Below are 57,671 nucleotides of genomic sequence, written 5' to 3' on the forward strand. Positions count from 1 at the left end.
CGCATTGCCTGGGCGATTGCCGTTAAGCACACTCGATATGAAGCCGAGCCAAACGGCTTGACCGCCTGACCCTACTGACTGAGCAGTACCACGACGACCTTTTCCGGTTTTGCGATAGCTGAATAGACGATGACGTGAACGGCCCACCGGCCTGATGAAGAACCTGATGTAAAAACTGGCTTTCGAAGCCGCCAACGTTTTCAGGATCCTCAGGCGCGACTCTCATCGAGGCGCGGAGCTTGCTCCACCAAGACGCCGGATAGATTTAGGCAAGCCTAACGCTCATCGCTGATCAGTATTGCAAAAGTGGGGGTGACCATAGATTTTTACACGGCCTGGGCCGGTAGCTGCCTCTCAAGGATGACCGTTTCAGGCCCAGAAGCAGCCGTTGGTTGAGCTCCTCGTATTAGGACGGCATATAGGCTGAACAGCCTCCAGGAAAGCCGGGGCGATTCACTGGGCCACTCCGACATCACCACAACGATGATCTATGCTCGCCTTGCACCAGAGCATTGGGATAAGGCGCTACCCCTAATCCCCTGTCTCTTTCGTTCACTGCACGGCGCGACTGATCATCGTGGCGGTGATGACGGACAGGACTATTCGTACACAAATAAAAAAGCAGCTCTCGGGAGCTGCTTTTCGATCCTACTCCCCCTGTTTATGCTTATGGGGTTTCAGGGCTGGATGCTCCTTTTGCTTTTCGGGTGTGACTCTCTGCCTCTTGTCCGGAGTACCATCTTCGTTTGTTCTTTTAGGGCCTGGCTTGATACTCATGGTCGATTTCCTTTATCGCTTGGGTTGTTAAATCCTGCCTTGTAATTAGCCCAGCCCCTTCAAACTGTCAAACAGGAAGCGGGCAAGGTGTAGGCATTCGGAAATCAATCGCCGACTTGTTCACACCTCAGAAGCCCCAATTTTGGGGCTTTCATCGAGCAGCTTGAATCGGCCCTTAGCTTTTAGACATCCACTAGACGTCCCCTTTTGGCCGTTTTCTGCCTGTCGCCACCGCCTGCTCCGGGTCGACTGCTGCCGGTTGTGATCGGCCAGCCAGGTAGCCTGAACAAGACACAGGTGGAAAACGCTCCGCGGTTTTTCCACCCTACGTGAATTTGACGGCTGTGTAGGATGGACAACGGTTACTGTCCACCCGCTTCTGCGATTGGCCGGAAACGGCCGTTTAGAGCAGGAAAAGTAAATCTGCCCCCCTTGGCCGACGACCCCAGCCAAGACTGGATACAATGTGCGCCCGACTACCCCGCGCCATGAGTATGGCTGCACCGGACAAGGAACTCGCCTCCATGGCCTCACCAGATAAACAGCAGAAACGCGCCCAGCGGGCCAAAGCCAAGGCCAAGGCCAAGCAGAACCGTTCGGGCAAGTCCAAGGCCATTGTCGTACATCCGGTGCTGGCCAATCCGCTGATCAACGAGCCGTTCGATGATGTCGAAATCGACCTGAGCACCTTCGACTTCAAAGACATCGAAGAGAACGGTTTCGACCCGGCGGACTTCGACGACCTGTTCCAGGCGATGAAAGTCGGCGAAGGCATCAGCCTGCTGGCGATGTGCCTGGTGTTCCTGCAATACCCGGTGTTGGAGCTGGTGGTCGCAGAGGAAGCGGAAGACGCGGCGACCGACTTCATGATGGGCCTGCTGATCACCTATCGCGGGATCTTCCACGATGAAGACGAAGACACGGCAGTGGAGTGGGTCGGCAGCGACGCCTTCCAGAATGCCTACAACGAAGCTTCGCTGATCCTGCAGAAAAAGAACGCTCGCGGCACCCCAGGCGCCCGCGCTTAAAAGAGCACGGAAAAGGGCGCGGATTTATTATCCGCCGCCAAATCGCCGCTTCTGGTCGCGCACGAGCTCTCGTAACCAAGCACTCCTTGGCCCAGCCAAACAGTTCATGGCCGCTGGCCCGCTCTTGCCTAAACTTGCGCTTTTCCCGACCGCAGGGCTGGCAGATGCCCGCGGCCGGGGTAGCATGGCGGCCAGAGGAAGTCTCCATGTCGCAGCTCGATCAAAGCCAGGTCTTCCAGGCCATGGCCAGTTCGCCCAATTCCAGACTGTTGCACAGCGCCGAGCTGGGCGACGGCCTGGCCGCGGCGTTGTGGAGCAATCGCCACGATACCCGCGACTACCAGGCGCCGAGCCACCACACGCTGTCCTGCTACCTGGCCGGTGGCACCGGCACCTTTCGTCGCGAGCGCCCGGACAGCAAGGGCGCGCCGGACAAACTGTGCATCCTGCCGGCCGGGCATCAGTCGGCCTGGGTGATCAACGGCGAGATCGACCTGGTGCACCTGTATGTCAGCCAGGAGCAATTCGCCCTCGGCGCCGTGCGCCTGCTCGACCGCGAACCACGCGAGCTGCAACTGCGCGAAGGCACCTTTCTCGACGACCCGCAGCAGGCCCAACGCTTTCGCCAATTGAGCCGATTGAACTGGCTGGAACCCGGCGAGCGTCTGCTGACCAGCAGCCTGGCCCACGCCCTGCTCGACCATGCCCTGCTGTCCCAGGTCGGCCGGCGCGCGGGCCTGCGTCTGAACGGCGGCCTGGCGCCGCTACAGCGTCGGCGGCTGCGCGAGTACATCGACGTGCATCTGGCCGAGCCGCTGAGCCTGGGCCAGTTGGCCGGGCTCTGTGCCTTGTCCGAGTACCATTTCGCGCGCATGTTCCACCTGAGTTTCGGCCTGCCGCCGCATCGTTATCTGCTGGCACGGCGTCTCGAACGCGCCCAGCAGTTGCTGCGGCAGACGCACCTGCCATTCGGCGAGATCGCCCTGGCCTGTGGTTTCGCCAGCGCCAGCCATTTCAGCAACCGCTTTCGCCAGGCCTTCGCCGCGACGCCGGGGCAGTACCGCCTGGCGCTCGGCGGCTGACCGGCCGCCGTTCGCCGGGAGCCTGCGTATTGCTGCGCGGGCGCCTGTCGGTTCCAGCCCCCCTGCGCGGCAGCCGGTCTGAGCAGCGCTCGGCGGAGTGCTCAACGGCCTGCTAATCCACCGCCAGCTGTGCCAGAATCATCGGCTTTGCAGCCACCCGGCACTGCCATGTCCAGACTCGCCCCCACTCCCGCTGAATTGCCATGATGGCCCTGGATGTTCTGCATCTGCGCCAGGCCGACTGGCGCCCGGCCTTTCGCGCCGGGGACTTCAGTCGCGGGCTGGGCTATGCCGAGCAGGGCCGCAGCACCCTGCTCAGCCTCAAGGGCGAGACCCTGCTGGCCAGCTGCCGCGGCTCGGGCGCACAGACCTACCAGCAACGCATCAGCCTGCAGTCCTTCCCCCAGGGCTGGAGCGTCAACGGCCATTGCAGTTGCCCGGTGGGGTTCAACTGCAAGCACGTGGTCGCCGCCCTGCTGACCCTGGAGCGCCAGCAACTGGCCGGGATCGATCTCAGCCCGCTGATCGAGACGCGCACGGAGGTCGTCGAGCAGCGCCTGGAGGGCGTTCGCCCCAGCCCCGTGCTGATACTCGGCAGCCATGTGCGGGTGCATTTCGATGCGCGCAAGGGGCGCATGCTCGAACAGACCCAGCACCGCGCCGCCCTGGCCTTCGATTACCAGGGCCAACTGGCCTACGGCAAACCGGCGAAAGATCTGCTGGTGCGCCAGAACCCGAACCTGAGCCTGCGCATCATCCGCGACGCCAGCGCCGAGGCGACGCTGCGCCAGCGCCTGGAAGACACCGGCCTGCAGGTCGCCCTGCGCCAGAGCGAAGCCCTCGCCGAGCATCCCGGCGAACACTTCGAGCTGCCCAACGAGGCGGCCTGGCTGAGCTTCGTCCAGCAGCAAGTGCCACTGCTGCGCGAGCAGGGCTGGCGGATCGAGCTGCAGCCGGAGTTCCGCTACAACCTGGCGCAGGTCGACGATTGGTACGCCGCGATCGAAGAAACGCCCGAGCACGACTGGTTCGACCTGGAACTGGGCATCGAGGTCGAAGGGCAGCGCATCAGCCTGCTGCCGATCCTGCTGCAGGCGATCCGGCACAAACCCTGGCTGCTCAATGGCGATGCCATGGCCCAGCGCCAGGACGAGGAAATGCTGCTGGTCAGCCTGCCGCAGAGCAACAAGCACATCGCCCTGCCCTTCGCCCGCCTCAAGCCCTTGCTGGCGACCCTGGGTGAGCTGTTTTTCCGCGAGCCGGGCGAGTCCAGCCAGCGCCTGCGCCTGCCGCGTGCCGACGCCGCACGCCTGAGCGAACTGGAGCAAGGCCCGGCGCTGAACTGGCAGGGTGGCGAGCAGCTGCGCGGCTTTGCCCAGCGCCTGCAGGCGCACAGTGCGCAGCAGGTCGAGCCGCCAGCCGGCTTGCAGGCCACCCTGCGCCCCTATCAGTTGCATGGCCTGGCCTGGATGCAGGCGCTTGGCGAGCTGGAAATCGGCGGAGTGCTGGCCGACGACATGGGCCTGGGCAAGACCCTGCAAACCCTGGCACATATCCTCGGCGAGAAACAGGCCGGGCGCCTGGATCGGCCGGCACTGATCGTCATGCCCACCAGCCTGATCCCCAACTGGCAGGACGAAGCCGCGCACTTCACTCCGCAACTCAGGGTGCTGGCCCTGTACGGGGCGAAACGCCGCCCGCTGTTCAAGCTGATCGGCGAGCACGACATCGTCCTGACCACCTACGCCCTGCTGCCGCGCGACCTCAAGGCGCTGGCGGCGCAGCCCTATCACCTGCTGATTCTCGACGAAGCGCAGAACATCAAGAATCCGCGCAGCAAGGCCGCGCTGGCCGCCGGGCAATTGCAGGCACGGCAGCGCCTGTGCCTGACCGGTACGCCGCTGGAAAACCACCTGGGCGAACTCTGGTCGCTGTTCAACTTCCTCATGCCCGGCTGGCTCGGCGACGCATCGAGCTTCACCCGCGACTACCGCACCCCGATCGAAAAGCAGGCCAACCAGCAGCGCCTGGCGCACCTGAGCGGGCGACTCAAACCCTTCGTCCTGCGCCGCACCAAGGAGCAGGTGGCGCGCGAGCTGCCGCCCAAGACCGAGGTCACCCACTGGGTCGAGCTGAGCGCCGCCCAGCGCGACCGCTACGAAACCCTGCGCCTGGCGATGGACAAGAAGGTGCGCGACGAAGTCGCCCGCCAGGGCCTGGCGCGCAGCCAGATCGTCATCCTCGAGGCGCTGTTGCGCCTGCGTCAGGCCTGCTGCGACCTGCGCCTGCTCGGCGATGACGACGCGCAGCTGAAAAGCAGCGACTCGGGCAAGCTCGGCGCCTTGCTGGAGATGCTCGAGGAGCTGGTCGAGGAAGGTCGCAAGGTGCTGCTGTTCTCCCAGTTCACCTCGATGCTGGCGTTGATCGAAAGCGAATTGCAGGCGCGCAAGATCGGCTACGTCAAGCTCACCGGCAGCACCCAGGATCGGCGCACCCCGGTGCAGCAGTTCCAGGCCGGGCAGTTCCCGGTGTTCCTGATCAGCCTGAAAGCCGGCGGCGCCGGCCTCAACCTCACCGCCGCCGATACCGTGATCCACTTCGACCCCTGGTGGAACCCGGCCGCCGAGGCCCAGGCCAGCGACCGCGCCTACCGCATCGGCCAGGACAAGCCGGTGTTCGTCTACAAACTGATCGCCCGTGGCAGCGTCGAAGAGAAGATCCAGCACCTGCAGCAGGCCAAGGCCAACCTGGCGCGCGGCCTGCTGGAAGGCGGCAGCCAGACGCAGTGGCAACTGGGCGAGGACGACCTGGCGGCGCTGTTCGCGCCGCTGAGCGATTGAGCGCTTGTGAAAAAACTCCCGCCTACAGCGCAATGCCGTTCACTTAAGCCAAGTGAGCGGCAGTTTTTGTAGAGCCTAGGTTTATTTGCCAGCCCCGGCCCACCCTACCCCCCCCAAGCCCGGATGAACGCCGGGGGAATCTGCAGCCTGAAAAACCGCTCCCGGGTTGCATCCAGGCTATGGGGTAATGCTGCGCAACTTGGAGGGCCGCGCCCGTTCTCGAAAATGCTCCCGGCATTTTTCCTACCTCCCCCATCCATGGGGTCGCCGACGGGCTTGCGGCATTTCCCACATCCATGTGGGTCACGCACCCCCGCGGCGAATGCAGCCCGCAGAGCTGCCCGGCTATCGCCTGGCGAGCACGGGTCAAAAGCCCGCCCCGAGTCCCACAGCAATACAATCCGGGCCTTGTGCATACACATGGGATCTAAGCGCTGGGCGCCAATATTTCAGCGGCCTGCGCGACTAATCCATCAATCAGGACGTCGCGGATTGCCAGGCCTGCCTACACTGAGACCACATATACCTATCCTGGCGCGGCAGGAGTTTGAAGATTGGACTGGATTGCCATGTCTCGCATTTGCTGGTGCCTTCAACAAATGCATGACACACAGAGACGCCCGCAATGAGAAAAGTCATGAATGGCTATGCCTTTGCTGCTGCCCTGCTGCTTGGTTTGTTGATTGCAACGGCTGGTGGCTGGGGTGTGCTGGCCATCACCTTTGCCGGGCCGCCAAACACCACGCTACGCACCTGCCTGGCTGGCGGATTTGCCATCGCCACACTGGCAGCGCTGATAGCTCTGGGCGTTGGCCGCTGGCGCGGGCCCGCCCTGGTGGCCTACCTCATCCTGTTCGCCGGGCTGCTGGCCTGGTGGTGGCGCATCGAGCCGTCCAACCAGCGCGATTGGCAACCCGATGTAGCCGTGCTGCCCTACGCCACCATCGAAGGCGATCGGGTCACCGTGCATAACATCCGCAACTTCGACTACCGCAGCGAAACCGACTACACCCCGGCCTGGTACGACAAAACCTTCGACCTGAGCAAGCTGGAAGGCGTCGACCTGATCGCCTCCTATTGGATGGGGCCGGCGATTGCCCACACCTTTCTCAGCTTTGCCTTCGAGGGCGGCGACCATCTGGCCATCTCCATCGAGACGCGCAAGGAAAAAAGCGAAAGCTATTCCACCCTCAAGGGTTTCTTCCGCCAGTACGAACTGTTCTACGTGGTCGCCGATGAACGCGACGTCATTCGCCTGCGCACCAACTTCCGCCAGGACCCGCCCGAGCAGGTCTATCTCTATCGGCTGCAGGGACCGCTGGAAAATGGCCGGAAGCTGTTTCTCGAGTACCTGCACGACATGAATGCGCTCAAGGACAAGCCGCAGTTCTACAACACCCTCACCACCAACTGCACCACGCAGATCTGGGTGAGTGCCAGGGTCAATACCGAGCACATACCCTTTAGCTGGAAGATCCTGGCCAGCGGCTATGTACCGCAATACCTCTATGAAACCGGCCGGCTGGGGGAGCACGAGGTGCCTTTCGAGGAAATCCAGCGCAGGGCACTGATCAACACCCGCGCCAATGCCGTGGCTAGCCCGCTGGATTTCTCCGCGCGCATCCGCGACCTCTCGCTCCTTGATGACTGAGGCGTAGCGGCACCGACCGCTCGCAAGCTGCAAGCAAACGCCACGGGGGAGTGACGATGAAACAGCTGGGTCTTTTCGTTTGCGCAATGCTGCTTGGCTGCTGCGCGCCGGGCATCCTGGCCAGCACCATGGCGGGCGAGTCGCTGACCGCCGGCAAACACCCGGCAAGCGACCTGAAACGCCCGAAGATCTGCCTGGTGCTTTCCGGCGGGGGCGCGCGTGGCGCCGCGCATGTCGGCGTACTCAAGGTGCTCGAGGAATATCGCGTGCCGGTCGACTGCATCGCCGGCACCAGCATGGGCTCGCTGGTCGGCGCCGCGTTCGCCACCGGCACCTCGATCGAGGAAATGCAGCGGCTGCTCGGCGGCATCTCGACCGAGTTGCTGTTCAAGGAAAAACCGCCGCGCCAGGAACTGTCCATGCGCCGCAAGCAGGACGACTACAGCATCCTGTTCACCCCCGAGGTCGGTCTGGGGGACGGCGAGGTCAAAGTCAGCAAGGGCCTGGTGTCGGGCGTGCAACTGGAAACCGTGTTGCGCAAGCTGTCCAAGGTCAAGGGCTTTCACGATTTCGATGAGCTGCCGATTCCCTTCCGCGCGGTGGCCACCGACCTGGTGACCGGCAAGGCCGTGGTGTTCAGCGAAGGCGAACTGGCCAACGTGATGCGCGCCAGCATGTCGGTGCCCGGCGCGGTGGCTCCGGCCGAATTCGATGGCATGATCCTGGTCGATGGCATGCTCACCAGCAACCTGCCGATCCAGACCGCCCGCGACGAGATGGGCGCGGACATCATCATCGCGGTCAATGTCGGCACCCCCCTGCTCAAACGCGAGGATCTGAACGGGATACTCGGCGTCACCAACCAGATGCTCAGCATTCTGACCGAGCAGAATGTGCAGGCTTCGCTGGCGACCCTGCAGCCGGGCGATATCCTCATCTCCCCGGAACTGGGCAACTTCTCCACCGGGGATTTCGACCACCTGCCGCAGATCGCCCCGCTCGGCGAGGTGGCGGCGCGTGAGGTGGCCGCGCAGCTCAAGCACCTGTCGCTGCCGCCTGCCGAATACGCCGCGCTGCGCCAACGCCAGTCGACTCAGGTGGTCGCCGACCTGCGGCCGGTCGACGAGGTTCGCTTCGAGCCGCTGGCACGGGTCAATCCTGAAACCCTGCAGGGCTTGATGGAAACCAAGGCCGGCCAGCCGATCGATCAGGAGACGCTCGACCAGGACATGCGCCGCCTGTATGGCACCGACGATATCGAGCACGTGAACTACCGTTTCCTCGAGGAACCGGGCAAGCGGGTGCTCGCGGTGAATGCGGTCGAAAAAAACTGGGGGCCTGACTACCTGCGCTTGGGCCTGGGGCTATCCAGCGACTTCAGTGGCGATGCCTTCTTCAACCTGCTCGGCAGCTATCGCCAGACCTGGCTCAACTCGCTCGGTGCGGAGTGGCGCAACGACGTACAACTCGGCCACACCAGCGGCCTGTATAGCGAGTTCTATCAGCCGCTGAGCGCCCAGGGCACCTTCTTCGTCGCGCCACACGCCGAAATCGAGCGGCGCACGGCGGACCTGTACCAGGATGACGATCGCATCGCCAGCTACGAGATAACCTCCACCCGTGCGGGCGTCGACGTCGGCAGCAATTTCAAACGCTATGGCGAGCTGCGTCTCGGCATGCTCGGCGGCACGCTCAAACCGCAACTGGACACCGGGCCGCAGAGCCTTTCCCCAGGCGAAGGCAGCATCGCGCAGGGGGCCTTTACCAGCAGGCTGATTCTCGACCAGCTCGACAGCGTGCACTTCCCGCGCTCGGGCTGGCGCGCGGGCGGCCACCTGTTCAACTCGAACAGCAGCCTCGGTGCGGACGATGAGTACACCAAGTGGGATGTCGAAGGTAACGCGGTCTATTCGTTCGGCAATCACACCTTCAATTTCGCCCTGAAAGCCGGCGGCAAGCTCGGCAACGATCCCTTGCCGCGCTACGACCAGTTCCAGTGGGGTGGCTTCCTGCAACAGTCCGGCTACTCCACCGGCCAACTGGCCGGCGAGGAGCTGCAGTACGGCAGGATGATGTATTACCACCGCATCCTGCCGGGCAGCATGTTCGAGGGCGCCTACAGCGGTTTCTCGCTGGAGGCCGGCAGGATCGGCAATCCGCTGGTGCCAGGCAACACGGAGGACTGGCTCAAGTCGGCCAGCGTGTTCATCGCCTCGGACAGCCCCCTTGGCCCGGTTTATCTGGGTTACGGGCGCGCGCAGGACGGCAACAGCAGCTTTTATTTCTATCTGGGCAGGCCGTTCTAGGGTCTGTTGCCGTTTCAGCGCAAGCCGCGTTGCCGCGAGAAGGTTTTTGTAGGAGCGGGGGGACGCCCAGTTCCATGCCCGCGATGTCTTGCAGGGCCAGGGTTCGCGAGCATGGCTCGCTCTCATCAAACAACCTGTATGTCATTGATTTTATGGGTTACGACATTCCTTGTGGGAGGGGCTTTAGCCGCGAAAGATTCCGGAGTCCCCACAAAAAACATCGCGGCTAAAGCGGAACGCCGCCCGGCCCCTCCCACAGGCACCCACAAGCCGATAGACGCAATTGCCCCCCAGTTTGCTGCGCGACAGCGCGGCGTCTGGACGACGGGGGATCTCCTACAGCGCTCTCCAAGCTCCGGCACGGAGCTGATCGCGAGCATAGGTTCCGTCGAACGCTTCGTGTATGAGTTTTGTATTGTAGATCAATAGGTTATATCGAAACAGCAACAGACCCTAGCAGGCCGTTTTTAACGCGGCATTGCCAACGCAGGTAGTTTTTCAATGGCCTGCTAGACGCTGTACGTGAGTAAAACGCCCTTGCAACGGCCGGCGCAGCAACGCCGCTGAGCAAGGGAGCAGCCATGGCCTGCGGGTTGGCTATCCATGTGAAACATCAACAGCCCGGAGGCAGGTAGCCGATTCTTGACCTAGCCTTCGTCTAGCAGGCCCAGCCTTCCGAGCCAGTCACCGGCCTCCGCCAAGGACGATTTGCCATGCCACCAGAGTCGTCACTACCCGACAGCCCGCCCCGCCGCGCCAGCGCAACCTCCTGGCTACGCTGGCTACCGGGCCTGCTGATGCTCAAGCAATACCGCATCGACTGGCTGCCCAAGGATCTGGCCGCCGGTCTGGTGCTCACCTCGATGCTGGTGCCCGTCGGCATTGCCTATGCCGAGGCCTCCGGCGTGCCGGGCATCTACGGCCTGTATGCCACCATCGTTCCGCTGCTGGCCTACGCCCTGTTCGGCCCCAGCCGCATTCTGGTGCTCGGCCCGGACTCTGCGCTCGCCGCGCTGATCCTCGCCGTGGTGTTGCCGCTTTCCGGCGGCGACCCAATGCGCGCCATCACCGTGGCCAGCATGATGGCGATGGTTTCCGGGCTGGTATGCATCCTCGCCGGCCTGCTGCGTCTGGGCTTCATCACCGAGCTGCTGTCCAAGCCGATCCGCTACGGCTACATGAACGGCATCGCCTTCGCCGTCCTCACCAGTCAACTGCCCAAGCTGTTCGGCATTTCCATCGAGGACGCAGGCCCCTTGCGTGATATCTGGCAATTGGCCCAGGCCATCCTGGCCGGCGAGGCCAACTGGTATGGCTTCGCCGTGGGAGGCGGCAGCCTGACGCTGATCCTGCTGCTCAAGCGCTTCAAGCAGCTGCCGAGCATTCTCATCGTGGTGATCCTGGCTACCCTGGCGGTCAGCTTCTTCGATCTGGGCAGCCAGGGCGTCAAGGTGCTGGGCGATCTGCCCCAGGGCCTGCCAACCTTCACCCTGCCCTGGCTCAGCGGCGTCGACATCGCCACCGTGGTGCTCGGTGGCTGCGCTGTCGCCGTGGTGTCCTTCGCCGATACCAGTGTGCTGTCACGCACCTATGCCGCACGCACCCAAACCCAGGTCGACCCCAACCAGGAAATGATCGGTCTGGGCGCCGCCAACCTGGCCGCCGGATTGTTCCAGGGCTTTCCCATCAGCAGCAGCTCCTCGCGCACTCCGGTAGCCGAGGCCGCGGGCTCCAAGACCCAAATGACCGGCGTGGTCGGCGCCCTGGCAGTGGCGGCGCTGCTGCTGGTCGCGCCAACCCTGATGCGCTACCTGCCCAGCAGCGCACTGGCCGCGGTGGTGATCGCGGCGGTCATCGGCCTGTTCGAATTCACCGACCTGAAGCGCATTTACCGCATCCAGCGCTGGGAGTTCTGGCTGTCGATGGCCTGCTTTGCCGGGGTCGCCGTCTTCGGCGCCATCCCCGGCATCTGCCTGGCGGTGGCGATCGCCGTGATCGAGTATCTCTGGGACGGCTGGCGCCCGCACTTCGCCATTCTCGGCCGGGTCAATGGTCTACGCGGCTATCACGATTTGAAGCGCTATCCAGCAGCCCGCCGCGTGCCGGGCTTGGTGCTGTTCCGCTGGGACGCGCCGCTGTTCTTCGCCAATGCCGAGCTGTTCAGGGAATGCATACTGCAGGCCATCGAGGAATCGCCGACGCCGGTACGCCGGCTGGTGGTAACGGCTGAGCCGGTCACCAGCATCGACGTCACCTCTGCGGACATGCTCGGCGAGCTGTGCGAAACCCTGCGCGCGCGCGGCATCGAGCTGCATTTCGCGGAAATGAAGGATCCGGTCAAGGACAAGTTCAGCCGCTTCGGACTGCTGGAAGTGTTCGGCGACAACATCTTCCAGCCCACCGTGGGCGCCGCCGTGGATGACTACCTCGACGATCATGCCGTGGACTGGACGCCCTGAGCGCAGGGTCGCGCTCAGCTGCACATCGGCCCCGAGCAGCAGATCGCGAGCAAACTCCAAGGCCTTCGCGGTCAATCAGCCCATTGGCCGTCGACTCAGTAGCGCTCTTCCACCATTTTGAAGGGGTAGGGAACCGCCTTGTAGCGACCGATCCGGGAGCGTTTGGGCAGTTTGACCGGCTCTTGTTGAGTCAGGTCCTCGTAGGGGATCTGCTCGAGCAGGTGGCTGATGATGTTCAGCCGCACCCGCCGCTTTTCCTCGGAGCGCGCCATGTACCAGGGAGCCCAAGAGGTGTCGGTGGCCGCGAACATTTCGTCGCGAGCACGAGTGTATTCATCCCAGCGGCTGAAGGACTTCAGATCCATGGGCGACAGCTTCCAGATCTTGCGGCCGTCGTTGATACGGTCCTCCAGACGACGCTGCTGTTCCTCGGCACTCACTTCGAGCCAATACTTGATCAGAATGACCCCAGACTCGATCATCATCTTCTCGAACAGCGGCACTATGCCGAGAAACTTCCGCGACGCCTCCTCAGTGCAAAAACCCATCACCCGATCGACGCCCGCACGGTTGTACCAACTGCGATCGAAGATCACCACTTCGCCGGCCGCCGGCATATGCACGAGATAGCGCTGCCCATACATCTGGGTCTTTTCCCGGTCGGTGGGCGCCGGCAGGGCCACCACACGAAACACTCGCGGGCTGACCCGCTCAGTGAGCGCCTTGATCGTCCCACCCTTGCCCGCGCCATCGCGCCCTTCAAAGACGACGCATACCTTCAGGCCCTTGGCCACCACCCACTGCTGCAGCTTGACCAACTCCACATGCAGCCGCTTCAGCGCCTCTTCGTATTCCTTCCTGTGCAGGCGTTCCCCGTCAGCCGGCAGATCCACTGCTGCTTTCTTCTTGCTTTTGGCCATTTGCGAAGTTCCTCCGACTGATTAATACGCAAACTACTGATAGGGCTGCCTACAGTTTCAAACACCAGGAGTGTAGTAAAGCTCGGCCCGCCGCCCTGTACCGCAGACCTCCACTTACGAAATGCATCGCGGCCCCAAGGAAGGGTTGATGGTGAATGTGCCCATGGCAGGCGATCGATCGATAAAAAACGTTTCAGCATGCCATTCACCACCCGCCGGGTCTGTGGATGACAGTCGGCAGCCCCCATGGGCGGCCTCTGAGCTAATGGGCCAGCCAGAACAGCGCGACCACGTACAGCGCCGCTACAGCCAGCTGCAGCAGGGTGATCGGCACGCCATAGCGTGAAAACCGCGCGAAGGTCACCTTCTCGCCCTGCCCGGCACAGATGCCGACCGTGACGATATTGGCCGAGGCGCCGATCAGCGTGGCGTTGCCGCCCAGCGTGGCACCGAACATCAGGGCAATGAACACCGGCAAGGTCGCGGCCGGCCAGTCAGTGAAGCCGGCGGCTAACGCGATTTCTGGAACCGCTTCGACAGCCACCAGATAGCCCTTGGTCATTACCAACGCAGCAGCCACCACCGGGATATTGGCGAGCAGGCTCGACAGCAGACCGATGCCCGCCAACAGGGCGAGCGCAACCAGGGCGAACTCCACGCCGAACCAATCGTAGAGCTTGAGGGAGAGCCCCTGCAGCAGCCCAGTCTGGGTGAACGCCTGGACCAGGCAGAAGATGGCGCCGAGAAACAGCAGAGTCTTCCAGTCGATATCGCGCAAGACCACTTCAACCGGCTCGATATGCACCGCATAGACGACGAGCAGGGCCAGACTGGCTGCGATGATTGCCACCGATGGCGGCACTATGCGCACCGGCAACTGTTCGCCGAACAGGAACAGCACCACCATCATGGCCAGCACGCCCAGCGCCAACAGTGCGAAACCCGGCCGTTCAAGCGGAACCACTGGCTCCGTATCCGCGAGTACCACCCGCGCTCGCCATATGTGCGGCATCAGCCACGGCAGCAGCGGGATCACCACCAGCACGGCCAGCAGGCCGGCGAGACTGACCGTCTGCAGATACTGGACGAAACTCATGCCGATCGAACTGCCAACCAGAAAGGTCGCCGGATCGCCCACCAGGGTAAGCATGCCGGCGGCGTTGCTGACGATCGCCGCCACCACCATCGGCCCGACGAAATCCACCTTGAGCGCACGGGCCACACGGATGATCACCGGGGCGAGCAGAATCACCGTGGTAGCGTTGGGCAGGAACGCACACACCGGGGCGACCAGCAGCACCAGCAGAATGAGGAAGCGTTTGCCGCTGCCCATCGTGGCACGCAGGTAGATAGCGCCAACCCGTTCGAACAGACCGGTGCTGGCCAGCACCCGCGCCACCACCATGCCACCGAACAGCAGGGAGATAGGGCCGCCGGCGGTACGCAGGGCGGCAATCAGATCGTTGTCACGCAGGATGCCGAAGGCGAGCAACAGGCCCACCCCAAGCAGCGCGGCGACCGCCATGTCGATCACATCGAAAGCGATCGCCAGGATCACTGCGCTGAAGATGGCGAGGGTCAGGTAGATCTGCAGATCGGTCATGCCCCCTCCTTCAGTCGATCGGTGGCGCGTACATCAGCCCACCCTCGCTCCACAGCCGGTTCAGTCCCCGCTCGATGCCGAGTTCACTGGCAGAGCCAACATTGCGTTCATACAGCTCGCCATAGTTGCCCACCGCCCTGATTGCTCGTATCACCCAGTCGTCCTGGGCTCCCAGTGCCCGGGCCAGGCGGCTGTCCTGGCCGCTCAACAGACGCCCTGTCGCGCCACCGAACTCGCGCACCCGCGTTTCGACATTGGTTTGGGTCACGCCGTATTCCTCGGCCAGGACCAGGCTATACAGCACCCAGCGCACCAGGCTGGCCCACTGCGGGTCATCACCCGCCACCACCGGCCCGAGCGGCTCCCTGGAAATGCGTTCGGGCAGGATCACGAACGCCTGCGGGCCACCCGGCGCACGCACGCGCATGGCGGCCAGTTCCGCGGCATCCGCGGTGCAGACCTGGCAACGACCGGCAAAAAAGGCCTCGGCCAACGCCGGTGTCGAATCGATCACCAGCGGCTGCCAGTCCAGGCCGTGGATACGGGCATGGTCGGTCAGATTGGCCTCATGCGTGGTGCCCTTGCCGACGCATACCCTGCCCTCCCTGAAATCGGCCAGCCGAGCGATACCGCTGGACTTCGCCACCATGAAGGCTTGGCCGTCGTAAAACAGCACCGCCGGGAACTGCACCTGCAGCAACGCCTCACGGGTCAATGTCCAGGTGGTATTGCGCACCAGCAGATCGATCTTGCGCGCCTGCAGGGCGGGGAAGCGGGTCGAGGCCCTGAGCGGCACGAATAGCACCTTCTCGGCATCGCCCAGCAGCGCCGCGGCCACCGCGCGGCAGAAGTCGGCGTCGAGGCCGCGCCAGCGACCCGCGGCATCCTGTGCGGAAAAGCCGGGGATGCCTTCGCTCACGCCACAGCGCAACTCGTCACGGGCCTTGATCCGGTCCACAACTTCGCCAGCCTGGAGGTTCCCGCCGAGCCATGTGCCAAGCAACAAAGGCAGAACTGCCAGCAACCGCCCTCGCTCAAACATGAACACCTCGATGCATGGGTTAACGACGCATGCCGTGGCAACGCCTCTGAACCTCCTCCGCTGGCGCGCGCCCAGGACTTTACTGGGCCTGAGCCGCCGGCCAACCGCCGCCCAGCGCCCGGTACAGGCCAACCACAGCACTCAGCTGTTGCTGGCGCGTCTGCGACTCGAGGAGTTCCGCCTGGAACAGGCTACGGTCGGAGTCCAGCACCTCCAGGTAGCTGACCAGGCCGCCGTCATAGCGCGCGCGCGACAGTCGCGCCGCCGTACGCGCCGCCTCGAGCTGGCGCTGCCGGGCGATGTACTCGGCACGCGAAGTACGCAAGCCGGTCAGCGAGTCGTCCACGTCACGCAAGCCGTTGAGCACCGCCTGTTCATAACCCAGACGCGCCTGCTCGGCACGCTGGCGTTGCGCCTCCTCCACCGACTTGAGCTGCCCCGCGTTGAAAATCGGTGCGAGGATGTCGCCGAATACTCCCCAGCTTTCGCTGTCGCCCTCGACCAGGTCGCTCAGATCGCGACTCGCATAGCCGAAGCTGGCGGTCAGGGACAGGGATGGCAGACGCAGGGCGCGAGCCACGCCAATGCGTGCAGTTTCGGCGGCCAGTTGCTGCTCGGCAGTCACGATATCCGGCCGCCGTTCCAGCAATGTCAGCGGCAAGCCGGCCGGAACCTCGACCGGCAATGTCTGCCGGGCCAACGCCTCACCACGCTCGATGAGCCGCGGACGCGAACCCACCAGTACACTCAGGGCATTTTCGGTCTGGCGCACCGATCGCTCGAAGGCTGCCACCGAGGCCTGGGCGTCGGCGGCCTCGATCTCGGCCTGGTTGACGTCCAACTCCGGCACCGTGCCTTTGGCGTAACGCTCCTTGATGATTTCCAGCGCATCTTCACGCGACTGCAGGGTGCGCACGGAGATGCGCAGCCGGTCGTCCAGGTCCAGCAACTGGAAGTAGGTAGTGGCCACCGCGGCAATCAACGAAATGGTCACATTGCGCGCGCTTGCTTCGGTGCTCAGCAGGTCCGCCCGTGCAGCCTCGGTCGAGCGCCGCAGCTTGCCCCACAGATCCACCTCGAAAGAAGCCGCGCCGTTGAAGAAATAGCTGCTCTCGGTCTCGGCGGTCGGCAGGATGTTGCGGCTCGGCGATGACCGACCGGCGCCGGCTGCGGCATCGATAAACGGATACTGGTTGGCCCGCTCGATGCGCAGGATCGCCGCCGCCTCCTCGATGCGCGAGATTGCCACGCCGAGATCGCGGTTGTAGGCCAACGCTTCCTCGATCAACGCATCGAGCCTTTGGTCAGCGAACAGCTCCCACCAGTCGAGATTGACGAACGCCGGATCGGTCGCGGCCGGTTCCTTGTAGACACTCGGCATGTCGAGTGGCGGACGCTGGTAGTCGGGACCGACCATGCAGCCACCAACCAGCAGCGACCCGGACAACATCATGGCCGTGACCAGCGGCCGTCTGCTGAATCCCTTCATGGCTTGGCCTCCTCGCTGCTGGCCGCTGCAGCCGCTGTTTTCTTCTTGCCACTCAGATACTTCTCGACGATCACGAACAGTCCCGGCACCAGCACTACCCCCACCAGGGTGGCGGTCAGCATGCCGGCGAAGGAGGTCATGCCCATGATCTTGCGCGCCTCGGCTCCAGCGCCGCTGGCGAGAATCAGCGGAATCACGCCGAGGATGAAGGCGAACGAGGTCATGATGATCGGCCGGAAGCGCTGCCGCGCGGCCGTCAGCGCCGCCTCCACCGGTCCCTTGCCTTTCTCGATCTCGGTGCGGGCGAACTCGACGATGAGGATGGCGTTCTTCGCCGCCAGGCCGATCAGCATCACCAGGCCGATCTGGGCGAACACGTTGTTCTCGTAGCTGGAACTGAAGAAACGCGCCAGCCACAGGCCGAACATGGCACCGCAGATGGCGATGGGGGTGCCGAACAGCACGCCGAAGGGCAGCGACCAGCTCTCGTACTGGGCGGCGAGGATCAGGAAGACGAACACCAGCGCCATGACGAACACCATGCTGCCGGAACCTTCGGCGGCCTTTTCCTGGTACGACATGGCGTTCCAGGCATAGGACATGTCGCTGGGCAGCACCTCGGCCGCCACCTCCTCCAGCGCCTTCAACGCCTGCGCCGAGCTGTAGCCTGGTGCCGGGCGACCGGTGACCTCGGCGGCGCGGAACATGTTGAAGCGGTAGGTGAACTCGGGACCGTTGGTCGACTCGTCGGTGAGCAGGGTATTCATCGGCACCATCTCGCCAGAGCTGTTACGCACATAGAACAGCGAGGCGTCGGCGAGATCTTTGCGGTAGTCGGTCTCGGCCTGGACGTAGACCTTGTACAGCCGCCCGAAGCGGTTGAAGTCGTTGACATAGGCCCCACCAAGAAAGGAACCCAGGGTCTGGTTGACGTCTGCCGGGGCGACGCCGAGCTTCATGGTCTTCTGGGTGTCCACGTCCAGGTAGAGCTGTGGCACAGTGGCCCGATAGGTCGTGTACAGCCCGGCGATCTCCGGGCGCTTGGCGGCCGCCTGGATGAACGCCTGGGTCTGTTCGGCCAAGTAGTCGGGGGTGTTGCCGACGCGATCCTGCAACATGATCGAGAAGCCGGAACCGGTGCCCAGGCCCGGAATGGCCGGCGGGCCGAAGGCGATGGCGATGCCTTCGTTGATCGCGGCCAGCTTGCCGTTGAGCCGGTGGGTAACCTGGGTGGCATGGTCACCCGCCTCGGGCCGTTCCTCCCAGTCCTTGAGCTGGATGAAGAAGAAGGCGTTGTTGGTCGACGAGGCGCCGGAAAGAAAGCTGTAGCCGGTCACCGTGGTGTAGGACTCGATGGCCGGGTCGGCCCCGAGAATGGCCTCGACCTTGGCCGCCGCGGCGTGGGTGCGCTCCAGCGAGGCGGCGTCCGGCAGTTGCAGGTTGGCCATCAGGTAGGCCTGATCCTCCTCCGGTACGAAGCCGCCGGGAACGGTGCGAAACAGCAACACCAGCGCCACCACCAGTACGCCGAGCACGCCGAGCGCACGCAGCGGGCGATGGGTAAAGCGACTGGTAACCCCGATGTATTTCTCCGTCACCCCGTCCAGCACCCGGTTGAAGCCGTCGAAGAAGCGCGAAAGGCGGCTCTTCTTGCCGTGAACGTGCGGCTGCAACAGCGTGCTGCACAGCGCCGGACTCAGGGTCAGCGCAACAATCGCCGAGATGACGACCGAAATGGCGATGGTGATCGCGAACTGCTGGTAAAGCCGGCCGGTGATGCCTGACATCGCGGCCACCGGCACGAACACCGCGGTGAGCGACAGCGCCGTGGCGATCACCGGGCCGCTGACCTCCTTCATCGTCTCGATGGTGGCCTGGCGCCGCTCCATGCCCCGTTCCATCTTCTCCGACACCCCCTCCACCACCACGATGGCGTCGTCCACCACGATGCCGATGGCCAGCACCAGGCCGAGCAGGGAAAAGGTGTTGATCGAGAAGCCGAGCAACGGGAACACCGCAAAGGTGCCGACCAACGCCACCGGCACCGCCAGGGTGGGAATCAGGGTGGCGCGGAAGTTCTGCAGGAAGATGAACACCACCAGGGTGACGATGATCGTGGCCTCGATCAGGGTGTGAACGATCTCCTCGATGCCGGCCGACACCGGCTTGGTGGTGTCCAGCGAGATCACGTACTCGACGTCCTGGGGGAAGCGGTCCTTCATCCGCTCCATCGCGGCGCGAATGTTTTCCGCCACCTCCAGGCCGTTGGCGTCGGGCAACTGGTAGACCGCCAGCACGGCGGCCGGGTTGGCATCGAAGGCGCCGATCTGGTTGTAGGTCTCGGCGCCCAGCTCGATGCGCGCGACGTCGCGCAGCAGCACCTGCGAGCCATCCGGGTTGGAGCGCACCACCACCTCGCCGAACTCTTCCGGCGTTTCCAGGCGGCCGCGGGTCTGCACGGCATAAGCGAATTCGGTGCCGGGCGCGGCCGGCGGGCCGCCGAGCTTGCCGGCCGGCGTCAGCACGTTCTGCTGCTGCACGGCGGTGACGATGTCCGGCACGGTGAGACCCAGCCGGCTGAGCTGGTCGGGCTTGATCCAGATGCGCATGGCGTAGTCGGCGCCACCGAAGATGGTGACCTGGCCGACGCCCTGGATCCGGGCGATCTCGTCGAGTACGTTGATCGACATGTAGTTGGTCAGGAAATCGGCGTCGTAACTGCCGTTCGGCGAACGCAGGGTCACCAGCATCAGCGGGAAGGCCAGCGCCTTCTTGACCTTGACGCCCTTGCGCTTGACGTCTTCGGGGAGCTGCGCGGAGCCCTCCGACACGCGGTTCTGCACCAGCACGTTGGAGATGTCGAGGTCGGAGCCGACCTCGAAGGCCACCGACAGGGTCATCTGCCCGTTGCCGGCGTTGGTCGACTTCATGTACAGCATGTTCTCGACGCCGTTGACCTTCTGCTCCAGCGGCGTGGCCACGGACTGCTCGACGTTCACCGCATTGGCGCCGTCGTAGGTGGCCTCCACCTTGATCTCCGGCGGAGTGATGTCGGGGTACTGGGCGATCGGCAAACTGCCCATGGCCACCAGACCGACGATGACGATGATGATCGAGATCACCATCGCGAAGATGGGGCGACGGACGAAGAACTCACCCATTTTTGCCACCCTTCGCCACCGGCGGCAGCTCGCTGGCGTCGGCCGGTCGCGGCTTGACCGTCATCTCCGGACGCAGGCGCAGCAGCCCCGCTACTGCGACCCGCTCGCCCGCCTGCAGCCCGGACTCGATCACCCAGTTGCTGCCGAGCCGCTGGCCCACCTGCACCTGGCGCACCTCCACGGTGTCGTCCGGCTTGATGACGAACACCCGATGCACCGACTGCAACTCGCTGACCGCCCGTTGCGGCAACAGGATCGCCCCCTTGATCTCGTCTGCATCGAAACGGACCCGCGCGAACATGCCCGGACGCAACAAGCCCTGACTGTTGGGAAACTCGGCCTCGATGGTCAGCGCCCCAGTGGTGGGATCGATATTACGGTCGACCTTGGTGGGCACCCCGCGGTGCTCGTAGAGGCTGCCATCGGCCAGGATCAGGGTCAGCGGCAGCCGGCCCATCTTGTCCATGCTGCCATCGGCGGAGCGGTTGCCCTGTTGCTGCTCGGCCAGCCGCCGCGCCGCATTCAGGTAGCCCCGCTCGGTGATGGAAACCCGCACCGCGATGGGGTCGGTGCGCGATATCACGTTGAGCAGCCCGCCGTTGTTGCGCTGGCTGACGAAGTCCCCCACCTCGGCTTCCGACAAGCCGATCAGGCCACGTTCGGGCGCATGGATCTTGGTGTAGCCGAGCTCGATCTGCGCCAGCTCTACCTGGGCTTTGGCCGCTTCCACGTAACTCTTCGCCGCATCATGGTTGGCGACGGCGGCATCCAGATCCAGCTTGCTGACCGCGTTGATCTCGGCCAACGGCCGGATGCGGTTGAGATCCGACTTGGCCTTGACCAGGCTGGTCTGGGCCTGCGCCTGCATCGCCTGCGCCTGGGCGACCTTGGCCTGGAACGGCTGCGGGTCGATGGTGTAGAGCAGCGCGCCCTGGTCGACGAAGGTACCCTCCTTGAAATGAATCCCGTCGAGAAAGCCATCGACCCTGGCGCGGATGGTCACGTCGGTGGAGCCGATGGTTTCACCGATCACATCCAGCGGAATGCTCACGTCTTGCGCGTCGACGGTAACGAAAGGAATTTCCAGTACGGCGGGCGGTGGCGGTTGCTTGGGTTCGCAACCGCTCAGCACCATCTGCACAATCGCGAACGCCATCCCCAGAGCCAGACGTTGGTGGTTATTCTTTGGCACGCTGCTTCCCCTTCAACGATGGTCGCCCCTCGACAACAGCCTCGGGTGCGCCGCAGTCACACGAATCACCTTACAGGCCAGCGGTAGCCCGCTCGTGAAAAATCCCTATTGGTTACCCTTTGCCGATCCAGGCTTGAAAAAACGGCAAGCAGCACTCGCTACGGTCATTGGATTGTCGTCGGCTCGCGCCCCCATGCAGCGCGCCTGAGCCATAGCGGTGGGATCAAGCACCGCTCATCTGTCGCACGCTCCAGTATGGTTAAGGTTGGGTGATTTGCCATATCAGTTGCCTCCTTGAGGCATATCCTGGGTCTTGCGGCGAATTTCGAAGGTTGTCGACATCTCCTCCCTGAGTACCACCAACGGCTGTTGCGATGCGGCAAAATAGCCACTCTCCGGGCGGTCGAGCGAGGCGATCAGCGCCACCACCACGGCGAACGAGATGGCCAGGGCCGGTGTTGCCCAGGAGCGCCTGGAACCGGCAATCGCGGTCTGGTAGCCGAACCCGGCCATGGCCAGGACCATAAGCGCAGCCAGCACCAGCCATATTTCGTCCGGAAGTCGCGTTTCCAGGGCGATGGTCACCCGCAATGCATGAAAATTGATCAGCTCGTTCAGCGATTCGATATAGAGGGCGGCGACATCCGAGTTCATGTCCACACGGGCATTGGCAACCGCCATTTCCCATAGTTGCCGGTGGATGCGCCCCGAGTCGACCACGACCCTGCGGATGTCGCCGGGCGCCCGCGTCAGCGCCGCCGCCAGACGCAAGTCCACGTATTCGCCGAAAAGCGCCGCGGCCTTGTCGCGATCGGCGTCCGGCAGAAAATCGGCACGCAGGAAGGCCGTGCGGATCGCATTGGCATCCTCGCGCACCAGCGCCTTGCGCGTGTCGAAGCGCTCGGACACGATCGCGAAGGTGAAGGCCAGGATGAACGCCAGCAGGCCCATGGTGGCGCCCGTGATCCCCGACGATGGTGACTCCTTCTCGTCCTCGGAGCGATTGTGAATGAAATGCCCAAGCCGGTATCCCGCCTCGATGGCGATCACCACCACGAGGACCGTCAGTACGAAAAACCCGACGATGGAAAGCCCATCAAAGCCCATACAACCCTCTCTTGGCGCAACCCCGCGGTCATTCCTCGCGACCCCACTTCCATCGCGATGATGTTCGGCGCCGGCACCGATGCTGCACGGCGCCTACGCGAATATGCCGCGCCTCGGCAGACACCGAATCCAGATCCAGAAACCGCATACCCACTGCGCTGGCGACCGGTGATCTGTAGCCAATGAGTTGGTACCTCTTGGCATTGATTGCCGTACCGACTTACTCGAACTTTTCGATATCGCGCACGATGCCGTCGATCACGCCCTTGAGGGTGGCCAGGGTGACCTGTGCCTCCTTGTTCTCCAGTTCCTTGCCATAGCCCTTGCGCACCACCCGCAGCACCGGCTGGCCGGTGCTGGCATCGAGCAATTCGGCCTCGACGAACAGCTCCGTGGTGCGATCACGGGCACCGGTGGCGCTGGTAGTAGCGGCCACGACCAGGGCGATAGGAATCACCTCGTAGGGCTTGAGTCCTTCGGCCTTGGTGTCCACGCCGGTAATCGCGGCACGCAGGATCAGGGTTTGCGGGCCGGGCTTGGTCCCCTCCTCATGCACCTGGATGCGCCGGCCAAAGGCGGCCTTGACCTGTTCGGAGGTGTAGGTCTGCAACTGATTCAGCGCCGGCGCGCCGATCTGCTCGGATGGACTCGGGGTGGGATAGAAGCCGATCTCCTGCACGATCATGTGCTGGTAGTTGTCGAAGTTGAAACCGGGCGCCAGCCAGCGCAGCACCGGCTGGCCAGTTGCGGAAGTGGCAGGTTGCAGCTGCGAGTAGTCGGCCAGGAAGCCGGAATATTGCTCCGGCTCGGTGACCTTCGATGCGCAGCCCGCGAGTAGCACTGCGCAAAGCAGTGAGCCGATGACGACAAGACGTGAACGTTGCATGGTGATACTCCTATGGATCAGTAATGTCTGTGTGGGCAACTGACAGACCGTTGAAAATCTGCCTACGTTGGCAATACGGCAGGACTCGCGTGCGAGCCCAGTGCGCTTTTGCTTCGCTACGCTCCTCCCTTCGGCAACTGCCTGCGGCTGTTACTGCGCTACGGCTGCTTTCGTGGGGCCGCCTAGGCCTTGTCTTGACCGCCTCGCCTAGGTTTTTCCACGGCCTCGCTAGGGCAACGCATAGACCCGCGACAGGATCTGGATCATCTCGCCCGGTTCGCCGAAGTATTTCGTGTAGAGCTGCTCGAGTTCGCCCGAGCGGTACAGGTCGCTCAGCACGGTATCCACCAGCAGGCGGAAATCCTCGTCGTCGCGCTCGAGTGCCATGGACACCGGGGCGATCTCGAAGATGCGATCGAGCACCATCAACTCGTCGGCGGCCTGCTGCTCCTGCACGTTGCTCTGCAGCAGCATGCGCTCGGCAAAGAACGCATCGACTTTGCCTTCGGCCACCCGTTGCACGCCCTGCGCGTGGCTGTCGACCACGACCAGGCTGGCGATCACGCCGAGCCGGCGCAGTTTGTCGCGCACCCAGTCTTCGGTGACGCCGCCTTCGAGGGTGGCAAAGCTGTGATTGGCCAGCCCCTGGTTGATGGTGGCGCGCCAGGTCGGGCCGCTGTGCACCGCCTCGCCATTGAGCGCATTCACCAACCCGGGGGCGGCGTTCTTGCGTACCACCACGGAGAGACCGGCGGTGTACACCGGCTGCGAGTAGCTCACCGACTTGCGCCGCTCCAGGGTTTCCGGCGAAGGGGTACAGAAGATGTCGACCTTGCCCGAGCTGATGGCGTCGAGAGCCTGATCAATGCTCAGCGCCTGATAGCGCACCTGCATGTCGGCCAGGCCCAAGCCGGTCTTGAGGCCGTCGGCGATCTTCAGGCACAGGTCGATGGCGTAGCCGCCGACCTTGCCGTCCTTCTCACTGGTGAACGGCGCCAGGTCGGGCACATAGCCCAGGGTGAAGGTGTTGCTCGTGCGCACGCGCTCGAGGGTATCGGCGCCGGCCAGCATCGGCAGCAGCGCGAACAGGCCGGTAAGCAACAGGCTGATGGTTTTGCGTGGCTTCATGTTCATATCCTGATCCCTACATTCAGATGTCTTGGCAATCCGGAATACAGTGCCTAGGACCTTGCAGCCGCGGCGGCCGCTCGTTCGTCGACAAAGTTCTTGGCAATGAAGCCGTAGAGCAGGTATCCGATCGCCAGGACGATGGTGGCGCCGAATACCGCGTCCTTGCCGGAGGCATAGATGGCGTAGTACGAGTAGGCCATCGCCACCAGCAGCGCCGCGACGTTGCGGGTATAGACCGCCGGGCTGACCTTGGCCTTGTGCATGATCACCAGCAAGCCGGTGAGCGCGGTGACGTAGGGAATCAGGTTGGTCACCGCCGCCAGACCGACCAGCTTGCCGAACTGCTCGCTGGCGTTGGGCGAGATGGTCGACAGCGCCATCACGGTCTGCAGCACGCCGCAGACGATCATGCCGATGATCGGTGCATTCGCCGCGGTGACTTTGGCGAACAGCTTGGGAAACATGCCCTGGTCGGCGGTCATCTTGGCGGTCTGCGCCAGGGTGAACTGCCAGCCGAGCAGCGAGCCGAGGCAGGCCATCACCGCCAGCGCCATGATGATGTTGCCGACCATGGGGTTGAACATTTGGGCGTAGACATAGGCGAACGGCGCCGAGGAGTTGGCCAGTTCGGCGTTCGGCACTATGCCCTGGATCACCGTGGTCGAGAGCACGTACACCACCGCGGCGCCGAGGGTGCCGAACAGGCAGGCCAGCGGCACGTCGCGCTTGGGATTCTCCACCGCATCGGAGCTCTGCGCCGCCGACTCCATACCGAGGAAGGCCCACAGGGTCAACGGAATGCTCTGGGTGATGGCGTCGCTGACGGCGATATTGTTCGGGTTCCAGGCGGCGGCGAACACCTCCGTGTCGAACCAGAACCAGCCGATCACGCTGAGACCTGCCACCGGGATGATCACGCCCCAGACGGTGATCGCACCGAGCTTGCCAGTGATGCTCGGCCCGCCGAAGTTGGCAATGGTGGTCAACCACAGCAGCACGATGAGGCCGATGCACAGCTGCATGGCACCGCTGCCCAGCCAGGGGATGAACGACGACAGGTAGCCTATCGCGGAAATACCGATGGCCACGTTGCCGATCGCCAGCGACAGGAAGTAAAGGAACGAACAGAGAAAGAACGCCGACTTGCCGTGGGCCTCCTCGCTGTAGGCCGACATGCCGCCCGAACGATTGCAGAAGATGCCGCACTGGGCGAAGCAGTAGGCGATGGCCATGGAGCCGATCGCGGTGACGATCCAGGACAGTAGCGAGACCGCGCCCAGTTGCGCCATGTTCGCCGGCAGCATGATGATGCCCGAGCCCATCATGTTCACCGCCACCAGCGTGGTGAGCCCCATGAGGCTCATTTTCTTGCTTGAATCAGCCATACCAGACTCCTTGCTCAGCTCGCAGCGGTGGCCCGGGGCGCGCATCGGCGCTCTGGGTGACTAGTGTTACTGCTTGACCACATAGACCCTGTAGGTAAGTTGACCCTGAGCGTCGCGCTCGACCTCGACCCCATGGTTGTCATGGCCGAAGCCGGGAAAATGGCTATCGAACAGTTCCATCGCCAGCAGGTAGTCGATGATGGCGCGCTTGTCGGCACCGGCCTTTTCCCCCGGCATCATCAGCGGAATGCCCGGCGGGTAGGGAACGATCTGCACGGCGACGGTGCGATCGAGCATGTCGCGCACGGCGATCTGCTCGATCTCGCCCTTGACCAGCCGGGCGTAGGTATCGCGCGGCGAGGAAACCGGGTCGGGTAGCAGACTGAAGGCCGCATCCATGTTGTGCAGCAGGCGCGAGGCCAGCATCTCCTGGTGCATCTCTTCGGCCAGATCGCGCAGGCCCATGCCGGCATAGCGCTCGGCATGACTGGCCAGCAGATCGGGCATCACCAGCTCCAGCGACGAGTTGCCGTCGTAGTGGCGCTTGAACTCCATGAGGCCGGCGGCCAGCGAGCCCCACTTGCCTTTGGTCACGCCCAGGCTGAACAGCAGCAGGATGGAGTAGGGTTCGGTTTTTTCCACCACGATGCCGCGACTGGAGAGGAAGGAGGACACCAGCGGCGCCGGGATGCCGCTGCTCTGCATCTCGCCTTCCAGCGTCTGCCCCGGGGTCAGCACCGTGACCTTGATCGGGTCGAGCATGCAGTAGTCGGAGCCCAGGTCGCCGAAGCCGTGCCAGCGGGCGTTGGGCTTGAGCACCCAGGCATCGCCATGGTGGAGGCGCTGCGGGTCGAGGTCGGCGAACGGCACGCCATCGACCTCGTCCGGCTGCCAGACGCCGAACCACCAGTCTTGCGGATCGCGTATGTGAATCTCGTTGCTCATGCGCACCATGGCCTGGCGAAAAGCGATGGCTTCGCCGATCGACTCGTCGGTGAGGTACTCGCCGGCGTCATCCATCATCTTGGTCGACACATCGGTGGAGGCGATGATGCTGTACTGCGGCGAGGTGGAGGTGTGCATCATGAAGGCTTCGTTGAACAGCGCCGGTTTGACCGGTACCTTGCCCGAGCGGATATGGATCATCGAGGCCTGCGACAGCGCCGCGAGCAGCTTGTGGGTCGAGTGGGTCACGGTCACCGTGGCATCGTCGGCATGCCGCTCGCCGCGGTGCATGCCGTAGCGCCCTTCGTACAGCGGGTTGAACCGCGCGTAGGCGTACCAGGCCTCGTCGTAGTGGATGCGATCGACCGACTGGCTCAACTCGCGGGTGGTGGTCTGCACGTTGTAGCAGAGACCGTCGTAGGTCGAATTGGTCAGCACCGCCAGCACCGGACGCGCCTGCTTGTCGCGCGCCAGCGGGCTGTCGGCGAGCTTCTGCGCCACCGCTGCGGGGGTCAGCTCGCTGTGCGGCACCGGGCCGATCAGGCCGCGCGCGTTGCGCCGCGGGCGCAGGTACAGCGGCACCGCGCCGGACTGGTTCAGCGCGTAGTTCAGCGACTTGTGGCAGTTGCGGTCGACCAGCACGGCATCACCGTCGGTCACCGCCGAGTGCAGGACCATCTGGTTGCTGGCCGAACTGCCACCGACCGAGAAGAACGAGTAGTCGGCGCCGAACACACGGGCAGCGTACTTCTCCGCCTCGGCCACCGGGCCGGAGTGGTCGTTCAGCGAACCCAGCTGGCCGACCGAGACGCTGAGGTCGGAGCGCAGCATCTGCTCGCCGTAGAAATCGAGGAAGCTGCGCCCCACCGCGGTCTTCATGAAGGCAGTGCCGCCGGTGTGGCCGGGGGTGTGCCAGGAGTATTCGCAGGTGTCGGCGAAGTTGACCAGGGCTCCGAAGAATGGCGGCAGGATGGTGTCGAGGTAGCGGCGGGCAGCCGCCTGGATGCGCCCGGCGATGAATTCGGGGCTGTCTTCCGGTTGCCAGATGAAGCCATCGATGTTCTCGAGGAACGCTAAGGGCACCCGGCTCTGATGCGCCTGGCTCATGCCCAGGATGATCGGCAGCTGGGCGGTGCGCCGACGGATCAGGCGGATGACCTGCAGCGCCTTGTCCAGATCGTGCTCGCACAGGCCCCAGCCGAGGATCACGCAGGAATAGGCCGGGTCGGCACGGAAGGCGATTTCCGCGTCCTCCAGGGAGCCAACCATCTCCACTTCGATCTCATGGGCCTGCAGTGCCCGGCCAATCGCCTGGGCGCTGTGGGTGACGATGCTGTCTTCAACTCCACGGGTGCTGAGTACGATGAGCACCGGAAAGCGCTGCGCCAGGGAGGTGGGTAGCGCGGTTGGCGAATGAGACATGAGAGACTCCTGCAGTGATAGAGGTGGCAGCACTCGCCTTATTTGAGGCACCAGAAGTGGTAGCCGCCATCCTTGTGCTCGGCGCCCGACACTTCCTTTTCAAATCCGGGGAAGCTGTTGCCCCAGTCCTGCAACGCCAGGATGTAGCTGAGCCAGGGGCCATCCAGCGCGCCCAGGTTCTCGCCCGGCATGACGATCGGAATGCCCGGCGGATAAGGCATGATGCCAACCCCGGTGACCCGGCCCGCCGCCTGCTGCAGCGGCAGCAATTCGGCGTCGCCGGCCTGCAGGGCCTGGAAGGCAGCGCGCGGGGTCATCTCGATCGGCGGCAACTGGCCGAAGGCCTGGGCCTGCAGGGCGTCCATGCGGCTGCTGCGCATGTACTCGAACATCTCGCGGCTGAGGTCGTGCAGGCCCATGCCGCGGTAGCGTTCGGGGTGCTGCGCGACCAGGTCGGGCAATACCCGCTCCAGCGCAACGTTGCCGTCGTAGTGACGTTTGAAGGCCAGCAGCACGTTGATCAGCGTGCCCCACTTGCCCTTGGTCACGCCGATGCTGAACAGGCACAGCACCATGAAGTCGGTGATGCGCGAGGGCACTATGTTGTTGCGGTAGAGGAAGGCGCCGAGCACGGGGGCGGGAATGCCCTCCGCCTCCAGCTGGCCGTCGCCCCCCATACCCGGCACCATGATGCCGACCTTGATCGGATCGAGCAGGCACCAGCCTTTCTCCAGGCCGGCAAAACCATGCCATTCGGCGCCCGGTTCGAGCTCCCAGCAGGCCGGGTCGGTGGCCAGCTGCTCGGCATCGGCGTCGGTGAAATCGACCAGTTTGCCGCTCTGGTCATGCACCTGGGGGGCGTTCCACGGCTGGAAGAACCAGTCGCCGCGGCTGGAGAATTCGCGGTGCACACGCGCCAGCGCCTGACGAAAATCCACCGCCTCGCGGATCGAGTCCTGGGTCAGGCTGTAGCCGCCGTTGCCATCCATCATCGCCGCGCCAATCTCGTTGGAAGCGAACATCGCATAGAGCGGCGAGGTGCTGGCCTGGATCACGAACGACTCGTTGAAGCGGCTGTGCTCGATCGGGTGACGGCCGTTGCGGATATGGATGAACGAGGACTGCGACAGCGCCGCCAGCAACTTGTGGGTGGAGTGGGTGGCGAACACCGTTGGCGCATCGGCCTGGTGTTCGGCCGGGTCGCCGCGCATGGCGAAGCGCCCGCGATACAGCGGATTGAAGCGCGCGTAGCCGTACCAAGCCTCATCGAAGTGGATGCGCTCGCTGCTCTGCGCCAGCAGGCCTTCGGCGCGCTCGGCATCCAGGCACATGCCGTCGTAGGTGCAGTTGGTCACCACCGCGTAGACCGCCTGGTCGCCCTTGGCCTGGGCACGCAACGGATGGCTGGCGATGGCCGCGGCGATGCGCTGCGGGTCGAACTGCGCGGGCAGGATAGGGCCGATGATGCCGAAGCGGTTGCGCGTCGGCGTCATGTACAGCGGCAGGCCGCCGCTGAGCACCAGCCCCTGTTCGATGGACTTGTGGCAGTTGCGGTCGCACAGAGCGAACTGGTTCTCGCCGACGCAGGCCATGAAGATCGCGCGATTGGAGCCTGACGTGCCGTTGAGCACCGCATAGCTGACGTGGGCGCCGAAGATCCGTGCGGCATAGGCTTCCGACTCACCGACCGGACCGCTATGGTCGAGCACCGAGCCGAGGTTGCCGCGCTCGATGCCGCTGTCGGCACGAAACAGGTTCTCGCCGAAGAAATCGAAGAACACCCGGCCCACCGGCGATTTGGTGAAGGCGATGCCGCCCTGGTGCCCCGGCGCCGCCCAGGAGTGTTCTTCCTTCATGGTGTAGCGGATCAGCGCATCGGTGAACGGCGGCAGCAGGTGTTCGAGGTAGCGCTCGATCGCAGCCACCACCCGCCCGGCGACGAAGGGGGCGGTGTCCTCGAGCATCCAGACGAATTCGTCGGCCAGTTCCATGGCCTCGACCGTGAGGCTTTTCTTGGCACTGCGATCGGCCATCAGGAACACCGGCACCTGCTCGTGACGCTGGCGGATCGCGCGCAGCAGTTCCAGCGCCTGGACATGGCTCGCGGCATCGTTGCTGCCCAGGGTCCAGTCGACGCAGATGCAGTGCAGCGCGGCGTCGGCGACCACCGACGCCAGCCCGTCCTCGTAGGAGGTGGCCTTGACCACGTCGGTATTGCGGTTGTGGAACTCGTCCACCAGGTCGTTCAGCACCCGACCCCGCGCACTCATCGGGTTAGCCAGGTCGTCATCGACCAGCAACACGCGTTTCTTCAGCTGGATATTCGTGCGTCCGATCATGAACCCTGCCCTCGCACTACTGATCCGCCCTCTGTCGGATTTATTGCACGCTAGCTCGCAATAGCCGGACAGCAAGTCGCTTCAGCGCGAAGATGCTCGACGTCTGATTTAGATCAAGGATTTCAAAGGAAAATTGACCAGAAATTTTTTTTGCGTAACAGCAGCGATTGAGCAGTTGATGGAAAAGGCGTTCTCTATCGTGCAAAACCGTTGCATGGGCCTTGCTCCAGCGCCGCCTGGCGAGCAGCTATCTTCTTGAGCAGCGCAACTATTGAGTGGCTATGCTGGGCTTACCGCCCCGGTCTCGTTGCAGCGACCTACAAGGAGATAATCGATGCAGCTCACGCCCACTACCGATAAGCCGCTGTCTCGCGGCCTGCTCGATGTGCTGATTCGCGCCGGTCTGATTGCGGTGCTGGTTATGTTCTGCTTCCAGATCTTCCACCCGTTTCTCAACCTGATGCTCTGGTCGCTGATCCTGGCGATCACCCTCTATCCGCTGCACCTGAAGATCAGGTCCAGGCTGGGCAACAACGACGGTCGCAGCGCAACGCTGATCGCGCTGATTGCCATCGGCGTCCTCATGGTGCCGATCTACCTGCTGGGCTCATCGCTGGCCGACTCGGTGGAGAATGCCCTGACCGTGGTCAAGAGCGGCAATTTCCATATTCGTCCACCGGCCGAGTCGGTCGCCGACTGGCCGCTGGTAGGCAAGCCGCTGTATGCGTTCTGGCTGCAAGCCTCCACCGACCTCACCGGTGTGACGCAGAAGTTCACCCCGCAAATCAAGGAACTCGTGCTCACCCTGCTGGGCAAGCTCGCGGGCCTCGGCATGGGCCTGCTGGTGTTCATCGTCGCCCTGATGATCGCGGGCATCTTCATGGCCTACGGCGAGGGTGGCAACCGCAGCGCGGTGGAGATCGCCTCGCGCCTGTCCGGCCCGGACAGGGGACCGCAGATCACCCAACTGTGCACCGCCACCATTCGCGCGGTGGCGCAGGGCGTGGTCGGCATCGCCTTCATCCAGATGCTGCTGATCGGCGTCGCCTTCGTCCTCAAGGGCATCCCCGGCGCCGGGCTGCTGGCCCTGGCGGTGCTGCTGCTGGGCATCATGCAGTTGCCGGCCACCCTGATCACCGTCCCGGTGATTGCCTTTGTCTTCACCACCGAGGGTGCCAACACGGCGACTATCGTCTTTGCCATCTACGTCTTCGTCGCCGGTCTGGCCGATAACGTGCTCAAGCCGCTGTTGCTCGGGCGGGGTGTCGATGTGCCGATGCCGGTGGTGCTGATCGGCGCCCTGGGCGGCATGGTCACCAATGGCGTGATTGGCCTGTTCATCGGCCCGGTGGTGCTGGCGGTCGGTTACCAGTTGTTCTGGCAATGGGTCAGGGATCAACCGAAGGATGGCGGACCGGACAACCAGCAACAGACCTGACTGCGCCATGTCGCCGTCACGTCTCCCAGGCTGCTTGCTGCTGCTCGGTGCCCTTGGCCTGAGCGGCTGCGTGCGCCTGGGGCCGGACTTCCAGCCACCCGGCGAGGCCTGGGTCGAGCGCTGGCGCAGTCCGGCCATCGAGCAGGCCAGCCTGCCGGCAGCACAACCCGATATCCGCGAGTGGTGGCGGGTGTTCGACGACCCGGCCCTCGACCGCCTGATCAGTGAAGCCGACGCCCACAACTCCAGCCTGAAGATTGCCGGCCTGCAGGTGATGGAAGCCCGCGCCCAGCTGGGCATCGCCCAGAGTGGGCGCTACCCGCAACTGCAGCAGGCCAGCGCCGACAGTTTCTACCTCAAGCGTAACCAGTCCGGCGGACGCAACCCGCAGGACAGCCAATTCTGGCAGCACAGCCTGGGCTTTGACATCGGCTGGGAACTGGATTTCTGGGGCCGTTTCAGCCGGGCCATCGAGTCGGCCGATGCCGCCTATTTCGCCGCCGAGGCCAATTACGAGGACGTGCTGGTGCTGCTACGCGCCCAGGTGGCGGAAACCTACTACGCCCTGCGCACCACCGAGGCCCGCCTGCGCGTCGCCCGCGAAAACGCCGAGCACCAGCGGCGCAGTTTCGAGATCACCGAGCGACTGTTCCGCAGCGGCGAGAGCGACGAACTCGACCTGCAACAGGCCAAGACCCAGTACCTCGGCACCCTGAGCAGCCTCCCGGAATTCGAGGATCAGGTGGCGCGCACCCGCAACGCCCTGGCCGTGCTGATCGGCCGCCCGCCCGGCCCGCTGCCGGAGCTGGTCGAACGCGAAGGCCTGATCCCGCTGATCGACCGCGCTGTGCTGCAGGATGTGCCGGCCGACCTGCTACGCCGCCGCCCGGACATCCGCGCCGCCGAACTGAATGTCGCCGCCCAGTCGGCGCTGATCGGCGTGGCCAAGACCGATCTCTACCCCTCGCTGAGCCTGCTCGGCAGCATCGTCTGGTCCACCAGTTCGCTGGACGGCGCGCCCGATACCCTGGATCTGGTTGGCGGTCCCAGCCTGCGCTGGAACCTGTTCGACTACGGCCGCATCGACAACAACGTGCGCGTGCAGGACGCCCGCCTGCAGCAGCTGATCGAGGTCTACCGCGACAGCGTGCGCCAGGCGGCGCGCGAGGCCGACGACGCCGCCCGTGGCCTGAGCAAGGCACTGGAGCGCGAGTTCATCCTGCGCGAGGCGGCGATATCCGCCGAGCGCTCGCTGACCCTGGCCAGCGCCCAGTACCGCGAAGGCTACGCCGACTTTCAGCGGGTGCTGGATGCCCAGCGGGCGCTGCTGGTGCAACAGGACAGCTACCTGGTGACGCGCAACAGTGCGGTAAGCAACCTGATCGGCCTGTACAAGGCCCTCGGCGGGGGCTGGCACAGCGCCCAGCCCAGGATCGACCCGGTCAGCCGCGTGCAGATGCAGCAACGCACCGACTGGGGCGACCTGCTGGATGACCCAACGGCCAGTGCAGCCCCGCTGCCACACAAGGACAGCCACGATGAGTGACGCAGCCCAGCCCGCCCCCCCGGTTCCGCCCACCCCTGCGCCAAAGCCGCCCGCCGACCCGGTGAACCGGGGGGTGAAGTGGGTAATCGGGCTGATCGCCCTGAGCCTGCTCTGGTACCTGCTGGCCGACCGCTTCACCCCCTACACCCAACAGGCGCGGGTGCAGGCTCTGGTCGTGCCGGTGGCCGCGGAAGTGGCCGGCCGGGTGACCCGGGTGCTGGCACGCAACAATCAGATGGTCGAGGCCGGCGCAGTGCTCTTCGAGGTGGATCCCGAGCAGTACCAGATTGCCGTCGAGCGGGCGCGCGCCGAACTCGAGTCGACCCGCCGGCAGATTGCCGCCAGCACCGCCGGCATCGATTCGGCGCAGGCCTCCCTGCGGGCCGCCCAGGCCAACGAACTGAAGTCGCAGCAGGATCGGGAACGCCTCGAACGGTTGTACCGCGAAGATCCGGGCACCATTTCCCTGCGCCGCCTCGAGGTATCGCGGGCCAGTCATGTGCAGGCCATAAGTCAGGTCGCCGCGGCCCGCGCCGAAGTGCAGCGGGCGCGCGAGCAGCAAGGCGGCAGCGACGAGCGGAACGCCCTGCTGCGCAGCGCCGCCACCGCCCTGGAAAAGGCCGAGCTGGATCTGGCCAATACCCGGGTGCGGGCACGCTCGGCCGGCCTGATCACCGATCTGCGCACCGATGTCGGCCAGTTCGCCGCGGCGGGCAATCCGCTGATGACCTTGATCACCATCCAGGACGTGTGGATCAGTGCGGAAATGACCGAGAACAACCTCGGCCGGATCGAACCCGACACCCCGGTATCCATAGTGCTGGACGCCCTGCCCGGCCGGGTGTTCGAAGGCCGGGTGCGCAGCGTCGGCTACGGTGTCAGCGTCGGCCAGAGCACGGCTCCCGGTACCCTGCCCAACGTGGAGAACAGCCGCGACTGGCTGCGTCCGGCGCAGCGCTTCCCGGTGATCGTCGAGTTCGCTCCGGGCGAAGTGAGCAAATTGGCCAAGCTGCGCGGTATTCGCGTAGGCGGCCAGGCCGACGTCATGGCATTCCCCAGCGAGGGCAATCCGCTCAATCCGCTCGGTCACCTGTTCCTCTACCTGATGAGCTGGCTGTCCTATGCCTACTGAGTGTGTTCGGCGTGAACCCCGCGCCCAACGTGCGCTGCGCCTGGCCAGCGGCACCGCACTGTGCCTGGCCGTCAGCTTCGGCCTCGGGCTGCCGCTGCCGTTCATTGCCCCGCTGTTCGCCCTGTTCCTGCTGGCCAAGCTCGATCGCCCGCTGTCGCTCAAGGCCGGGCTGGGCCTGACCCTGGTGGTGATGCTGACCACCGGCAGCGGCCTGTTGCTGATCCCGTTGCTGCGCTACGCCTCATTCAGCGGCGTGTTGCTGGTTGGCCTGGGCCTGTTCCTGGCCTTCCGCCATGGGCTGAGTGGAGGCAACGGCCTGGTCACGACCTTCCTGGCGATCGGCCTGACCATGATTTCGGCTGCCGGCACCGCCGATTTCACCCTGGCTCTGCTGGTCATCAACGCCCTGGTGCAGAACCTGCTGCTCGCCGTGCTGATCCTACCCCTCAGCCACTGGCTGTTTCCCGAGCCGACCGACGCCCAGCCAGTGCCGGCCGAGCCGCCCCTGCCCGCGGAAGAAGTCGGCTGGGTGGCACTGCGCGCTGCGCTGGTGGTGCTGCCGGCCTACCTGCTGGCGCTGATCGATCCGGCCGGCTACATGGCGATAATCCTCAAGTCGGTGAGCCTCGGCCAGCAGAGCTGTACGGCCACGGTGCGCAATGCCGCTCACGAGCTGATCGGTTCGACCCTGTTTGGCGGCCTGCTGGCCATCCTGTTCTGGTGGGCCCTCGGCCTGTTCGTACACCTGTGGATGTTCTTCCTGTGGATGTTGCTGTTCGCCCTGCTGCTGGCGCGCAAGCTCTATGGCTTCAGCCCGACCCGGCAAAGCCCAGGCTTCTGGCTGAACAGCCTGGTGACCATGATCATCCTGCTCGGTTTGTCGGTGCAGGACAGCGCCAACGGCAAGGACGTCTACAGCGCCTTCGCCTTGCGCATGGGCCTGTTCATCGCCATCAGCCTGTATGCCTGGCTGATGGTCTACCTGCTGGATCGATACCGCCAAGGTCGCGCCATGCGCCAACCCGACTGCTGAGGAGACTCCCCCCATGCTGCTCAACCTGTTGGTCGGCCTGCCCGTGATGCTGCTGTGCCTGGTCATGGAGGCCATCTTCGTGACCCTGTGCCTGCGCTACTACGCCAACCACTACAAGCGCTTCAAGGATTCCGGGCGGAGCCATAAAACGCTTGCCCTGGATATCCTGCTGCTGGGGATGGTGATGCTGCTGATGCTGCTCGGCAATTTCGCCCAGATGATCATCTGGGCCGCACTGTTCATGCTGATTGGCGAGTTCGAGGAAGTCGCCACAGCGATGTATTACTCGGCGGTCAACTTCGCCACCCTGGGCTACGGCGATATCGTCATGTCCGAACGCTGGCGCCTGCTCGGTCCGTTGGAGGCAGCTAACGGCATCCTGATGTTCGGCGTTTCCACCGCGGTGATGACCGCTGCGGTGATGGATGTGATCAAGCACAACATCGCCCGGCTGCAGCAGAGCCAACAACCGTGAAGCAGATAAAGGCCTGGTCCTGCTGATGAGCGAAGCACTACGCCCTGCAAAATTGCGCGGCATCATGGCCGGTAAAAGCTAGGCTATGAAGTGACCGTCAGAAGTTGACCTTGCCAACCCACTTGGAACGGGAGTAGTGCCCGCCATGAACAAATCCTCCCCCCTCTATATAGCCACGCTCTGCTCGATAGTGAGCCTCGGCGTTACGGCCGAGACGGTCGTTCCGCTCCAGGGCCAATCGCCCCAGACCATTCAGCAGGACATCAGCGAATGCCAGGCCCAGGCCGGCAACACCAGCAGCACCAGCACCACCGGTTCGCAGTCCGGCGGCCGCGCCCGCGGCGCGGTGGCCGGCGCAGCGGCTGGGGCAACGGTCGCCGGGGTACGCGGCCGTCAGCATGAGGAGGTGTACGACCGCCTCGACGATGACCTCAAACAAGAGTACCGGCAGAACCAGGCCAGGGATGCGGCGGTGGCCGGCGCGGTAGTGGGTGGATCCCGGCAACGCCAGGAGCGCCGCCAGGATCGCAGAACTGCCGAGCAAAGCACTGCGGCCAGCTCTTCCGCCTATACCAATTGCCTGCAGCAACGCGGCTATCAGGTAACACCCTGAGCCTGCGAGAGCGGCTGACACGACGGCAAGCACGCCCCCTTCAATCATCGCCCTGGGTGTCGTCCTTCTCCGCCGCGTTGTCGGCCGGGTTGCGGCGCATGCGTGGCCCATCGGTTTGCACCGAAGGGAAGCGCGCGGAGGCGTAGCGCACCACCAGAATCGCCACCGCCAGCAACAGGATCGCCCCGGAAATCAGCACCACGCCCATATCCGGGCGATGGTGGTGCGACACGTCGGAGATCAGCAAACGGGTCAGCGCGGTGATCGCCACATAGATCAGGAAACGGATCGGCATATGGTTGGTCTTGAAATAGATCCCGACCATCGCCCCCAGTTCGAGGTAAATGAACAGCAGCAGGATGTCGTCGACCGTGGTGTGGCCCTTATCGACCATGCCGCTGAACGCCATCACCGCCGCCCAGGCGGTAGCCCCGCCGATGGCGAACAACGCCAGGTAGTGAAAGCCTTCGACCAGCAGGTTGCCGAGCGATTCGGCCAGTCCATGCAGGTTCTCACGCAGCGTCTCGGCCCAATTCAATTTCAAGATGCAGCTCCTCGGAGGGGGAAAATATCGAGCGCCGTCGCGAGGCCGCCGCTGTAGGCGAGCGTTTTCTCGCAAGCGCTCGGTAATAGGCTCGCCGCCATGATCGAACCCGCAAATGACGATTGGATTATGCCGGATGAGGCGCAGCCGCAAGGCCGACAAGCCCGCCGTGCGACAATAAGCCACGCCCCCTCGCAACCCGGGGCGCCGAGTGAAATCGGGCGGCACCGCACACCGCGACGCCGCCCCGGGTCAGGCTATTCGCTGATAGGTCCACACTGGGCGGTCGGCATGAGCTGGAGAAACTGCTCCGCGCTCATATGCACCAAACCTTCATGATCGCCCGACTCGAAATACACATCCTTGAGCGCCGTCAGCGCCTCGTCGATCAGGGTTTCCATCTCGAAGGCGCTGCCCACCGGCGGAATCGCGCCGTTCGCGCAGTCGCTGAAACGCGGACCGAACTCGTTCTCCCGCGCCAGCCGCCAGTGGCGCTTGGTCAGTTTGCGCACCTTGTTGAGGTCGACCTGGTGGGTCGCCGGCACTACCGCCATCAGCCAATGGCCCTGAAAGTCGTCGAGGATCACCGACTTGGCTACCAGGTGCGGCGCCACACCGGCGCGGCGCGCCGCTTCACGAGCAGTCATCGAGGGATAGTGCTGGAGCATGTCGTAGTGGGAGTGCTGTTGTGACAAGTAATTTTGCAAACGGTTGGCCATGGTCATGATGCACCTCCTAACGTTGGCCTGAGAATCGACGCCAGCCCCCGCCTCCCGCTGAAGCCCACGCCAACCGGGTACTGCCGCGACGGGAGTATTGCGAGCCGTCCGGGTATCTTCCCGCCCTGTTTCGGGCCGCGTCTGGCTCCTACAAGTTTAGTGCATGGGCAAGACCGTGAGCGATGCACTAGCAGGCCTCGGTCAACTGCTTTACACTGCGCCAGCACTGTATATATAAACAGTTTTCTTACAACCCATCAGCGTGAAGGCTTAGAGGTGATGAATGGCCGTCGAAGTGGTGTACCGCAGCAGCCGGGATCTGGAGCGTTTATTCATGGATAAAGCCGAAGCCGACCGTCATGACAAGATGCTCGAACTGGCCGAGCTGCTCACCGAGGTATTGCAAAAGGCCGTGCCTTCGCTAAACGAGCAGCAAGGCGAAGAGCTGGGCATCTTCATGGCCAAGAACCGCGAGATCTTCGCCAAGGCCTTCAAGAACCAACCGGATGCCCTGAGTGAACTGGGCCAAGCCGAGGCCGAATAACCACGGCTGCCACAGGAACGGCCACCCCGCCCTCGACGCCGCGCGGTCGCCCAGCAAACTGGAGGAAAATGCGTCTGTCGGCTTGTGGGTACCTGTAGGAGCGGCCCATGGCCGCGAAACGCTTTTATTACCAAAGCTTCGCGGGCATGGCCCGCTCCTACCCATCAGTCAGGCCGATGACTCGCACTGCGTGGCCCGGATGCAGGCGTAGCTAGCGTCGCCCTCTTCACCTCACCTCGCTGCCCACGCTTTCGGCCATCCTGATGACCCAGGTCATTGTCGCCGATCGGCAGTAGCTGAGACCCTGAAGCTCTTGCGCAGTGGATATCCAAGGAAAGCCCCATGCCCAGGAAAATCGAGCCTGGCGACATCCTGCTTGCCGTGCTGGTGCTGACACCGCTCGCCATGGCCGGACCGAGGCTATGGGAACTGCCGGGCGATGGGGCTATCTGGCTGCTCTCTCTGGCTGGTCGGGTTACAGGCGTACTGGGACTCTCCGCATTGCTGGTAACGGCGGCCATGTGCGTGCGTCTGCCAGGGCTGGACCGCTGGTTTGGTGGCCTGCCGCGCCTGTGGCTACTGCACCGGCGTCTGGGTTTCAGCGCCTTTCTGCTGATCCTCGGCCACGTGCTTCTGCTGAGCTTCGCGGCGCTGCCGTTGTCGCTGGAGCAGGCGTTGCGGGTGCTATTTCCACCGCTCGCCCATGCACCGATCTGGGCCGGCTGGCTGGCCCTGGCGGCGCTGATCGTCGCCCTAGCGCCGACCTTCCAGGTGTCGGCCATCCACTATCAACGCTGGAAGCGCCAGCACCTGCTGTCTGCGGCCGCCCTGCTGCTGGCCTTGCTGCATGCCCTGCCGCTGATCCCCGAACGCGCCGCCTGGTGGCTGCTGAGCCTGCTGGCCCTGGCCGCGATCGCCTGGCGCAAGCTGCTGGCCCCGGTTCTGGCCCGGCGCGAGTACCGGGTCGCCCAGGTCACCCCACTGGCCGCGGATGTGGTGGAAATCAGCCTGGCGCCCAAGCACCAGGGCATCGTCCATAGCGCCGGACAATTCGTCTACCTGACCCCACAGGATCCATCGCTCGACGCCGGGTACGCAGAAGAGCACCCCTTCACCGTCAGCTCTGCGCCCGGCGCTGGCGAATTGAAGCTGGGAATCAAGGCACTCGGCGATGCCAGCCTGGCTCTGCAGACGCTGACGCCGGGCAGCCGGGTACAGGTCGAGGGGCCGTACGGGCAGTTCTTCGCACGCCGGGCAGCGCAGCGCAAGCAGCTGTGGCTGGGCGGGGGCATCGGCATCACCCCCTTCGTCGGCGCGGCCCGGCATCTGGCGGAGCGGCCCGATCACTTCACTCACGTGGCGTTGTTCTACCTGGCCAATCGCCCGGCGCGCGCCTATTACCACGAGGAACTCGAACGGATCGCCAGCGCCCACGAACAACTGAGCCTGTGCATCCACTACTTCTCCTGCTGCGGCCCCCTCAGCGAGGCCTTCCTGCGTGAGCATTGCCCCGACTTCGCCGAGCGCGAGCTCTACATCTGCGGCCCGCCGGCGATGCTCGAGTACCTGCACGGCCTGCTGGCCACGGCCGGGGTCGACCGCGCATTCATCCACACGGAGGCATTCGATTTCCTATGAGCCTGAACAAGATCGCCTACACCGCTCTGGTCGCCTTCATCAGCGTCGTGCTGACGCTGTTGGCAACCGGTTTACTCATGGGCCGCTCGCCCGAGCCCGCGGCCGACACACTCAGACCGATCGGCGCAGCGGAACTGGCCGCGCACAATCATCGCGACAGTTGCTGGAAGGCCATCGACGGCAAGGTCTATGACGTCACGCCCTACCTCCCCGAGCACTCCGGCGACGAGGCCCTGACACTGGACTGGTGCGGCAAGGACGCCAGCACGGCGTGGCACAACAAGCGGCCCGGAAAGGCCCACAGCCCCAGCGCGGCGCTGTTGCTGCAAAGCTATTTGATCGGCCAGTTCGCATCATCGGCCACAGCCGCCGCACCACCCCGGCAGGCCCTGACTACGCCGCCGGGCGCAGCTGACAGATCGCCGCGCCCGTCCGCCAAGGTACTACTGGGCCTGGCACCGGGCACCTACCTGGACGGCATCTATCGTGGCCAGTTTTCCGACCGCGGCGAGATGCAGGTCAGCCTGCAGTTCAGCCTGCGCGAACACCGCCTACACGACATCGAACTGCGCTACCTCGCCTATGCCGGCGTCAACTACCTGAAACTGAGCGAGGAACACCCCTCCTATCCGGTGCTCCGACAATACCGGCAAGGCATCGCCCACCTGGAGGGCCAGCCCCTCGCCAACCTCTTCGACCTCTACGAGCCGGGTCAGGTGGTCGAGGACATCGACGCATTCAGCGGCGCTACCCTACGCGCCAGCAAGATCATCTCGGCCGTGCGCGATGCCCTGAACCGCGGGGTATATCAGTGGCAGTGAACAACTAGGGCCAGTCTTGGCAGGCCGGAGGAATGGCTATGCAGCCGCCATGAGCGGATGGCAAAACGTGGGCTGGGCGGCGACGGGCTAAAACCCACCCGTCTGTGGATCGCAGATCCAGGGCAGCCCAGCTGCCGGCAACCTTGTCATTTAGCGAGGCTTCGGCCAGGGTCATGACACCGGCATCCTTGCTCCCGGAGTCACTCATGTCAGCCCTGTGCCCAAGCGTCGCTCCCAAGGCCGAGTGGGTCAACCCTCGCCCTGCTCCAGCGCCTGCACCAGCGCCTTGAGAAAGCGCGCGGCCTCGCCGCCGGTGACCGCGCGGTGGTCGAAGGTCAGCGACAGCGGCAGGATCGGATGCACCACTACCTTTCCCCCCACCGCCACCGGTTCCTCGCGGATACCGCCGGCACCGATGATCGCCACCTGCGGCGGCATCACCACCGGGTTGGCGTAACGGCCGAACAGGGTGCCGAAGTTGGACAGGGTGAGGGTCGCGCCCATCATCTCCTGGGGCGGGATCGAGCGCGCCTTGACGTCGGCGCGCAGGCGCGCAATGCCTTCCTTCAAGTCCTCGGCCGTGCGCGCGCCGACGTTGCGCAACACCGGTACGAACAGACCGTCCGCGGTATCCACGGCGATGCCCAGATCGAGCTGGGCGTGACGCTTGAGCGACAGCCCCTTGCCATCGAACCAGCTGTTGAGTACCGGTTCGGCCTGACAGGCGGCGGCGATCGCCTGGGCGATGCGCACCAGTGGATCGCGCGCCTGCGCCCAGCGATGCAGATCGGCGTCGCCGACAATGAACACCGGCACCACCTCGGCATGCGAGCGCGCCATGTTGATCGCCATGCTGCGCCGCACCCCGCGCAGCTTGTCGCCGCCGAACTTGTCGCGGGCCGACTGGGTCGCGGCCTCGACATCGCCACGGGTGATCAGGCCGCCCGCTCCGGAGCCGCTCAGGCCACTCAGGTCGACGCCCAGCTGGCGGGCCAGTTGGCGCACCGCCGGGGTCGCGCGCGGCGCCAGATGTTCACGGGTCGAAGGCGCGGCGCCGACGAAGAAGCTGTCCGCCTGCGCCTCGCCGCCGCCTTCCAAACGGCCGACCACGGTGCCGGCATCGGCCTCGCCCTCGTAGGCCAGCAACGGCTCGCCGACATGCAGGATGTCGCCCTCGGCGCCGAAGGTCTTGGCTACCACGCCGTCGTAGGGCGCGGGAATATCGACGATGGCCTTGGCGGTTTCCACCGAGACCAGCAGTTGGTCGGCCTTGACCGCCTCACCGGCCTTGACGTGCCACTCGACGATCTCGGCCTCCTGCAGGCCTTCGCCCAGGTCGGGCAGTTTGAAGTATTTCATCTCTCGTTCTCCCCTCGATTCGCTTGTCCTGCATAGCCGGGTCGACGGCCTGGTGCGCACGGCGCACCCTACGCCGAGTGGCCTCCATCCCGTAGGGTGCGCGGGGCCGTCTAGGTCGCGCGCACCATTGCCCCATGCATCACGCGTAATCCAGCACCGTCTCGCAGGCCGCGAGGATATCCGCGACGCCGGGGATATAGAGTTGTTCCAGGCGGTACAGTGGCGGCGGAATATCCGGTGCGGTGACCCGCTGGATCGGCGCCTGCAAATCCAGCAAGGCGCGCTCGTACAGGCTGGCGGCGATCTCCGCGCCGACCGCGCAGCTCTTCGGCGCCTCGTGCACGATCACGCAACGCCCGGTCTTGCGCACCGAGGCCTCGAGGGTGTCCAGGTCCAGCGGCTTGACGCAGGCGACGTCGATCACCTCGGCGGACACCCCGCGCTCCTCCAGTTGCGCGGCGGCCTGCAGGGTCTCATGGACGCTGGCGCCCCAGCTGATCAGGGTCAGGTCGCTGCCCTCGCGCAGGGTGAAGCAGCTGTCCAGCGGCAGGCGCTTGCCATCGTCATGCAGCACCTGCGGGTTCATCCGGTACAGCCGGGTCGGCTCGAGGAAGATCACTGGATCGGGGTCGTCGATGGCCGCCAGCAGCAGACCGTAGGCGCGTGCCGGCGAGGACGGGATGACCACGCGCAGGCCGGGAATATGGGCGAACAGCGCCTCGGTGCTTTCACTGTGGTGTTCCGGCGCGCGGATACCGGCGCCCATCGGCGTGCGCAACACCATCGGGCAACTCAAGCGGCCACGGGTGCGATTGCGCAGGCGACTGGCATGCGAGACCAACTGATCCAGCGCTGGGTAGATGAAGCCCATGAACTGGATTTCCAGGACCGGCTTCAAGCCTTGCGCGGCCATGCCGACCGCCAGCCCGGCGATCATGGTTTCGGCCAGCGGCGTGTCGATCACCCGCTTGAAGCCGAAGGTGTCGCGCAGGCCGGCCGTGGCGCGGAACACCCCGCCGTTGACGCCGACGTCCTCGCCCAGCACCACCACATCCAGATCCTCGTACATGGCCCGGTGCAAGGCCAGGTTGATCGCCTCCAGCAGGCTCAGTTTGGCCTCACTCATGGCTTGCCTCCTCACGCCGGGCGACGCGCTCCAGGAGCATGTCGCGCTGCTCGGCCAGCGCCGCCGGCCACTGCGCGTAGACATAGTCGAACAGGGTCTCGGCGGGCGCATTGCCGACTGCCTCGAAGGCTTCGACCGCCTGTTGTACCAGGCCCTGACACTCGCCGATCAACGCCTGCTCGCGGCCCTCATCCCACACGCCCTGAGCGGCCAGATAGCTCTGCAGACGCTTGACCGGCTCTTCCTGCCAGGCCTGTTTGACCTCTTCGGCACTGCGGTAGCGGGTGGCATCGTCGGCGGTGGTGTGGTCGCCGAGGCGGTAGCTGAGGCACTCCAGCAACACCGGCCCCTTGCCGTGGCGGGCACGCTCCAGGGCGACCTGCATACGCTCGTAAACCGCGATGATGTCGTTGCCGTCGACCTGCTCGCCGGGAAAACCTGCGCCTAGGGCCTTCTGCGCCAGGGTCGGTGCGCCGCACTGGATGCGCCTGGGCACCGAGATCGCCCACTGGTTGTTGTTGACCACGAACACCACCGGCAACTGCCAGGCGCCGGCGACGTTGAGCGCTTCGAGAAAATCGCCCTTGCTGGTCGCGCCATCGCCGCAGGTGGTGACGGCGACACGGTGCTCGCCGCGGATCTTCATCGCCGTGGCCACCCCGCAAGCATGCAGGGCCTGGGTGGCGATCGGCACGCAGAGCGGGAAATCCTGGGCCACCGCCGGGTCGGCGTAGGCGCTGCCGCGCTCGTCACCGCCCCAGTAGAGGAGGATTTCCTCCATCTTCACTCCGCGCATGACCTGCACCGCAGTGTCGCGGTAATAGGGCACCAGCACGTCCTCGGGCTTCATCAAGGCGCCGATGGCCACGCCTATGGATTCCTGGCCGATGGTCGGCGCGTAGGTGCCGATGCGTCCGGTGCGTTGCAGGGCCACGGCCTTCTGGTCGAACAGCCGGGTCAGGACCATCTGCCGGTACAGGCGCACCAGCAGGTCGAAATCGTCGGCCCAGGCCGGCAAGGCGCCGAGCAGACGGCCCTGCGCATCGAGGTAACGGGTAAGGGGTATGTCGGGGTTGAACGGGTTCATGGGCGATTCCTCGGCACCTTGTGGGCGTGCTTACAGCCGCCGACGCTCGTGGCATCGGCAGACCCCGGCTCAGCCATACAGCAAGCGTTCGGCCAGGGCATCGGCGACCCGCGCGGGTGAGCGCTTGTCGGCCTGGGAGTGGGCATAGATCTCGGTCAGGCGCCGGCTGATCTGCTGCAGGTGTGTGGTGATCGCCGCCAGACTCTCGCCGCGGTGCCTGAGGGCGACATAGATCAGCCCGCCGGAATTGATCACGTAATCCGGCGCATAGAGAATCCCGCGCGCCTGCAGGATGTCGGCGATGTCGGCACTGGCCAGTTGATTGTTGGCCGCGCCGGCCACTGCCGAACAACGCAGTTGGCCGACCGTTTCACCATTCAGCACGCTGCCGAGACCGCAGGGCGCGAGAATGTCGCAGGGGGTGGCGAGCAGGGCATCGCTGGCCACCGGATGGGCGCCCAGTTGCTCCACCGCCAATTGCACCCGACCGCGATCCAGGTCGCTGACCAGCAACTCGACGCCAGCCGCATGCAGCTGCTCGGCCAGCGCATAGCCCACATGGCCGAGCCCCTGGATGGCCACGCGCAAGCCGTGCAGATCATCGCCGCCCAGACGCGCCTGGGCCGTGGCGCGAATGCCGGCGAATACGCCCATGGCCGTGTGCGGCGAAGGGTCGCCGCCCTCGGTGGTGCTGGTGACGTGCCGGGTGTGCTGGGCGATGCAGTCCATGTCGGCGGTGGAGGTGCCGCTGTCCACCGCGGTGATGTAGCGGCCGTTGAGCGTCTCGATGAAGCGGCCGAAGGCCTCGAACAGAGCCCCACGATTGTCGACATGCGCCGGCCGGATGATCACCGCCTTGCCGCCACCCTGGGCGAGGCCGGCCAATGCGGCCTTGTAGCTCATGCCCTGGGCCAGGCGCACGGCATCGCGGATCGCACTCTGCTCGTCGGGGTAGGCCAGGTAGCGGCAACCACCGAGAGCCGGGCCGAGACGTGTGTTGTGGATGGCGATTATGGCCTTGAGGCCCGTGGCTGGATCCTGCGTGAGGTGCAATTCCTCAAGCCGGGCGGCTTCCATCATGGCGAACATGCTGTGGCTCCCTTGCTTCTGGTTACAGCCAGTATAGGTGCAGCCCCCGAAATCGCCCGGCCAGGCCGGCATAAGTGCGGCCTTGGGCAAAGCCAAGTTGCATAAACAGAATATCCAGGCGCAACACTGGACGCCGCCCACCAAGGCGGTTACAACCGAGTCTTGCGCGGAGGTAACCATGAGCCCACGCCAGACCTGTCTTGCCTGCCTTGAGCGGGAGCCGCCCGCGGTCTTCGAGGCGGCGCTGTGGATTGCCGCCGAACACGACGCGACGCTGCAACCGGCCGAGGTGCTGGGTGAATTCGCCACGCTGCAGCAGCAAGTCAGCCTCGGCTTGCCCGCCTTGCCGCCTCAGGAACTGGCGCAACCGCTGCTGCGGCGCCTGAGCGAACTGGATTTTTGCGAAGACGACAGCCCGCCACGACCGCAGGTCGCCCTGCTGCACAAGGTGCTCCAGCGCCGCCGCGGACAACCGCTGTCACTGGCCTTGATCGCCCTGGAGCTGGCGCGGCGGCTGGGGATTCCCTTGCAAGGGGTGAATTTTCCCGGGCATTTCCTGCTGCGGGTGGCGGGGGCCGACCACCTGCTCGACCCCTGCGGCGGACGGCGCCTGTATACCCGCGACTGTCGCGAGCTGCTGATCCGCTACCAGGGCGCCCAGGCCGAACTCAGCGCCAGCCACATGCGCGCCTGCGACGGGCGCAGCATGCTGCAACGGCTCTCGCGCAACCTGCATCAGCTGCACCTGCTGGACGAGGACTACCTCGCGGCACTGAAGGATGCCGAGCGCGTGCTGCTGCTGGGCGCACCCACGGTGGCCGACCACCTGGCCCGCGCCGAACTGTACCAGCGCCTGGAGTGCCCCCAGGCCGAGCGCTTCGATGTGCAACACGCCCTGCTGCTGTGCGAAGACCCGGCGCAACGCATGCTGCTCGCCGAACGCCTGCGCCAGCTCGCCACGCCACCGGTCCTGCATTGACTCACCCGGGCGGCGATCCGTTCGGCGCGTAGGGCGGCCGGGGCGCCGTCCGCTCGTAGCGCAGCGACAACCCGCCAGCTTTGCGCCACGCCGGCGAACCATGGCGTACTGCCTGCGGCGAGTAGCGCCCTACGGTGTGACAACAAGACATTGCCTTGCTTACAACAGCCCCAGCGCCTTGGCCCGCGCCACGGCCTGGGTGCGCCGGGCCACGCCGAGCTTGCCGTTGATGCGCCGCGCATGGGTCTTCACCGTGTGCAGGGAGATGAACAGCTGTTCGGCGACTTCCTGGTTGGACAGGCCTTGGGCGATCAGGCGCAGTACGGCCAGCTCGCGGCAGCTCAGGCAGGCCTCTGCTGGCACCGGCGCCTCTGCGGTGGCCGCCAGGGGCAGTTCGTCCGCGGCGAACCACAGCCCCTGGTAGTTGAGGCGCTGACGCAGGCTGTGCGCGGCCTGACGCGCCTGGTCCGCCATCGGCAGATCGGCGCAGGCGCTGCAGGCCTCGGCGTAAGTTGACCAGAGTTCACTGGCGAACGCCTGACGGCCCTGCGCCACGGCCTGCTCGAGCAACCGCTGCAGCGCCTCGCGGACATCGCTGCCACGCGCCATGTCGAGGCACAACAACAGATGTTCCAGACGCGGGAACAACTCGGGAAAATTCGGCGGTGGCACGCTGGTTTCCAGTCGGTGGCCGAGCACCCGGGTCAAGGCTTCGCGCGCACGCCGGTGATGCCCCTGGTAGATCCACAGGCGGCTGCTGGCCAGCAACAGCACGCCGCGATACAGGCTGTCGCTGACCCGCTGACGCTGCATCCAGCGCTCGGCTTCGGCCAGTTGGGCGAACGCGGCAGGCAGATCGCGCCGGCAGGTGGCCAACTCGGCCAGACCCAGATAGCCATGAAAGGCCCCCGGATCGCCGCCGGCCAGGGCATCCTCGAGCCCGGCTTGCAGCTGGCTGGCCGCCTGCCCGATGCAACCCTGGCGCAACGCCAGGCGCCCCAGACGCAGGAGGATCCTGCCGTGCACCGGGGTCCGGCGTAGCGACTGCGCGTCCATCTGGACGAGCACCCGCTGCAGCAGCGCCTCGGCGCGGGCGAACTCGCCGCGCGCCTCCAGCAGCAGTGCATGATCGAGTTCGAGCAAGGCCTCGAACACCGCGCTGCCGCAAAGCCGCGCCTGCTTCAGCACCTCGTGGCTGAGCTGCTGCGCCTGCTCCAGCCGGCCCTCGCCGATGGCGATCTGGGTCAGTATCGAACGGCACAGCAGGCTCTGCGCCCAGGCGCTCTGCGGCAACGCCGGCAGCGCCTCGAGCAGGTGCGCGCGCGCCTCTGCCGCATGGCCACGACCATAGGCGGCAATCCCGCGAATCGCTTGCCACTGGGCGAACAGTTCGGCCAGGCGCTCGGCATCGGCACGCGGTTGAAAGCGCGCCAGTTGGTCGACGCAGGCCCGTGCCTCTTCCAGGCGCCCGACCAGCAACAAGGCCCAGGCATTCAGCAGGATCAGGCGCGGCGTACTGCTCAGCAGGCTGTCCGGCAGTTCGCTGCGCCAATGCAGGATCAGCGCCAGATCCTGGCCCTGGAGCAGTTGTTCCTCGGTGAAGCGTTCGAGAAAACTGGCCGCGACTTCCGGCTGCCCCCCCTTGAGCGCATGTTCCACCGCCGCACGCGCTTCGCCGTGGGCGGCGAACCACTGGCTGGCATGCAGGTGCAGGCTGGTGCAGGGCGCGACCCTGGTCCGCTGCTGCAGCAGCTGCGCCAGCGGTGGGAAGACCTCGAACCAGTCCGCCGCGCCCTCCACTTCCTGGATGAACAGGCCGCGTGCGCGCAACGCCTGCAGCCAGGCCGCGCCCTCCCCCACGCCGAGCAGGTGTTCGCAGAGTTCATCGTTGAAGCGCGGAATCTGCGCCAACTGGCAGAGCGCATGGTGCAGTTCGGCGGGCAGGCCGTGCAGCACCTCATGTTCGATATAGTCGCGCAGCAGCGCGTTATGTTCCTCACACAGCGGCGAGCCCTCACGCTCGCCGTGGGCGGCCAGCAGACGCAAAGCCGCCGGCCAGCCGCGGGTCAGGGCGAACAACTGGTCCGCGCGGCTGCAGCGCAGCGTATCCACATGCACCAACCAGGCACCGACCTCATCCGCAGTGAAGGCCAGATCCGCGCCCCCCAGCTCGAACAACTCGCCCTCCAGCAGCAGGCGCGGCAGATTGCAGGCCGGCCGCCGTCGGCTGCCCAGCCACCAGCAGAGATTGGCCGGCGAAGCGCAGAGCAAACGATCGAGACAGGCATCGAGTTCGTCATCGGGCTCACGCGCATAGTCGTTGAGCATGATCCACAAGGCGCGTGGCTCCCGCTGCACGGCAACCAACAGCTCGGTTTCGCTCAGGCCCGGCGGGTAATCGAGGGCGATAGACAGCTGCCGGCAGAACTCCGCCGGCGAGGCTGACTGCCCTGCACAGTTGAGCCACAATGGCGAACACTCGGGCGGGCAGGCACGGGCGCAATCGGCGAGCAGCACCGACTTGCCGAACCCCGCCGGGGCGATCAGCAGCCGCAGGCGGCAGTCCCGGGCAAGCAGGCGACGCTGCAGCGGCTCGCGCTGGACATGCCCAGGCGGCTGGCGCGGCAGCAGGCTCTTCGACGAGGCGATAGGCAAGGATGACGGGTAGGCGGTCATGACGGCTCGTATTGATTTTGTACTGGGAGCAGTACTCACGAGGCTAGACCCGGGCGCAGGCAGACAATAGCTGTATCAGCATTGCTGATAATCGGCGATAAAAACAGGCGGCCCGCAGGCCGCCCGATCATGCAGGAGCTAGCTTGCCGGTGGGCCTCAGCGCACGCCGGAGCTGCGCAGGGCCGCCGGGGTGTAGTCGGCGGCACTGGCCTTGAAGCCGAAGGCGTAGGCCGATTTCTCTTCGTTCTTCATGCCCAGGGCCAGGTAGCGCCCGGCGACGATGTCGTAGAGAGCCTCCAGGGTGTAACTCGGCACCTGGTGATTGTAGTAATTCTGCGCATGCCCCTCGGCGACGCGCCACAACTGGCCGCGACCGTCGTAGTGGTCGACCAGGGCCAGCTGCCAGCTGTCCTCGTCGAAATACAGGTGGCGCTTGGCGTAGATGTGCCGCTCGCCGGACTTCAGCGTGGCCTCCACTTCCCACACCCGGTGCAGCTCGTAACGGGTCAGGTCCTGGTTGATGTGCCCGGCCTTGATCACGTCGTCGTACTCCAGGCTCGGCGAGTCCAGCTTGTAGCTGTTGTAGGGGATGTACATCTCCTTCTTGCCGACCAGTTTCCAGTCGTAGCGATCCGGCGCGCCGGAGAACAGGTCGAAGTTGTCCGCGGTGCGCATGCCGTCGGCCGCGGTGCCCGGCCCGTCGTAGGCCACCTGCGGGGCACGGCGCACGCGGCGCTGGCCGGCGTTGTAGATCCAGGCCAGGCGCGGCTCCTTGACCTGGTCGATGGTCTCGTGGACCAGCAGCACGTTGCCGGCCAGGCGCGAGGGCGCGGTCACCCGCTGCTTGAAGTAGAGCAGGATGTTGGCAGCCTTGGCCGAATCGACGTCGGGCATGTCGGCGGGGAAGGCCACCTCGTCCTCGAACTTGACCAGGCTGTAGGAGCCATTGGTCTGCGGGGTCGCCTGGGTGATCCAGCGGCGCACGTTGCCCCCGCGGTAGCGGGTGATGTGGTTCCACACCACCTCGACCCCGCTCTTGGGGATCGGGAAGGCGTAGTAACGGCTGTCGCTGAAGTTCTGCAGGCCGTTGCCGCCATCGATGCTGCTGGTGTTGAGCGCGCTCTGCTTGGCCGCGGCATAGACTTCAGCGGGCACCGCAGCGCTGCGGTGGGTCGGGTAGACCGGGATCTTGTAGCTGTCGGCATAGCGCTTGAACATCGCCATTTGCCCGGCGGACAGCTTGTCCTGGTACTGCGCGGCATTGGCCGCGGTAATGGTGAACAGCGGCTGCTCGCCCGCGAACGGGTCGGCGAGGAAGCCCTTGGCGTCGACCGCGCCGGCGCTGGTCGACAGGCCACCGGTCCAGGCCGGGATGCTGCCGTCGGCATTGCCGGCCATTTCCGCGCCGAGCGGGGTCAGGCTGGTGCCCAGTTGCGCGGCTTCCTGTTCGGAGACGGCGGCCATCACACTGGTCGCCAGCAGCGTCAGGGCCAGCGTTTGCAGGATTCTTGTAGTTTTCATCAGGTACGGATCCCTTGCGCGTGGTTGATCAGAAGTTCGCACCGAAACTCAGGGCGACGAAGTCGCGGTCGGTGACGGTGTTGTAGTCGCCGCCGAAGAAGTCGGTGTAGCTGAGGCTGGCGTTGTAGGTGTTCTGGTAGTCGGCTCTGAGGCCGAGGCTGACGGCCTTGCTGCCCTCGTTGAAGTTCGGCCCGTAACCGTCGACGTCGTGCGACCAGGCCACGCTCGGGGTCAGGTTGATTCCGGCGAAGACGTTGCTGTAGTCGGCGCTGGCAACCAAGCGGTAGCCCCAGGAACTGTCGGTGTAGAAGCCGTCGCCCTGGCACTCGTCCGGGTTGGCGGCGTTGAATGCGGCGCACACGCCCGGCACGCTGAATTCGCCGGCACCGTAGATCGGGTCGCGACCGAAGCGCAGTTCGCTGGGATCGTCCTTGATGCCGCCGATGTGGTTGTAGCCCACTTCGCCGACCAGGGTCAGGCGGCTGGCGCCGAGCACCCGGTCGATGAACTGGATCGCGGTGAGCTGGGCCTGGGTGAAGGGCTTGCGCTCGTAGCCGTGGATATCGCCGCTGCTGACGTTGAGCGCATGACCGCTCTCGAACACCGGGTTGAACGGCAGGCCGAGGGCGGCGAAGGACAGGTCGGTGGAGTTGATCTGCATCGGCATGTTCGGCCGGTAGCTGACTTCACCGGACAGCGCGGTGCCGCCGAGGTTGGTCTGGAAGCTCAGCCCGTAGAGGCGGATATCTTCCGGGTATTCGATGAAGTAGCGGGCGTTCGGCGCGCCGGGGATGAAGCTGACGAAGTTCGGCGTGGTGGTGCGGATGGTGCTGAATACCGGACCGCGGCTGTGGTAGTTCAGCGCGTAGAGGCCGAACTCGGTGTCGTTCAACTGCTCGGCGAACCAGCGCAGGGCCACCCCGTACTGGCCGCTGTCGCGCGCATCGCGGTCGCCGGCACGCGGGATGTAGGCGTTGTCGACGAAGGAGTTGCTCGACTCGCCCGGCGGCAGATCCGGGCCGAACACGGTCAGGCGATCATCGCAGCCGTCGGCGACCACATCGGTGGTGGAGAAGAAGGTGCCGCAGTTGTCCACCACGGTCTGATCCCACTCCAGCTGATAGAAGGCTTCCATGCTCAGCGAGTCGCTCAGACCCTGCGACAGATAGAGCATATTGACCGGGATCAGGCCTTCCTTGATCTCCGCGCCGGGACGACGGAAAGCGGCGACGTCGACCGGGTTGATCGAGTTGATCGAATTCTGGATGAAGGTGCTCTCGCCCCAGCTGACCACCTGCTTGCCGACCCGCACGCTGCCCGGCAGATCGCCGATGTTGTAGTTGTGGTAGATGAAGGCATCGAGAATCTGCGCGCCGGAAGCCTGCGCCGCCTCCTTGCGGTTGTGATCGTCGATGCCATAGAACAGGCGGCTTTCGTCCTTGGTCTCGAAGTCGTACCAGTACTTGCCGCGCACGAACACGCCGCTGTCGCCGTACTTCAGCTCGAGGTCGTGGATGCCCTTGAAGATCTTCGAGAAGGTCTCGCCCTTCTTGAAATTCAAGCGACCGTCGTCCGAGGTGCGCGAGGAGGCCTTGCCGCCACTGGCGGTAGAAATGAAATCCGGGTCGGCGCCGCGCACCGACCAGCTGGCGCCGATCGATAGCGCGGAATCGAATTGCGCTTCGAGTTCGCCGACATTGAACGTGATCGCCTGGACCGGCGCGACACAGCCCAGCGCGACGGCAACTGCCAGTGCGCACGGCTGGAAGCTTGCATGCCTTGTTTTTGTTGTCATGCGGCTCTCCTGGAAAGCATGGTTGCGTGTTGAGGTCCCAAGCTACCCAGCGTCATCCGTGCGGATAAGCGCCCGAAAGAGGGATTTGCCCTGTCAGCCGAAAGAGTGAACACCCCTCTAGGACGCAGCCTTGGCGCCGACCCATGAGCCGGCTCGATGGCCTGCCATAGCGCCGGTGAATAGCGCCAGCCAACGCACGCCGCGGGACAAAGCGCCTTGCGCCGGCTAGGCTGGCGGCACATGCGCACATAAGGAGAAAAGCGATGTCGCCGCCCATCAGCCTGTGGATGGATCGACTCGACCCGCCCCTGAGGCCGCGCCCGGCCCTGCAGGGCTGCCTGGAGGTCGACGTGGCAATCATCGGTGCCGGCTACACAGGGTTGTGGACGGCCTATTACCTCAAGTGCCAGGCGCCCGAACTGCGCATCGCCGTGGTCGAGGCCGAGTACGCCGGCTTTGGCGCCTCCGGGCGCAACGGCGGTTGGCTGATGGGCGGCCTGCTCGGCGATGAGCGCCTGCTCGCCGGCCTGCCCGCCGAACAGCGGCGCGCCGCCTTCGACCTGCTGCACGGCATCCCCGACGAGGTGGCCAGCGTCCTGCTGCGCGAGGACATCGCCTGCGACTACCGCAAGGGGGGCGTGCTCTATTGCGCGGCGCGTTACCCGGAACAGGAACGCCGCCTGCGCGCCTGGCTCGACTCGCTGCATGGCCAAGGCCTGAGCGAAGCCGACTACCGCTGGCTGCCGCCGGACGAACTGGGCCAGCAGCTGCGCATCAACAACCCGCTCGGCGCCATCCACAGCCCGCACTGCGCGACCATCCAGCCGGCCAGACTGGTGCGCGGCCTGGCCCAGACGGTCGAACGCCTGGGCGTGCAACTGTTCGAGCAGAGCCGCGTGAGCCATTGGCAGCCGGGCCTGCTGCGCACCGCCCAGGGCGAGCTGCGCGCCGACTGGGTGGTGCCGGCGGTGGAAGGCTACGCCGCCGAACTGCCGCTGCTGCGCCGCTATCAGCTGCCGGTGCAGAGCCTGCTGCTGGCCACCGAGCCGCTGTCGAGCAGCCAGTGGGACGCGATCGGCCTCGAGCGCGGCCAGGCCTTCAGCGAATTCAGCCGCCAGGTCACCTACGGCCAGCGCAGCGCCGACGACCGCCTGGTGTTCGGCGCCCGTGGCGGCTACCGCTTCGCCGGTAAGCTGCGCCAGGACTTCAACCTGAATGCCGAGGAAATCGGCCTGCGCCGCTACCTGTTCGGCGAGCTGTTCCCGCAGTTGCGCAACACCCGGATCAGCCATGGCTGGGGCGGCAACCTCGGCATGGCGCGGCGCTTCCAGCCGCACATGCTGCTCGACCGCGCCAACCGCATCGCCCTGGCCGGCGGCTACGGCGGCGAAGGTGTCGGTGCCAGCAACCTCGGCGGGCGCACCCTGGCCGAGCTGATCCTCGGCCGCAGCAGCCAGTTGACCGCGCAGCCCTGGGTGCTCGGCGAACGCCCGCTGTCGGCCCTCAAGGCCTGGGAGCCGGAACCCTGCCGCTGGCTCGGCTACAACGCCATAGTGCGCAGCTTCGTCCATGAGGATCGCATCCTCGCCAACCCCCACAGCCCTGCCTGGCGCCGCGCCCTGGCCGGCAAGCTGGCGGACTTCATGGAAGGGCTGATGCGCTGAGTACCCGGGACGATGACCAGGGTTCTGGAGCCCGAACAAGCGTCAGCGCAATCCGGGGCCTCCACTCGGCCAGGCCAGACCGTAGCGAAATCAATACAGCGTAACGAAAGCAACACGAGAGCGACATGGACCTGCCAACCCGCGACATCACAGGCTTTGCCTCGCCGTTTCTGCACCACCCCGCCCACACTGTATCGAATTCGCTACACAAGGATTATCCGCAGTTATTCCAAATAAATTATAAGCTATTGATTTTATTGATAAAAACAACAATGGCACCGCCCTTGCTATGCTCTAGCCAAAGCGTTCGCTGCCTGTCACGAGCGCCTTGTTCATCGCCCGCACGAGAAAGGGCGAGTCTGACTACTTGAGGAATTCACATGAGCGAGTTGCGTTTTACCGTTGAACACGAATGGCTGCGTCAAGACGCCGATGGCCTGGTCACCGTTGGCATTACCGCCTACGCTCAGGAAGCCTTGGGTGACGTGGTGTTCGTGCAACTGCCGGACCTGCAGAACTATGCCGAAGGCGCAGAAGTCGCGGTGCTGGAGTCGGTAAAAGCGGCCAGCAACATCGCCATGCCGCTGGACGGCGAAGTGCTCGAAATCAACCCCGAGCTGGAAGCCAGCCCGGAACTGGTCAACCAGGACCCGCTGGGCCAGGGCTGGTTCTTCCGCTTCCGTCCAACCAATGCCAGTGCCGTGGCCGACCTGCTCGACCAGGCCGCTTACGAGCGCCTGCTCAACGCCAACGCCGACGCCTGAGAGAGCGAAATGACCGATCTGACCACCCAGAACGAATTTATCGCCCGCCATATAGGCCCGCGTGAGGCCGATACCGCCGCCATGCTCGGCGCACTCGGTTTCGACTCCCTCGACGCCCTGACCGCCAGCGTGATCCCCGAGAGCATCAAGGGCAGCAGCGTCCTCGGCCAGGCCCCGGGCCTGTCCGAAGCCGACGCCCTGGCCAAGATCAAGGCGATTGCCGGCAACAATCAGCAATTCAAGAGCTACATCGGCCAGGGTTACTACGGCACCCACACGCCGAGCGCGATCCTGCGCAACCTGCTGGAAAATCCGGCCTGGTACACCGCCTACACCCCCTACCAGCCGGAGATTTCCCAGGGCCGCCTGGAAGCGCTGCTGAATTTCCAGACCCTGATCATCGACCTCACCGGCCTGTCGATCGCCAACGCCTCGCTGCTGGATGAAGCCACCGCCGCCGCCGAAGCCATGACCTTCTGCAAGCGCCTGTCGAAGAACAAGGCCAGCAACGCCTTCTTCGCCTCGCAGCACTGCCACCCGCAGACCCTCGACGTGCTGCGCACCCGCGCCGAACCGCTGGGCATCGAGGTGGTGGTCGGCGACGAAAGCGCCATCACCGATGCCAGCGCCTACTTCGGCGCGCTGCTGCAATACCCGGCGAGCAATGGCGACATCTTCGACTACCGCGCGCTGATCGAGCGTTTCCACGCAGTGGGCGCCCTGGTCGCGGTAGCCGCCGACCTGCTGGCCCTGTGCCTGCTCACCCCGCCGGGCGAGTTCGGCGCCGACGTGGCCCTGGGCAGCGCCCAGCGTTTCGGTGTGCCGCTCGGTTTCGGCGGCCCGCACGCCGCCTACTTCGCCACCCGCGATGCGTTCAAGCGCGACATGCCGGGGCGCCTGGTCGGCGTCTCGGTCGATCGCTTCGGCAAGCCGGCCCTGCGCCTGGCCATGCAGACCCGCGAGCAGCATATCCGCCGCGAGAAGGCCACCAGCAACATCTGTACCGCCCAGGTGCTGCTGGCCAACATCGCCAGCATGTACGCCGTCTATCACGGCCCGCAGGGTCTGAGTGCGATCGCCCAGCGCATTCACCAACTGACCGCGATCTTCGCCCAGGGTCTGAGCAAGCTCGGCCTGAGCGTGGAGCAAGCGCACTTCTTCGATACCCTCAGCATCGCCACCGGCGAGCGTACCGCGCAACTGCACCAGCAGGCACGCGCGATGGGCATCAACCTGCGCCAGATCGATGGCCAGCGCCTGGGCCTGTCCCTGGACGAAACCAGCGACCAGGCCGCCGTCGAGCGCCTGTGGGAAGTCTTCGCCGAGCCGGGCCACAGCCTGCCGAGCTTCGATGAGCTGGCCGCCAGCGTCGCCGCGCGCCTGCCGCAAGGTCTGCTGCGCCAGTCGGCGATCCTGCAGCACCAGGTGTTCAACCGTTACCACTCGGAAACCGAGCTGATGCGCTACCTGCGCAAGCTCGCCGACAAGGACCTGGCCCTGGACCGCAGCATGATCCCGCTGGGCTCCTGCACCATGAAGCTCAACGCCGCCAGCGAAATGATCCCGGTGACCTGGGCCGAGTTCGGCAACCTGCACCCCTTCGCCCCGGCCGAACAGAGCCAGGGCTACCGGCAGCTGACCGACGAGCTGGAAGCCATGCTCTGCGCCGCCACCGGCTACGACGGCATCTCCCTGCAGCCGAACGCCGGCTCCCAGGGCGAATACGCCGGCCTGCTGGCGATCCGCGCCTACCACCAGAGCCGCGGCGACGAGCAGCGCGACATCTGCCTGATCCCGTCCTCGGCCCACGGCACCAACCCGGCGACCGCCAGCATGGCCGGCATGCGCGTGGTGGTGACCGCCTGTGACGCGCGCGGCAACGTCGACATCGCCGACCTGCGCGCCAAGGCCGAGGAGCACAAGGAGCGCCTGGCCGCGCTGATGATCACCTACCCCTCGACCCACGGTGTGTTCGAGGAAGGCATCCGCGAGATCGCCCAGATCATTCACGACAACGGCGGCCAGGTGTACATCGACGGCGCCAACATGAACGCCATGGTCGGCCTCTGCGCGCCGGGCCAGTTCGGCGGCGACGTCTCGCACCTGAACCTGCACAAGACCTTCTGCATCCCCCACGGCGGTGGCGGCCCGGGCGTCGGCCCGATCGGGGTCAAGGCGCACCTGATTCCCTTCCTGCCCGGCCACGCCAACATGGCACGCAAGACCGGTGCGGTCAGCGCCGCTCCATTCGGCAGCGCCAGCATCCTGCCGATCACCTGGATGTACATCAGCATGATGGGCGGCGAAGGCCTCAAGCGTGCCTCGCAGGTGGCCATTCTCAAC

Annotated in this window: 39 protein-coding genes and 2 pseudogenes (1 of these 41 running past the window's edge); 19 read left to right on the forward strand and 22 right to left on the reverse strand. The window is 65.0% G+C overall.

Annotated elements, in window-relative coordinates; translation table 11 throughout:
- The first annotated feature begins 1,301 nt into the window (after positions 1-1,301).
- From BM315_RS12135 to BM315_RS12160, 6 genes are all read left to right on the forward strand, one after another.
- Complete coding sequence (locus tag BM315_RS12135; RefSeq protein WP_090501266.1) at positions 1,302-1,805, forward strand: hypothetical protein; 504 nt, start codon at positions 1,302-1,304, stop codon at positions 1,803-1,805.
- A gap of 206 nt (positions 1,806-2,011) precedes the next feature.
- Positions 2,012-2,887 (forward strand): helix-turn-helix domain-containing protein, encoded by an 876-nt coding sequence (locus BM315_RS12140; protein WP_090501268.1) that lies wholly within the window; start codon positions 2,012-2,014, stop codon positions 2,885-2,887.
- Positions 2,888-3,093: 206 nt separating this feature from the next.
- Entirely contained in the window at positions 3,094-5,727 is a 2,634-nt protein-coding gene (locus BM315_RS12145) for a DEAD/DEAH box helicase (protein WP_090501489.1), read from the forward strand.
- Positions 5,728-6,364: 637 nt separating this feature from the next.
- Positions 6,365-7,378 carry an Lnb N-terminal periplasmic domain-containing protein gene (locus BM315_RS12150; RefSeq protein ID WP_212632952.1) on the forward strand — a complete coding sequence of 338 codons (1,014 nt, stop codon included), beginning with the start codon at positions 6,365-6,367 and terminating at the stop codon, positions 7,376-7,378.
- A 56-nt stretch (positions 7,379-7,434) separates the two neighbouring features.
- Complete coding sequence (locus BM315_RS12155) at positions 7,435-9,684, forward strand: patatin-like phospholipase family protein (RefSeq protein WP_090501273.1); 2,250 nt, start codon at positions 7,435-7,437, stop codon at positions 9,682-9,684.
- Positions 9,685-10,397: 713 nt separating this feature from the next.
- The gene (locus tag BM315_RS12160) at positions 10,398-12,143 is read left to right on the forward strand and encodes a SulP family inorganic anion transporter (protein WP_090501276.1); all 1,746 of its coding nucleotides are present in this window, start codon (positions 10,398-10,400) and stop codon (positions 12,141-12,143) included.
- Positions 12,144-12,238: 95 nt separating this feature from the next.
- On the opposite strand, the gene ppk2 is transcribed toward BM315_RS12160, so the two are convergent.
- The 12 genes from ppk2 to BM315_RS12220 form a co-directional block, all read right to left on the reverse strand.
- On the reverse strand, positions 12,239-13,063 hold the full coding sequence (gene ppk2 / locus BM315_RS12165; protein WP_090501278.1) for a polyphosphate kinase 2: 825 nt from the start codon (positions 13,061-13,063) through the stop codon (positions 12,239-12,241).
- 262 nt (positions 13,064-13,325) lie between these two features.
- Positions 13,326-14,666: an ArsB/NhaD family transporter gene (locus BM315_RS12170; RefSeq protein WP_090501280.1), complete on the reverse strand. Its 1,341-nt coding sequence runs from the start codon at positions 14,664-14,666 to the stop codon at positions 13,326-13,328.
- A 10-nt stretch (positions 14,667-14,676) separates the two neighbouring features.
- Positions 14,677-15,624 carry an amino acid ABC transporter substrate-binding protein gene (locus tag BM315_RS12175; protein ID WP_212632953.1) on the reverse strand — a complete coding sequence of 316 codons (948 nt, stop codon included), beginning with the start codon at positions 15,622-15,624 and terminating at the stop codon, positions 14,677-14,679.
- 163 nt (positions 15,625-15,787) lie between these two features.
- On the reverse strand, positions 15,788-17,197 hold the full coding sequence (locus tag BM315_RS12180; protein ID WP_090501284.1) for an efflux transporter outer membrane subunit: 1,410 nt from the start codon (positions 17,195-17,197) through the stop codon (positions 15,788-15,790).
- A complete protein-coding gene (locus tag BM315_RS12185) occupies positions 17,194-20,358 on the reverse strand; it encodes an efflux RND transporter permease subunit (protein WP_090501286.1) in 3,165 nt (1,054 codons plus the stop codon). The genes BM315_RS12180 and BM315_RS12185 overlap by 4 nt, the downstream gene beginning before the upstream one ends.
- The gene (locus BM315_RS12190) at positions 20,351-21,550 is read right to left on the reverse strand and encodes an efflux RND transporter periplasmic adaptor subunit (RefSeq protein WP_141123942.1); all 1,200 of its coding nucleotides are present in this window, start codon (positions 21,548-21,550) and stop codon (positions 20,351-20,353) included. The genes BM315_RS12185 and BM315_RS12190 overlap by 8 nt, the downstream gene beginning before the upstream one ends.
- A 282-nt stretch (positions 21,551-21,832) precedes the next feature.
- On the reverse strand, positions 21,833-22,657 hold the full coding sequence (locus BM315_RS12195) for a bestrophin-like domain (RefSeq protein ID WP_090501289.1): 825 nt from the start codon (positions 22,655-22,657) through the stop codon (positions 21,833-21,835).
- Positions 22,658-22,877: 220 nt separating this feature from the next.
- Positions 22,878-23,543: a DUF3313 domain-containing protein gene (locus BM315_RS12200; RefSeq protein ID WP_090501290.1), complete on the reverse strand. Its 666-nt coding sequence runs from the start codon at positions 23,541-23,543 to the stop codon at positions 22,878-22,880.
- 228 nt (positions 23,544-23,771) lie between these two features.
- Positions 23,772-24,677, reverse strand: a complete 906-nt coding sequence (locus BM315_RS12205) for an amino acid ABC transporter substrate-binding protein (RefSeq protein ID WP_090501292.1) — start codon at positions 24,675-24,677, stop codon at positions 23,772-23,774.
- A 47-nt stretch (positions 24,678-24,724) separates the two neighbouring features.
- Positions 24,725-26,059, reverse strand: coding sequence for a putrescine-ornithine antiporter (gene potE, locus BM315_RS12210; RefSeq protein WP_090501294.1), 1,335 nt, complete (start codon positions 26,057-26,059; stop codon positions 24,725-24,727).
- Between the two features lie 66 nt (positions 26,060-26,125).
- Entirely contained in the window at positions 26,126-28,426 is a 2,301-nt protein-coding gene (locus BM315_RS12215; RefSeq protein WP_090501296.1) for an Orn/Lys/Arg family decarboxylase, read from the reverse strand.
- 38 nt (positions 28,427-28,464) lie between these two features.
- Positions 28,465-30,765, reverse strand: coding sequence for an Orn/Lys/Arg family decarboxylase (locus tag BM315_RS12220; protein WP_090501299.1), 2,301 nt, complete (start codon positions 30,763-30,765; stop codon positions 28,465-28,467).
- 334 nt (positions 30,766-31,099) lie between these two features.
- Between BM315_RS12220 and BM315_RS12225 the strand changes: the two genes are divergently transcribed.
- The 6 genes from BM315_RS12225 to BM315_RS12250 all read left to right on the forward strand — a co-directional run bounded on the left by BM315_RS12225 (position 31,100) and on the right by BM315_RS12250 (position 37,002).
- Entirely contained in the window at positions 31,100-32,203 is a 1,104-nt protein-coding gene (locus BM315_RS12225; RefSeq protein WP_090501301.1) for an AI-2E family transporter, read from the forward strand.
- Between the two features lie 7 nt (positions 32,204-32,210).
- Positions 32,211-33,749: an efflux transporter outer membrane subunit gene (locus tag BM315_RS12230; protein ID WP_090501303.1), complete on the forward strand. Its 1,539-nt coding sequence runs from the start codon at positions 32,211-32,213 to the stop codon at positions 33,747-33,749.
- The gene (locus tag BM315_RS12235) at positions 33,742-34,881 is read left to right on the forward strand and encodes an HlyD family secretion protein (protein WP_090501305.1); all 1,140 of its coding nucleotides are present in this window, start codon (positions 33,742-33,744) and stop codon (positions 34,879-34,881) included. Before BM315_RS12230 ends, BM315_RS12235 begins: the two co-directional genes overlap by 8 nt.
- Entirely contained in the window at positions 34,871-35,914 is a 1,044-nt protein-coding gene (locus tag BM315_RS12240; protein ID WP_090501307.1) for a DUF2955 domain-containing protein, read from the forward strand. The genes BM315_RS12235 and BM315_RS12240 overlap by 11 nt, the downstream gene beginning before the upstream one ends.
- 13 nt (positions 35,915-35,927) lie before the next feature.
- Positions 35,928-36,389: a potassium channel family protein gene (locus tag BM315_RS12245; RefSeq protein WP_090501309.1), complete on the forward strand. Its 462-nt coding sequence runs from the start codon at positions 35,928-35,930 to the stop codon at positions 36,387-36,389.
- A gap of 145 nt (positions 36,390-36,534) precedes the next feature.
- Positions 36,535-37,002 carry a YMGG-like glycine zipper-containing protein gene (locus tag BM315_RS12250; protein WP_090501311.1) on the forward strand — a complete coding sequence of 156 codons (468 nt, stop codon included), beginning with the start codon at positions 36,535-36,537 and terminating at the stop codon, positions 37,000-37,002.
- A 40-nt stretch (positions 37,003-37,042) separates the two neighbouring features.
- Here BM315_RS12250 and BM315_RS12255 read toward each other — a convergent pair whose 3' ends face one another.
- Positions 37,043-37,546: a phosphate-starvation-inducible protein PsiE gene (locus BM315_RS12255; protein WP_090501313.1), complete on the reverse strand. Its 504-nt coding sequence runs from the start codon at positions 37,544-37,546 to the stop codon at positions 37,043-37,045.
- Between the two features lie 257 nt (positions 37,547-37,803).
- Positions 37,804-38,271 (reverse strand): aminoacyl-tRNA deacylase, encoded by a 468-nt coding sequence (locus tag BM315_RS12260; protein WP_090501315.1) that lies wholly within the window; start codon positions 38,269-38,271, stop codon positions 37,804-37,806.
- 277 nt (positions 38,272-38,548) lie between these two features.
- Here BM315_RS12260 and BM315_RS12265 point away from each other — a divergent pair, with 277 nt between their 5' ends.
- The 3 genes from BM315_RS12265 to BM315_RS12275 all read left to right on the forward strand — a co-directional run bounded on the left by BM315_RS12265 (position 38,549) and on the right by BM315_RS12275 (position 41,268).
- Entirely contained in the window at positions 38,549-38,809 is a 261-nt protein-coding gene (locus tag BM315_RS12265) for a YebG family protein (protein WP_090501317.1), read from the forward strand.
- Between the two features lie 342 nt (positions 38,810-39,151).
- A complete protein-coding gene (locus BM315_RS12270; protein ID WP_090501319.1) occupies positions 39,152-40,447 on the forward strand; it encodes a ferredoxin reductase family protein in 1,296 nt (431 codons plus the stop codon).
- Positions 40,444-41,268, forward strand: a complete 825-nt coding sequence (locus BM315_RS12275; RefSeq protein ID WP_090501320.1) for a cytochrome b5 domain-containing protein — start codon at positions 40,444-40,446, stop codon at positions 41,266-41,268. The genes BM315_RS12270 and BM315_RS12275 overlap by 4 nt, the downstream gene beginning before the upstream one ends.
- Before the next feature lie 249 nt (positions 41,269-41,517).
- Here the strand turns inward: BM315_RS12275 and BM315_RS12280 are convergent, their stop codons facing one another.
- The 4 genes from BM315_RS12280 to BM315_RS12295 form a co-directional block, all read right to left on the reverse strand.
- Entirely contained in the window at positions 41,518-42,627 is a 1,110-nt protein-coding gene (locus BM315_RS12280; protein ID WP_090501321.1) for a dihydrolipoamide acetyltransferase family protein, read from the reverse strand.
- Between the two features lie 139 nt (positions 42,628-42,766).
- On the reverse strand, positions 42,767-43,753 hold the full coding sequence (locus BM315_RS12285) for an alpha-ketoacid dehydrogenase subunit beta (RefSeq protein ID WP_090501323.1): 987 nt from the start codon (positions 43,751-43,753) through the stop codon (positions 42,767-42,769).
- The gene (gene pdhA, locus BM315_RS12290) at positions 43,746-44,840 is read right to left on the reverse strand and encodes a pyruvate dehydrogenase (acetyl-transferring) E1 component subunit alpha (protein ID WP_090501325.1); all 1,095 of its coding nucleotides are present in this window, start codon (positions 44,838-44,840) and stop codon (positions 43,746-43,748) included. The genes BM315_RS12285 and pdhA overlap by 8 nt, the downstream gene beginning before the upstream one ends.
- A gap of 69 nt (positions 44,841-44,909) precedes the next feature.
- Complete coding sequence (locus tag BM315_RS12295) at positions 44,910-45,929, reverse strand: Leu/Phe/Val dehydrogenase (RefSeq protein ID WP_090501327.1); 1,020 nt, start codon at positions 45,927-45,929, stop codon at positions 44,910-44,912.
- A gap of 178 nt (positions 45,930-46,107) precedes the next feature.
- Here BM315_RS12295 and BM315_RS12300 point away from each other — a divergent pair, with 178 nt between their 5' ends.
- Positions 46,108-46,908, forward strand: coding sequence for a SirB1 family protein (locus BM315_RS12300; RefSeq protein ID WP_090501329.1), 801 nt, complete (start codon positions 46,108-46,110; stop codon positions 46,906-46,908).
- A gap of 159 nt (positions 46,909-47,067) precedes the next feature.
- On the opposite strand, the pseudogene BM315_RS25455 reads toward BM315_RS12300, so the two are convergent.
- The 4 genes and pseudogenes from BM315_RS25455 to BM315_RS12315 all read right to left on the reverse strand — a co-directional run.
- Positions 47,068-47,253, reverse strand: a pseudogene (locus BM315_RS25455) (response regulator transcription factor); the annotation flags it as partial.
- Positions 47,254-47,352: 99 nt separating this feature from the next.
- Positions 47,353-49,584: pseudogene (locus tag BM315_RS12305) on the reverse strand (winged helix-turn-helix domain-containing protein); the annotation flags it as partial.
- A gap of 156 nt (positions 49,585-49,740) precedes the next feature.
- A complete protein-coding gene (locus BM315_RS12310; RefSeq protein ID WP_090501333.1) occupies positions 49,741-51,105 on the reverse strand; it encodes a DUF1329 domain-containing protein in 1,365 nt (454 codons plus the stop codon).
- Between the two features lie 28 nt (positions 51,106-51,133).
- Positions 51,134-52,900 (reverse strand): DUF1302 domain-containing protein, encoded by a 1,767-nt coding sequence (locus BM315_RS12315; RefSeq protein WP_090501335.1) that lies wholly within the window; start codon positions 52,898-52,900, stop codon positions 51,134-51,136.
- Between the two features lie 263 nt (positions 52,901-53,163).
- Between BM315_RS12315 and BM315_RS12320 the strand changes: the two genes are divergently transcribed.
- From BM315_RS12320 to gcvP, 3 genes are all read left to right on the forward strand, one after another.
- Positions 53,164-54,564 (forward strand): NAD(P)/FAD-dependent oxidoreductase, encoded by a 1,401-nt coding sequence (locus BM315_RS12320; RefSeq protein ID WP_090501337.1) that lies wholly within the window; start codon positions 53,164-53,166, stop codon positions 54,562-54,564.
- A 380-nt stretch (positions 54,565-54,944) separates the two neighbouring features.
- Entirely contained in the window at positions 54,945-55,328 is a 384-nt protein-coding gene (gene gcvH / locus BM315_RS12325) for a glycine cleavage system protein GcvH (protein ID WP_090501339.1), read from the forward strand.
- A gap of 9 nt (positions 55,329-55,337) precedes the next feature.
- A protein-coding gene (gene gcvP / locus BM315_RS12330) for an aminomethyl-transferring glycine dehydrogenase (RefSeq protein ID WP_090501341.1) crosses the window boundary here: on the forward strand, positions 55,338-57,671 show its 5' portion. Its footprint extends 522 nt past the window's final position; the window shows 2,334 of its 2,856 coding nt (coding positions 1-2,334); the start codon lies at positions 55,338-55,340; the stop codon falls past the right edge of the window.

The organism is Pseudomonas borbori, from assembly GCF_900115555.1.
In the GTDB taxonomy this organism is placed as follows: domain Bacteria; phylum Pseudomonadota; class Gammaproteobacteria; order Pseudomonadales; family Pseudomonadaceae; genus Aquipseudomonas; species Aquipseudomonas borbori.

Bases quoted from the DNA above. Each gene is read 5' to 3' on its own strand.
- BM315_RS12270 (WP_090501319.1), top strand. From the start codon at position 39,152: ATGCCCAGGAAAATCGAGCCTGGCGACATCCTGCTTGCCGTGCTGGTG.
- ppk2 (WP_090501278.1), bottom strand. From the start codon at position 13,063: ATGGCCAAAAGCAAGAAGAAAGCAGCAGTGGATCTGCCGGCTGACGGG.
- BM315_RS12240 (WP_090501307.1), top strand. From the start codon at position 34,871: ATGCCTACTGAGTGTGTTCGGCGTGAACCCCGCGCCCAACGTGCGCTG.
- BM315_RS12260 (WP_090501315.1), bottom strand. From the start codon at position 38,271: ATGACCATGGCCAACCGTTTGCAAAATTACTTGTCACAACAGCACTCC.
- potE (WP_090501294.1), bottom strand. From the start codon at position 26,059: ATGGCTGATTCAAGCAAGAAAATGAGCCTCATGGGGCTCACCACGCTG.
- BM315_RS12310 (WP_090501333.1), bottom strand. From the start codon at position 51,105: ATGAAAACTACAAGAATCCTGCAAACGCTGGCCCTGACGCTGCTGGCG.
- BM315_RS12250 (WP_090501311.1), top strand. From the start codon at position 36,535: ATGAACAAATCCTCCCCCCTCTATATAGCCACGCTCTGCTCGATAGTG.
- BM315_RS12300 (WP_090501329.1), top strand. From the start codon at position 46,108: ATGAGCCCACGCCAGACCTGTCTTGCCTGCCTTGAGCGGGAGCCGCCC.
- pdhA (WP_090501325.1), bottom strand. From the start codon at position 44,840: ATGAACCCGTTCAACCCCGACATACCCCTTACCCGTTACCTCGATGCG.
- BM315_RS12185 (WP_090501286.1), bottom strand. From the start codon at position 20,358: ATGGGTGAGTTCTTCGTCCGTCGCCCCATCTTCGCGATGGTGATCTCG.
- BM315_RS12150 (WP_212632952.1), top strand. From the start codon at position 6,365: ATGAATGGCTATGCCTTTGCTGCTGCCCTGCTGCTTGGTTTGTTGATT.
- BM315_RS12295 (WP_090501327.1), bottom strand. From the start codon at position 45,929: ATGTTCGCCATGATGGAAGCCGCCCGGCTTGAGGAATTGCACCTCACG.
- BM315_RS12170 (WP_090501280.1), bottom strand. From the start codon at position 14,666: ATGACCGATCTGCAGATCTACCTGACCCTCGCCATCTTCAGCGCAGTG.
- BM315_RS12140 (WP_090501268.1), top strand. From the start codon at position 2,012: ATGTCGCAGCTCGATCAAAGCCAGGTCTTCCAGGCCATGGCCAGTTCG.
- BM315_RS12180 (WP_090501284.1), bottom strand. From the start codon at position 17,197: ATGAAGGGATTCAGCAGACGGCCGCTGGTCACGGCCATGATGTTGTCC.
- BM315_RS12160 (WP_090501276.1), top strand. From the start codon at position 10,398: ATGCCACCAGAGTCGTCACTACCCGACAGCCCGCCCCGCCGCGCCAGC.
- BM315_RS12205 (WP_090501292.1), bottom strand. From the start codon at position 24,677: ATGAACATGAAGCCACGCAAAACCATCAGCCTGTTGCTTACCGGCCTG.
- BM315_RS12275 (WP_090501320.1), top strand. From the start codon at position 40,444: ATGAGCCTGAACAAGATCGCCTACACCGCTCTGGTCGCCTTCATCAGC.
- BM315_RS12285 (WP_090501323.1), bottom strand. From the start codon at position 43,753: ATGAGTGAGGCCAAACTGAGCCTGCTGGAGGCGATCAACCTGGCCTTG.
- BM315_RS12225 (WP_090501301.1), top strand. From the start codon at position 31,100: ATGCAGCTCACGCCCACTACCGATAAGCCGCTGTCTCGCGGCCTGCTC.
- BM315_RS12315 (WP_090501335.1), bottom strand. From the start codon at position 52,900: ATGACAACAAAAACAAGGCATGCAAGCTTCCAGCCGTGCGCACTGGCA.
- BM315_RS12230 (WP_090501303.1), top strand. From the start codon at position 32,211: ATGTCGCCGTCACGTCTCCCAGGCTGCTTGCTGCTGCTCGGTGCCCTT.
- gcvH (WP_090501339.1), top strand. From the start codon at position 54,945: ATGAGCGAGTTGCGTTTTACCGTTGAACACGAATGGCTGCGTCAAGAC.
- BM315_RS12195 (WP_090501289.1), bottom strand. From the start codon at position 22,657: ATGGGCTTTGATGGGCTTTCCATCGTCGGGTTTTTCGTACTGACGGTC.
- BM315_RS12265 (WP_090501317.1), top strand. From the start codon at position 38,549: ATGGCCGTCGAAGTGGTGTACCGCAGCAGCCGGGATCTGGAGCGTTTA.
- BM315_RS12215 (WP_090501296.1), bottom strand. From the start codon at position 28,426: ATGTCTCATTCGCCAACCGCGCTACCCACCTCCCTGGCGCAGCGCTTT.
- BM315_RS12320 (WP_090501337.1), top strand. From the start codon at position 53,164: ATGTCGCCGCCCATCAGCCTGTGGATGGATCGACTCGACCCGCCCCTG.
- BM315_RS12135 (WP_090501266.1), top strand. From the start codon at position 1,302: ATGGCCTCACCAGATAAACAGCAGAAACGCGCCCAGCGGGCCAAAGCC.
- BM315_RS12155 (WP_090501273.1), top strand. From the start codon at position 7,435: ATGAAACAGCTGGGTCTTTTCGTTTGCGCAATGCTGCTTGGCTGCTGC.
- BM315_RS12145 (WP_090501489.1), top strand. From the start codon at position 3,094: ATGGCCCTGGATGTTCTGCATCTGCGCCAGGCCGACTGGCGCCCGGCC.
- BM315_RS12235 (WP_090501305.1), top strand. From the start codon at position 33,742: ATGAGTGACGCAGCCCAGCCCGCCCCCCCGGTTCCGCCCACCCCTGCG.
- BM315_RS12200 (WP_090501290.1), bottom strand. From the start codon at position 23,543: ATGCAACGTTCACGTCTTGTCGTCATCGGCTCACTGCTTTGCGCAGTG.
- BM315_RS12280 (WP_090501321.1), bottom strand. From the start codon at position 42,627: ATGAAATACTTCAAACTGCCCGACCTGGGCGAAGGCCTGCAGGAGGCC.
- BM315_RS12245 (WP_090501309.1), top strand. From the start codon at position 35,928: ATGCTGCTCAACCTGTTGGTCGGCCTGCCCGTGATGCTGCTGTGCCTG.
- BM315_RS12220 (WP_090501299.1), bottom strand. From the start codon at position 30,765: ATGATCGGACGCACGAATATCCAGCTGAAGAAACGCGTGTTGCTGGTC.